The following is a 57,671-nucleotide window of genomic DNA, read 5'->3' as shown; positions in this document are numbered from 1 at the left end:
CCGCACCGCACCACAAGGCCGTACAAGGAGTCCAGCCGAATGACCCAGCGCACGCTCGTCCTGCTCAAGCCCGACGCGGTCCGCCGTGGCCTGATCGGGGAGATCATCGGCCGCATCGAGCGCAAGGCCGGGTGGACGATCAGCGCCCTGGAGCTGCGCTCCCTGAGCCAGGAGACGCTGGAGCAGCACTACGGCGAGCACCAGGGCAAGCCGTTCTACGAGCCGCTGGTCGCGTTCATGTCCTCCGGCCCCGTCGTCGCGCTGGTCGTCGAGGGCGAGCGGGTCATCGAGGGCGTGCGCCAGCTGGCCGGCCCGACGGACCCGATCGCGGCCGCCCCGGGTTCGATCCGCGGCGACTTCGGCGTCATCGTCCGGGAGAACCTGATCCACGCCTCGGACTCCGAGGAGTCCGCCGAGCGCGAGCTGAAGATCTTCTTCCCGGGTCTCGTCTGACCCGTCCGATCCATGAGCGGCCCGAGAAATCAGGCCGCTCTTTGGCATATGCGCCCCGATCGGGGGAACGCGACCCCCCGTCGGCACGTCCCCAATAGCGGGGCGGGGATTCATCTGCTGACAATGGCGAAGACCCTCGCGCCGCGCGTGTGCAGGCGAGACTACGATGGAGCCTTCACGCGCGCACCGCGTCCAACCTCGCCTACCTGACAAGCAATCAAACGCTCCACTTGGGAAGGCCAGACGAATCCTGATGGGGAACTCAATGTCGTTCATCGGCCGTGACATGGCTGTCGACCTCGGGACCGCCAACACGCTGGTGTACGTCAGGGGCCGCGGGATCGTACTCAACGAGCCGTCCGTGGTCGCGATCAACACCAACACCGGTGGCATCCTCGCGGTCGGCGCCGAGGCCAAGAAGATGATCGGTCGCACGCCGGGCAACATCGTCGCCGTGCGTCCGCTCAAGGACGGTGTGATCGCCGACTTCGAGATCACCGAGCGCATGCTCCGCTACTTCATCCTGAAGATCCACAAGCGGCGCTACCTCGCCCGGCCTCGCGTCGTGGTCTGCGTACCCTCCGGCATCACCGGCGTCGAGCGCCGCGCGGTCATCGAGGCCTCCTCGCAGGCCGGCGCGCGCCAGGTGCACATCATCGAGGAGCCCATGGCCGCGGCCATCGGCTCCGGCCTCCCGGTCCACGAGGCCACGGGCAACATGGTGGTGGACATCGGCGGCGGCACCACGGAGGTCGCGGTCATCTCGCTCGGCGGAATCGTCACAGCACAGTCGATCCGGGTCGCCGGCGACGAGCTGGACAACGCGATCATCCAGCACATCAAGAAGGAGTACTCGCTCCTTCTCGGTGAGCGGACCGCCGAGCAGATCAAGATCACGATCGGTTCCGCGTACGACCTGGACTCCGACGAGCACACCGAGATCCGCGGCCGCGACCTCGTGTCCGGCCTGCCCAAGACCGTCGTCATCTCGGCCGCCGAGGTGCGCAAGGCGATCGAGGAGCCGGTCAACGCGATCGTCGACGCGGTGAAGACCACCCTCGACAAGTGCCCGCCCGAGCTCTCGGGCGACGTGATGGACCGGGGCATCGTCCTCACCGGCGGCGGCGCCCTGCTGCGCGGCCTCGACGAGCGGCTGCGCCGCGAGACCGGCATGCCGATCCACATCGCCGAGGACCCGCTGGACTCGGTGGCCCTCGGTTCCGGAAAGTGCGTGGAGGAGTTCGAGGCGCTTCAGCAGGTGCTGGACGCCCAGCCGCGCCGTTGAGTACAGCGCGCACACCTTAAAGGGTGGGTCCGCCGCACGAGTGCCTGCCACTTCGTGCGGCGGATCGCTGATATATAGGCAAGACATCGCGAATCAATAAAAATCCGCCCGACATCCCAGACACATCAGATATCCCAGACATACTGAGTGACCCGTTTTCTGATTTCTGATTGAGGAAGGCACGGCCGCCGCACGTGAGGGACACACGAGAGAGCCGGCTGCTCCTGGTGCTGCTGATCGCCATCGCGTTCGCTTTGATCACGGTGGACATCCGGGGTGGGGAGGACTCGCCGGCCCAGGGTGCCCGCCAGGCCGCCGCGAAGGTCTTCGGCCCGGTGGAGAACGGCGTCTCCGGAGCGGTCGATCCGATCGGCAACGCCATAAGCGCGGTACGCGACTCCGGAGCCCGGCACGACCGGATCAGCCGGCTCGAGCGGGAGAACGCGGCGCTGAAGGCGAAGCTCGGCAGCGACGACCGCAACCGCAGCAAGATCCACCAGCTCGACAGCATGCTGAAGACCGCCGGAGCCGGCCAGTACGGCATCAAGGGGGCGCAGGTCATCGCCATAGGGTCCGCACAGGGCTTCTCCTGGACCGTGACCATCGACGCGGGTGCCAGTGACGGCATCGAGCGCGACATGACGGTCCTCAACGGCGACGGGCTCGTCGGCCGCGTCACCACCGTCGGCCCGAACACCGCGACGGTCCTGCTCGCCAACGACCCCGACTTCACCGTCGGCACCCGCATGGAGAAGACCGACGAGCTCGGCTTCGCGTCCGGCCAGGGCGACCGCCCGCTGCGCGTCCAGCTGCTCAACGGCAAGGCCAAGGTCAAGAAGGGCGACCGCCTCGTCACCTTCGGCTCGCAGGCCGACAAGCCCTTCGTACCCGGCGTCCCGGTCGGCCGGGTCGTCCGCGTGGATCCGTCCGGCGGCGACCTGACCCGTACCGTCTACGTCCAGCCGTACGTCGGCTTCACCAAGCTCGACATCGTCGGCATCGTCGTCCAGGCCCCGCGCTCCGACCCGCGCGACCAGGTCCTGCCCGCCAAGCCGAAGCCCGCGCCGACCGTCACGGTCACCGCGACCCCGTCGGCGCCCGCGAACGGCGAGAACCCGGCCCAGAACGACCCGGCCCAGAACGACCCGGCGGGGAACAACCAGGCGGGGAACAACGAAGCCGGCGGCGACCCGGCCCGGAACAACCCGGCAGACAACAACGCGGCCGGCGACAACGCGGCCGCCGACACCGACCAGTAGCAGGGGGACCCGAGAAAGATGCGCGTCAACCGGATCCTCCTGTCCTCCGTACTCGTCGTCGTCGCCCTGGTCGTCCAGGTCTGCATCCTGTCCCGGCTCCAACTGCCCGGCGCCGTCCCCGACCTGCTGCTCCTGACCGTCCTCGGGCTCGCGCTCGTCTACGGACACGTCGGCGGCGCCCTCGTCGGCTTCGGCGCCGGACTCCTCGCCGACATCGCCCCGCCCGCCGACCACGCGGCCGGCCGCTACGCCCTCGTCCTGTGCGTCATCGGCTACCTCGCCGGCCTCGCCAAGCCCGACAACGGACGGCTGCGGACCGCCTCGGGCCCCATGCTCGTCGTGGTCGCCGCCGCCGTCGGCACCACCCTCCTGTACGCGGGCGTCGGCGCCCTCGTCGGAGACACCGCGGCCCGCCACGTCGGCCTCGGCAGCCTGCTGTTCACGGCGGCGCTCTACGACCTGCTGCTCGCCCCGTTCGTCGTGCCCGGCGTCATGGCCCTCGCCAGACGCGCCGAGAACGATCCGCTGGCCGACAGCGCGGGCGGCGGCTCCAAGGCCACCGACGTCTCCGCCGGCTGGCTCTCCTCCGGCACCGGGCTGCGCATCGGCAGCCAGCGCGGGGGACTGCGGATGAAGGCCGTGAAGGCGCGCTCGGCGCGCGCGGGACGCATCAAGGGGGTCAAGCGCCTGTGACCAACATTCCCGAGACCGGACGGACGCCCCGCGTCCAGATCCGCCTCATCGTGCTGCAGATCCTCGTCCTCTCGCTCCTGCTCACCCTCGGCGGCCGCCTCTGGTACCTCCAGGTGCGCAACGGGGACGAGTACGCCAAGGAAGCCTCCGGCAACCACGTCCAGCAGGTCGTCACCCCCGCCGTGCGCGGCTCGATCCTCGACGCCCGTGGCATCCCCCTCGCCGACAACGAGACCCGCCTCGTGGTCTCCGCCTCCCGCACCGACCTGATGAAGATGGAGGACGACGGCAAGGGCGTCCTCACCAAGCTCGCCGACGTCCTCGGGATGAAGCCCAAGGAGGTCATGGAGAAGGTCCGGCTGTGCGACGCCAAGACGCCGCAGCCCTGCTGGAACGGCTCGCCGTACCAGCCCATCCCCATCACCGACGAGGCCACCCCCAAGCAGGCCCTCCAGATCCGCGAGCGCGGCGAGGACTTCCCCGGCATCACCGCCGAGCCCACCGCCGTACGCCGCTACGCGGGCCCCGGCGGCTCCAACACCGCACAGGTCCTCGGCTACCTCTCCCCGGTCACCGACGCCGAGATCGAGCAGGCCAAGGACACCGAGTCCCCGTACCTGCGCTCCGACCAGGTCGGCCGCTCCGGCCTGGAGCGCACGTACGACAAGGAACTGCGCGGCAAGGCCGGCGTCACCCGCTACGAGGTCGACAACCTCGGCCGGGTCATCGGCCGCGCCAAGAGCGACGACGCCCAGCCCGGCGGCAATGTCGTCACCTCCATCGACGCCCGCGTCCAGTCCGTCGCCGAGTACGAGCTCAACGAGGCGATGAAGGCCGCCCGCCACGAGTTCGACAAGAACACCGGCGAGAACTACAAGGCCGACTCCGGCGCCGTCGTCGTCATGGAGGCCAAGACCGGCCGCGTCGTCGCCATGGCCTCCAACCCGTCCTACGACCCGAACGCCTGGGTCGGCGGAATCAGCGGCAAGGACTACGCCCAGCTCACCGGCAAGAAGTCCAACTACCCGCTGCTCAACCGCGCCACCCAGGGCCAGGCCGCCCCCGGCTCCATCTTCAAGGTCGTCTCCACGACCGCGGCGGTCAACGCGGGCTACCCGTTCAACGGCCGCTACCCCTGCACCAGCTCGTACTCGATCGGCAGCCAGGTCTTCAAGAACTTCGAGTCGGAGAACTTCGGCCCGATCAACCTCGGCCGCGCCCTCGAGGTCTCCTGCGACACCGTCTTCTACGGGCTCGCCCACAACGAGTGGAAGAAGGACGGCGGCACCAAGCCGAAGAAGAACGCCAACGACTGGTTCTTCAAGACCGCCAAGCAGTTCGGCCTCAGCAAGAAGACCGGCATCGACCTGCCCAGCGAGGTCAGCGGCCGCATCCCGGACCGCAAGTGGAAGCAGGACTTCTGGAAGGCCAACAAGGACGCCTGGTGCAAGGCCGCCAAGAAGGGCGGCGACTACATCCAGCGGCTCTCCTACGAGAACTGTCTGGAGGGCAACCAGATGCGCGCCGGTGACGAGGTCAACTACTCCATCGGCCAGGGCGACACCCTCGTCACCCCCATCCAGATGGCGTCCATCTACGCGGCGATCTCCAACGGCGGCACCCTGCACCGGCCCGAGGTCGGCAAGGCCGTCATCAGCGCCGACGGCAAGCAGACCACCGAGCTGCAGCCGAAGGTCAACGGCAAGCTGCCGATGACCAGGAAGACCCGCGACGAGATAGACGAAGCACTGGCGGGAGTGGCGACCCGCGGTACGGCGGCCTGGCGCTTCGGCGGCTGGCCCCAGGACAAGATCCCGATGCACGCCAAGACGGGTACGGCCGAGGTCTACGGCAAGCAGACCACCTCGTGGTTCGCGACGTACACCAAGGACTACTCGATCGTCATGACGATCTCCCAGGGTGGTACGGGTTCCGGCGCGTCCGGCCCCGCCGTCCGCAAGATCTACGACGCCATCTACGGCCTCGACGAGAACGGCAAGCAGAACAAGAAGAAGGCCCTGCTGCCCTCGCCGCAGACCTCCCTGCCGAAGATCGGGTCCGACGGCTCGATCGACGCGCCGAAGATCGAACCGTACGCGCCGCAGAAGGAGGAGCCGCCCGCCGAACAGGAACTCGCCGCCGGGCCCCCCTCCTCCACGTACGGCAGGAGGGACTGACCACCCATGGCCAACGGCTTCTCCGTCTCCGGGTACGGGCCCCAGCGCTCCACCATGTCGCGGCTCATGGCCCGCGACTCGCTGGCCCGCCGGCTCGACTGGCCGATACTGCTCTCGGCGATCACGCTGTCGATGATCGGCGCCGCGCTCGTCTTCTCGGCGACCCGCAACCGCACCGAGCTCAACCAGGGCGACCCGTACTACTTCCTCTTCCGGCACCTGCTCAACACCGGCATCGGGTTCGCGCTGATGATCGGCACGATCTGGCTCGGCCACCGCACCCTGCGCACCGCCGTCCCGATCCTCTACGGCATCTCCGTCTTCCTGGTGCTGCTCGTCCTCACCCCGCTCGGCGCGACGGTGAACGGCGCGCACGCCTGGATCATCATCGGCGGCGGCTTCTCGCTGCAGCCCTCCGAGTTCGTGAAGATCACGATCATCCTCGGGATGGCGATGCTGCTCGCGGCGCGCGTCGACGCCGGTGACCGGGAGCACCCCGACCACCGGACCGTCGTGCAGGCCCTCGGGCTCGCCGCCGTCCCGATGATGATCGTCATGCTGATGCCGGACCTCGGGTCCGTCATGGTCATGGTGATGATCGTGCTCGGCGTGCTGCTCTCCTCCGGGGCGTCCAACCGCTGGGTGCTCGGGCTGATCGGCGTCGGTGCGGCCGGGGCCGTCGCCATCTGGAAGCTCGGGGTCCTCGACGACTACCAGATCGCCCGGTTCGCGGCGTTCGCCAATCCGGCGCTCGACCCGGCCGGCGTCGGCTACAACACGAACCAGGCGCGGATCGCGATCGGCTCCGGCGGGCTGACCGGGTCCGGGCTCTTCCACGGCTCGCAGACCACCGGGCAGTTCGTGCCCGAGCAGCAGACGGACTTCGTGTTCACCGTCGCCGGTGAGGAGCTCGGGTTCCTCGGGGCGGGCGCGATCGTGCTGCTCCTCGGTGTCCTGCTGTGGCGGGCCTGTCGCATCGCCCGCGAGACGACCGAGCTGTACGGCACGATCGTCGCCGCCGGCATCATCGCCTGGTTCGCCTTCCAGGCCTTCGAGAACATCGGTATGACGCTCGGCATCATGCCGGTGGCGGGCCTCCCGCTCCCGTTCGTCTCCTACGGAGGCTCGTCGATGTTCGCGGTCTGGGTGGCGGTGGGCCTGCTCCAGTCGATTCGGGTCCAGCGCCCCATGTCGGCGTAGCCCTCCGGGGGTTCGGCCGCTCTGGGGTGCCCGGGGCGTTCTGGGTCGCCGTAGGGGCCGGGGCATCGTCGCCGGGTGCCGCGCCGTCGTGGTTGCTCGCGCAGTTCCCCGCGCCCCTGAAGGCACACTTCGTGCGCCCCAGGGGCATGCCGGTCGCGCCCCGCGCCCCTGACCGCGTCTCTCGCCTCCGGCTCGGCTACAGCGCCGCCGGCTGCCGCGCCGTCGTGGTTGCTCGCGCAGTTCCCCGCGCCCCTGGAAGGCACACTCCGTGCGCCCCAGGGGCCTGCCGCTCGCGCCCCGCGACGGAGTCGCTGATCGGGTACAGCCTCGCGCCGCTGAAGGCACACTTCGTGCGGCCCAGGGGCTTGCTGGTCGCGCCCCGCGACGGAGGCGCTGATCGGGTGTGGCGCCGCGCCCCCCGGCGTGGCCTTTCCGGGGGGAGTCGGGGCGACTAAGTTCGGGTTATGGCGGAGACGAAGCGTGAGGTCGAGCTGAAGTACGACGCCCCGGGTGAGTCCTTCCGGCTGCCTGATCTGCGCAAGGTGGCGGGAGTGGAGGGTGTTGCGGAAAAGGGCGTCGTGGAGCTTGACGCCGTGTACTACGACACCGCCGACCAGCGCCTCGCCGCCGACCACATCACGCTGCGCCGCCGCACCGGAGGCAAGGACGCGGGCTGGCATCTCAAACTGCCCGTGTCCCTGAGCGAGGGCATCCGCGACGAGGTGCGGGCCCCGCTGACCGACGGCCCCGTACCCCGCCCCCTCGCCGGCCTCGTCCGCTCCCGCGTCCGCGACGACGCCCTCGTCCCCGTGATCAGGCTCCGTTCGACTCGTGAGGTGACTGAGCTGGCCGGCGCGGACGGCGCCCCGCTCGCCGAGGTCAGCGTCGACGCCGTCCGCGCCGAGCGGCCCGGCGGCGAACACCCCGTCACCTGGACCGAGATCGAGGTCGAGCTGGCGGAGGACGGCGACCCGGAGCTGCTCGCCAAGGTCGGCAAGCGGCTGCGCAAGGCAGGGCTGCACCGCTCCGCCGCCCCCTCCAAACTGGCCCGCGCCCTCACCGAGACCGGCGCGGCACGCGAACCGGCCCCGGAGCCGAAGGCCCCGGGCAAGAAGGCCGGCGCCCACGTACTGGCCCGCGTCCGCGCCCAGCGCGACGCCCTCGTCGACCTCGACCCGGCCGTCCGCCGCGACCTGCCCGACTCCGTGCACCAGATGCGGGTCGCCACCCGACGGCTGCGCAGCGCCTTCAGGACGTACCGGAAGGTCCTCGACCCGGACGTCACCGGGCCGCTCGGCGAGGAGCTGAAGTGGCTCGCCGCCGAGCTCGGCATCGACCGGGACCGCGAGGTGCTGACCGAACGGATCACCGGCCGCATCGACGCCCTGCCCCGCCCCCTGCTGCTCGGCCCGGTCCGCGGCCGGCTCCGCACCTGGGCCACGGCCCGCCGCCACGGCTCGCGCCGGCACACCGTCGCCGTACTCGACAGCAAGCGGTACCTCGCTCTTCTCGACGGGCTCGACGCCCTGCTCGCCGATCCGCCGCTGCGCGCGAAGCAGGCAGCCCGCCCCGCCGCCGAGCTGCTCGCCGATGCCGCGCTGCGCGACCACGCCAGACTCGCGTCCCGCGTCGAACACGCCCTCGCCCTCGACCCCGGCCCCGAGCGCGACCTCGCGATGCACGAGGCCCGCAAGGCCGCCAAGCGCGCCCGGTACGCGGGGGAGACGGCCGTGCCCGCGCTCGGCAAGGAGGCCAGGCGCTTCGCCCGCCGGATGAAGGACGTCCAGACGCTGCTCGGCGACCACCAGGACAGCGTCGTCGCCCGCGAGGCCCTGCGCGACCTCGCCGCGCAGGCGCACGCGGCGGGCGAGAGCGCGTTCACCTGGGGCCTGCTGTACGGGCAGGAGCAGGCGTCGGCGGCACGGCGGGAGGCCGAGCTGCCGGGGGTGTGGCGCAGGGCGGCGGAGGTCCGGCTTTCGGCGGGTTAGGCTTGAGGGTCTCCCTTGTCAGCTCACGAAGGTCCACGGTTATGCCTGCCGAAGCCGCCGCCGCGGCGCCCCAAGCCGTCGAGTCTGTGTTCCCGCAGCTCGAGGCGCTGCTCCCGCATGTGCAGAAGCCGATCCAGTACGTCGGCGGAGAGCTCAACTCCACGGTCAAGCCGTGGGAGTCCTCCGACGTCCGCTGGGCGCTGATGTACCCCGACGCCTACGAGGTCGGTCTGCCCAACCAGGGCGTCATGATCCTCTACGAGGTGCTGAACGAGCGCGAGGGCGTCCTCGCCGAGCGCACGTACAGCGTGTGGCCGGACCTCGAGGCCCTGATGCGCGAGCACGGCGTGCCGCAGTTCACAGTCGACTCGCACCGCCCGGTGAAGGCCTTCGACGTCTTCGGCCTCAGCTTCTCCACCGAGCTGGGCTACACGAACATGCTGACGGCCCTGGACCTCGCGGGCATCCCGCTGCGGTCCGCGGACCGTACGCTCGAGGACCCGATCGTCCTCGCGGGCGGCCACGCGGCGTTCAACCCGGAGCCGATCGCGGACTTCATCGACGCCGCGATCATCGGCGACGGCGAGCAGGCCGTGCTCGACATGACGGAGATCATCCGCGCGTGGAAGGCCGAGGGCCGGCCCGGCGGCCGCGAGGAGGTCCTCTTCCGCCTCGCGAAGACGGGGAACGTGTACATCCCCGCGTTCTACGACGTCGAGTACCTGCCCGACGGCCGCATCGGCCGCGTCGTGCCGAACAAGTCGGGCGTCCCGTGGCGCGTGTCCAAGCACACGGTCATGGACCTCGACGAGTGGCCGTACCCGAAGCAGCCCCTCGTGCCGCTCGCCGAGACGGTGCACGAGCGGATGTCCGTCGAGATCTTCCGCGGCTGCACCCGCGGCTGCCGTTTCTGCCAGGCCGGCATGATCACGCGCCCCGTGCGGGAGCGAAGCATCACCGGCATCGGCGACATGGTCGAGAAGGGTCTCAAGGCGACCGGCTTCGAAGAGGTCGGCCTGCTGTCGCTGTCCTCCGCGGACCACACCGAGATCGGCGAGATCGCCAAGGGCCTCGCCGACCGGTACGAGGAAGACAAGATCGGCCTGTCGCTCCCGTCGACCCGCGTCGACGCGTTCAACGTCGACCTGGCCAACGAGCTGACCCGCAACGGCCGCCGCTCGGGCCTCACCTTCGCCCCCGAGGGCGGCAGTGAGCGCATGCGCAAGGTCATCAACAAGATGGTCAGCGAAGAGGACCTCATCCGTACGGTCTCGACCGCGTACGGCAACGGCTGGCGGCAGGTGAAGCTGTACTTCATGTGCGGCCTGCCGACCGAGACGGACGAGGACGTCCTGCAGATCGCCGACATGGCGATGAACGTGATCCAGAAGGGCCGCGAGGTCTCCGGGTCCAACGACATCCGCTGCACCGTCTCCATCGGCGGCTTCGTGCCCAAGCCGCACACCCCGTTCCAGTGGGCCCCGCAGCTCTCCGCCGCGGAGACCGACGCCCGCCTGGAGAAGCTCCGCGACAAGATCCGCGGCGACAAGAAGTACGGCCGCTCCATCGGCTTCCGCTACCACGACGGCAAGCCCGGCATCGTCGAGGGCCTGCTCTCCCGCGGCGACCGCCGCATCGGCGACGTCATCCGCGCCGTCTACGAGGACGGCGGCCGCTTCGACGGCTGGCGCGAGCACTTCTCGTACGACCGCTGGATGCAGAGCGCCGACAAGGAGCTCGCCAAGTACGGCATCGACGTCGACTGGTACACGACGCGCGAGCGCACGTACGAGGAGGTCCTGCCCTGGGACCACCTGGACTCCGGTCTCGACAAGGACTGGCTCTGGGAGGACTGGCAGGACTCGCTCGACGAGACCGAGGTCGAGGACTGCCGCTGGACCCCGTGCTTCGACTGCGGCGTCTGCCCGGCGATGGACACGAACATCCAGATCGGCCCGACCGGCAAGAAGCTGCTCCCGCTCACCGTCGTGAAGTAGATGAAGTAGATGAAGTAGATGAGGTAGGCGAAGTCGCCGCGCCCACCCGCGTGTTGGAGCCCCCTTCCGGTCCGGAAGGGGGCTCCCGCATATCCCGGGGTCGCATGCCGGGCGGGCCGGCCGCCGGATAAATTGGTGGGATGAGTCGTCGCTCCGCCGGATTCGTCAACACCTGGGCCGAAGTGCAGCGCCAGCGCCAGCGGCAGTACGAGGCCGAGCAGCGCCGGCTCCGGGAACAGGACCGGCAGGCGCGCGCCCATCAGCGGCACGCCGCCCAGGAGTACAAGCAGTACCGCCAGGCGGAGGCCGCGCGGCGCACGGCAGAGCTCGACGCCCACGTGGCCGCCCTCCAGGGACTGCTCGCCGACGGCTGCGGCGCCCCCGCCTTCTCGGCGTCCGCCCTGCTGCGCTCCGCGGAGATCACGCCCTTCGACCCCGGCCCGCTCGCCCACCCCGTACCGCTGCCCGCCCCGCACCAGTTCCAGCCGCAGGGCGGCTGGACCGCGGCCCGGCGGGCACAGGCGCAGGCCGAGGCCCAGGCCCGCTACGAGCACGCCTGGCACGCGGCGCAGGCCGCCGAGGCCCAGCGGCAGCAGCGACTGGCCGCCGCCCAGCAGGAGCACACGCGCGCGGCCGAGGCCCACCTGACGGAGGTGCGCCGGCACAACGCGGCGATCACCGAGGCCGTCGAAGGCGTCCGGCAGGGCGACCCCGAGTCCGTCGTCGAGTACTTCTCCGCCGCCCTCTACGCGTCGACTGCCTGGCCCGAGGGATTCCCCCGCCAGATCACGGCCGCCTACGACGCCGCGGCACGGCAGCTGGTGCTCGACTGGGAGCTGCCCGGGTACGAGGTCGTGCCCGAGGCCAAGGCGGTGCGCTACGTGCCGGCCCAGGACCAGGACAAGGAGACCGCCCGCCCCGTCACCCAGCGGCGCGCCCTGTACCGGGAGGTCCTGGCGCAGAGCGTGCTGCTCGTCCTGCGTCAGCTCTACGCGGCGGACGAGTACGGGGTCCTCGACTCGGTCGCGCTCAACGGCTTCGTGGACGCGCCGGACCCCGCGACCGGCCGCCACGGACAGATCTTCCTGGCCACCGTCATGGCCCGGCGGGAGGACTTCGCCGAGCTGCGCCTCGCGCGGGTCGACCCCGTCAGCTGCCTGACGGACGCGCTGCGCGGGCAGCTCACGGCCCGGCCCGACCAGCTCACCCCGATACGTCCGGCGCGCCGGCCCCACGACGTCGGGAACCAGGTGGTCACGCACGGCGGCGCCGGCGAGGAGCCGGACCTGTACGCCATGGACCCGATCGCCTTCGAGGACCTCGTCGCCGAGCTGTTCCGCGCCATGGGCATGCAGGCGGTGACCACACAGCGCTCGAACGACGGCGGCGTCGACGTCGACGCCCTGGACCCGGCCCCGATCCGCGGCGGCACGATCGTCGTCCAGGTCAAGCGCTACCGCAACACCGTGCCGCCCACCGCGGTCCGCGACCTGTACGGCACCGTCCAGGACGCCGGCGCCAACAAGGGCGTCCTGGTGACCACTTCGGGCTTCGGCCCCGGCTCGCACACCTTCGTGCGCGGCAAGCCGCTGGAGCTGATCTCCGGCCCCGAGCTCGTCGACCTGCTGCACCGGCACGGGCTGCGCGGCCGCCTCGGCGACGCCGCCGGCCGGACGGCTCCGCCCGCGCCCGCGCCCCCGTCCCCGCCCGCCGACACCGGGGACCACAACGTGCTGGGCATGACCTGGTCCGGCACGGTCGCCCTGGACGTCTGCGCCCTGGTCTGCCGGGGCGACCGCGTCCTGAGCGAGGACCACTTCGTCTTCTTCAACAACGCCCGCACGCCCGACGGTTCGGTCCGCGCCCTGCCGCCCACCGGCCCGGACCGCGCCGCCCTGCGGGTCGCCTTCGACGCGCTCCCGGCCGAGGCCGACCGGCTGGTGCTCGTGGCGGCCGTCGACCCGGAGACCGACCCCGACGCCGACCTCGCCGGATTCACCGACGCCCGCATCCGCCTCCTCGACCCGTCCCGCACCGAACTGGGCACCCTCGAGGTCTCCGACGGCCGCGCGGGCGAGACGGCCCTGGTCCTCGGCTCCTTCCGGCGCCGCCCCACGGGCGACTGGGACTTCGTGCTCGGCGGCAAGGGCTACCCCGGCGGCCTGGAACAGCTCGTCCAGGACTACGGCATCGAGGTGGAGTGACGCCCGAGCCCGTACGGAACGAGAAGGGGCGCCCGGCGCACAGGCACCGGGCGCCCCTTCTTCCGTACCGCCTACGTGTCTTCCGTACCGACTACTTACCGCCTACTTGCTGACGGCGAAGCGCATCAGGGCGTGCTCGTCACCCTGCTTGATCTTGCCGGTCGTGTTGATGACCTCGAGCTTCCAGTTGGCGCCGACGCGGATCGCCTTGGCCACCGCGCAGCCGTTGTCGGACGTCAGCAGGCTCGGCCAGATGTCGGCGACCTGCTGGGTGCTGCCGCCCGTCGCGTCGTACACCTTGAAGCTGATGTTGCGCGCCTTGTTGAAGGCGCTGCCCTTCTTGTAGGCCGCCGCCACGAACACGATCGACGTGATCTGCTGCGGGACCCGAGAGAACTCGACGGTGACCGTCTCGTCGTCGCCCTCGCCCCGGCCCGTCTGGTTGTCGCCGCTGTGCACCAGCGAGCCGTTGCCCATCGGGTCGAGCGAGTCGAGGCCCGCGAGGCGCACCGGGTCGTTGCCCGACATCGCTATGGCGATGAGGTCCAGGTCCGTGCCCTGCTTGCGGCGCAGGGCGCCGAGGACCCCGCCGCTGCTCCCCGAAGTGGGGTCCCAGGACACCCCGATGGACAGGTGGGTCACACCGTCCAGGTCCGCCGGGCCGTCTTCCTTCGTGAGCGTGATCATGCGGGTTCCCCTCCGACTGTCTGGATCTCTACTGCGCAAAGTGTGCCTATACGAGACGGTTCCCGTCCACGCGCCCCGAGCCGACACGCTCGATCCGGTGGACCTTTCGTGCATCCGTTCCGTGTGTGACGGCGTCTCAACAGGCATGGATCGCATGGACATGGAGAAGCGGCGCGGCGAGCCCGAGGGCTGCCTCGTCGCCGCGATCCGGCTGCCCGTGCGCATCGTGGCGCTCGTCGTCGTGGTGCCGGTGCGGCTGGTCTGGGACGCGCTCGTGGTGAGTGGCCGGTTCCTGTACGAGAAGGCGCTCGTGCCGCTGGGGCGGGGCCTCGGCCTGCTGCTCCGGGCCGTCTTCGTGTGGCCGCTCGTGATGCTGGGCCGCGCCCTCGCCTGGCTGTGCCGGGTGCTGATCGCGATCCCGGCGCAGTGGCTGTACGCCCATGTCCTGACCCCGCTCGGCCACGGCCTGACCTGGCTGTGCCGGACGCTGATCGCGGCGCCCGCGATGTGGCTGTACTCACAGGTGCTGGTGCCGCTGGGGCGCGCGGTGCTGACGGGGCTGCGATGGCTGGGGCTCGCGCTGTTCGTGTGGCCCTGGGTGGCCCTGTGGCGGTACGTGCTCGCACCCCTCGGACACGCCCTCGCTTGGCTGGGCCGCATGCTGATCGTGATCCCGCTGACCTGGCTGTGGCAGTACGTCCTCGCCCCGGTCGGACGGGCGCTCGCCTGGGCCGCGGCCGGACTCGGGCGCGGCCTCGCCACCCTGCTGCGCTGGGTGTTCGTGGTGCCGCTCGTCGCCCTGTGGCGGTACGTCCTCGCCCCCGTCGGCCGCGCCCTGCTGATCGTCGGCCGGGAGATCGCCGACGCCCTCGCCATCGCCTGGCGGATCGCCGGCCGCGTCTCGCGCGCCGTCGGCCGGTTCCTGGGCCGCCTGCTGCGCCGGACCTTCGTCGAGCCCGTCCGCTGGACGTACCGCACCGTGCTCACCCCGCTCGGACACGCCGTGCGGGATCACGTGTGGCGGCCGGTCGCACGGATCGGCCGCGAGGTGCGGGCCAGTGTCCGGCAGGCCCGGGCCGAGGTGCGGCGCGCGCTGTTCGGCGCGCCGAAGCGTCCCGAGCACGCCGCGGAACCCCTGGTCGGGGACCGGCGGGAACCTCACAGCGCGCAGGCACGTACTCTTGGTAGTAGTACGACCCCTCTCACGAAGACCGATATTCACTAAGGACAGGGACACTGGGCAAGCGACAGCCCGTAGGCCCGCCGCCCGCACCCGCGGTGCAGCGCATCCGACTGCGCTACACCAAGCGCGGCCGCCTCCGGTTCACCAGCCACCGTGACTTCCAGCGCGCCTTCGAGCGTGCGCTGCGCCGTGCCGAGGTGCCCATGGCGTACTCGGCGGGGTTCACGCCGCACCCCAAGGTGTCGTACGCCAATGCCGCACCCACCGGCACGGGCAGTGAGGCCGAGTACCTGGAGATCGCGCTCACCGCGCAGCGCGACCCCGAGAAGCTTCGCGAGCTGCTCGACGAGTCGATGCCCGTGGGCCTCGACATCATCGACGCCGTCGAGGCCCGCACCTCCGGCCTCGCCGACCGGCTCACCGCCTCCGTGTGGGAGCTGCGGCTCGACGGAGTGAGCGTCGAGGAGGCCGCGCGGGCCGCCGAGGCGTTCCGCGCCGCCGAGACCGTCGAGGTCCAGCGGCGTACGAAGAGCGGCATCCGGACGTTCGACTCCCGGTCCGCCGTCGTGAGCCTGGACGCCGTCGCCGCATCCGATGATCCGGTTGATAGGCCCACCGACAAGGCCTGTGCGATACTGCGCCTGGTTGTTCGGCACGTGACGCCTGCCGTTCGACCCGACGACGTCCTGTCCGGTCTCCGCGCCGTGGCCGACCTGGCGCCGCCGGTCCCCGCAGCGGTGACCAGGCTGGCGCAGGGGCCTTTCGATGCAGAGACCGGCACGGTGACCGACCCGCTCGCGCCCGACCGCGAGGCAGACCAGGCCGCCCCACACACAGGGGCCGCAGGTTCTGCCGCCGCGACGGCGCCTGCCGTGGAAGGTTCCGCGTAAGGCGGTCGTCGTAGCGCCGCCCTCGTACTCGGGAGCCACCTGGGTCGGGCAGCGCACCCACCCAAGGACTTTCGCCAGGCCGGTACGTACATGGCGTACCGGAACCGGCGAGAACAGACAGAGAGCCCCCGTGCGGCGCCCGCGCCCCGGACCGGCGGCACCGCGATCGACACGGTCGCGTGAGCCGCGGACGTCACCGGTCATGGATCAGGCGCGGCGCCCGGGGGCCTGACGGGAGATCCACCCGCATGCCCGAGCCGACCGAACCCACCACCCCTGCCGCGGACAGCCCCAGCGACACCCTGCCCCCGCGCCGCCGGCGCCGGGCCGCGTCGCGTCCCGCCGGACCGCCGCAGGCCGCAGTCGCTGTCGAGCCCGAGCTCGACACCACCGAGGAGACCGTCGACGAGGCCGAGGAGGCCGCCGCCGAGACCCCGGTCGCCGAGACCCCCGAGCCGGCCCGCTCGCGTCGCCGCGCCACCCGCCGTGCCTCCGCGCCCGCCGGTGCGCCGGCCGCCGAGCCGGTCGCCGAAGAGGCCCCCGCGCCCGCCGCCGAGCCGGTCGCCGCCGAGCCCGTCGCCGAGGAGGCCGCCCCGCGCCGCCGCCGTCGCGCCACCCGTACGGCGTCCGCGCCCGAGGCCGTCCAGGCCGCCGAGTCGGCCGAGGCCCCCGCGCCCGCCGCCGAGCCCGCCGCCGCCGAGCCGGTCGCCGAGGAGGCCGCCCCGCGTCGTCGCCGCCGTGCGACCCGCGCCGTCGCCGCCCCGGAGGCCGCCGAGGCCGCGCAGGTCACCGAGAGCGCCCCCGCCGAGGCCGTCGCCGCGCCCGAGCCGGTCGAGACGCCCGCCGAGGAGCCCGCCGCGCCGCGTCGCCGTCGCCGCGCCACCCGCGCCGTCGCCGCCCCCGAGGCCCCCGCGCAGACCGAGGCCGCCCCGGCCGCCGAGCCTGTCGCCGCCCCGGAGCAGGCCGAGGCCGCCGAGGAGCCCGCCGCCGAGGACGCGGCCCCGCGCCGCGGCCGCCGCCGCGCCACCCGTACGGCGTCCGCCCCCGAGGCCGTCCAGGCCGCCGAGCCGGCCGAGGCCCCCGCGCCCGCCGCCGAGCCCGTCGCCGCCGAGCCCGCGGAGGAGACCGGCCCGCGCCGCGGCCGCCGCCGTGCCACCCGCAAGGCCGCCGGCGGTTTCGCCGAGCCCCGCGGCACGAAGCAGGACCGCGCCAAGGGCGACTCCGAGGGCGGCCGCCCGAAGCGTCCGTCCGTCGCCGTGTTCCAGGCGCCGGTCTTCACCGAGCCGATGTTCCAGACGCCCGAGCGCGCCGCCGCCGCGGCCGCCGCCGAGGCCGCCGAGGTGCCCGAGCCCGAGGCCCAGCCCGAGGTCGTGGCCGAGGTCGAGACCGCGCAGCCCGTCGCCGTCGAGGAGGAGCAGACGCCGCGTCGCCGCCGTCGCCGCCGCGGTGAGAGCGAGCAGCCGGCCGCCGAGCGCCGCCGGTCCGCCGTCGAGGCCGAGCCCGCCGCCGACACCGAGGCCGAGGCCGAGGTGGAGGAGCCGGAGGAGCAGGCCGACGAGCACGACGACCAGGACGAGCGGCCCACCCGCCGTCGCCGTCGCGGGGGCCGTCGCCGTCGCCGTGGCGAGTCCGCCGACTCCGACTCCGAGGCCTCCGCCGACGAGGAGGACGAGGACGAGGACGCCGAGGAGCAGGACACCGAGGACCACGAGGACGCGGCCGACGAGCAGGACGGCTCCGGCTCCAGCAGCAGCCGTCGCCGTCGTCGCCGTCGCCGTCGCGCCGGTGACGCCGCCACGGACGCCGAGGCGGGCACCGACGACCCCGAGCGCACCGTCGTCAAGGTCCGTGAGCCCCGCAAGAAGGACGACAAGCCCGTCTCCGTCGACGAGGTGCAGTCCATCAAGGGCTCCACGCGCCTGGAGGCCAAGAAGCAGCGCCGCCGCGAAGGCCGCGAGCAGGGCCGCCGCCGCGTCCCGATCATCACCGAGGCCGAGTTCCTGGCCCGCCGCGAGGCCGTCGAGCGCGTGATGGTCGTCCGCCAGAACGGCGAGCGCACCCAGATCGGCGTGCTCGAGGACGACATCCTCGTCGAGCACTACGTCAACAAGGAGCAGTCGACCTCGTACGTCGGCAACGTGTACCTGGGCAAGGTCCAGAACGTGCTGCCGTCCATGGAGGCCGCCTTCATCGACATCGGCAAGGGCCGCAACGCGGTGCTGTACGCCGGTGAGGTCAACTTCGAGGCGCTCGGCCTGGCCAACGGCCCGCGCCGCATCGAGACCGCCCTCAAGTCCGGCCAGTCCGTCCTGGTCCAGGTCACCAAGGACCCGATCGGCCACAAGGGCGCCCGCCTGACCAGCCAGGTCTCGCTGCCCGGCCGCTACCTGGTCTACGTGCCCGAGGGCTCGATGACCGGCATCAGCCGCAAGCTGCCCGACACCGAGCGCGCGCGCCTGAAGACCATCCTCAAGAAGATCGTCCCCGAGGACGCGGGCGTCATCGTGCGCACCGCCGCCGAGGGCGCGAGCGAGGACGAGCTGCGCCGCGACGTCGAGCGTCTGCAGGCCCAGTGGGAGGACATCCAGAAGAAGTCCCAGCAGATCTCGACCTCGTCGCCGAGCCTGCTGTACGGCGAGCCGGACATGACCGTCCGTGTCGTGCGCGACATCTTCAACGAGGACTTCTCCAAGGTCATCGTCAGCGGTGACGAGGCCTGGGAGACCATCCACGGCTACGTCAACCACGTGGCGCCCGACCTGTCCGACCGTCTGTCGAGGTGGACCTCCGAGGTCGACGTCTTCGCGACGTACCGGATCGACGAGCAGCTCGCCAAGGCGCTCGACCGCAAGGTGTGGCTGCCCTCCGGCGGCTCCCTGGTGATCGACAAGACCGAGGCGATGATCGTCGTCGACGTCAACACCGGTAAGTTCACCGGCCAGGGCGGCAACCTCGAAGAGACCGTGACCAGGAACAACCTGGAGGCGGCCGAGGAGATCGTGCGCCAGCTGCGGCTGCGCGACCTGGGCGGCATCGTCGTCATCGACTTCATCGACATGGTCCTGGAGTCCAACCGCGACCTCGTCCTGCGGCGTCTGCTCGAGTGCCTCGGCCGGGACCGTACGAAGCACCAGGTCGCCGAGGTCACCTCGCTCGGCCTGGTCCAGATGACCCGTAAGCGTGTCGGTCAGGGCCTCCTGGAGTCCTTCTCCGAGACCTGCGTGCACTGCAACGGCCGCGGTGTGATCGTGCACATGGAGCAGCCGACCTCCGTCGGTGGTGGCGGTGGCGGCAAGCGCAAGAAGCGCGGTCGCGGCGCGGGTGCCGGTGAGCACACGCACGAGCACGAGGCGGCGCAGACCGAGGCCGCGGAGGGCGTCGAGACGGAGGCCGAGGTCGCCGCCGAGGTCGCCGAGCCGCTGGCGCTGGCCGAGCCCGAGTTCCGGCCCGACGAGGAGCTGTACTCCAGCCCCGCCGAGGCGGAGGCCGCGGCCGGCCGTGGCCGTTCGCGCCGTCGCGCCACGCGCCGTGCGGCGGCCCCGGCCGGTGCGCCCGCCGCTCCGGCTCCGGAGCCGGTCGTCGAGCGGGCCGAGCCGGTCGCGCCCGTCGCCGAGCCCGAGCCCGTCGTCGAGCCCGAGCCGGCCGAGGCGGCGCCCGCGCCGCGTGCCCGTCGCCGGGCCGTGCGCAAGGCCAGCGCCCCCGCCGGTTCGCCGAAGGCGTCCGCCGAGGAGGCCGCCGCGGTGACCGTCACGGAGCCGGTCAAGGCCGTCAAGGAGCCGGAGCCCGTCGTGGCCGAGGAGCCCGTGGCCGCGCCGGAGCCGGCCGAGGCCGCCGCCCCGGCCCGTCCGCGCCGCCGCGCCGTCCGCAAGGCCACCGCGCCCACCGCGCCCGAGGAGACGGCCGTCACGGTCGTCCCCGTGGCCGCGGAGGAGCCGGCCGCCGCGCAGGAGGCCGAGGAGGCGCCCGCCGCCAAGAAGACGGCCCGTAAGACGGCCAAGAAGGCGACGGCGAAGAAGGCCGCGACGGCGACGAAGAAGACCGCGGCCAAGAAGACGGCCGCCAAGAAGACGACGGCGAAGAAGGCCGCCGCCACGAAGAAGACCGCGACCAAGAAGACGGCCGCGAAGAAGACGGCTGTGGCCGTCGCCGACGAGTCGTAAGGCTCGGCCCGGTTCAGGCGCCCCCGTACAGCTCGGCTGTGCGGGGGCGTTCCGGGTTTTCCCGCGCCCCGGGGGCCGGCGGGGCGCTCTTGCTGGGCCGAGTTTGACCCGGTAGTGGAGGACCCGTAATCTTGACCGTCGGCGTGTCCATCGGACGCGCTTCACTCCCGTAAACCTTTTTCCTCCGGGATCTTCGAAGATTCTTTCTTCGGAGCCGGAGAGGCCGCCTCGCGCGGCTGGACTGCGGGGGTCCCGTTCCGAGCGAAAGAGAGATCCGCGTGTACGCCATCGTGCGCAGCGGTGGTCGCCAGCACAAGGTTGCTGTCGGCGACATCGTTGAGGTTGACAAGATCCCCACCGCCAATGTTGGCGACACCGTAGAGCTCTCTACGCTGCTCGTTGTCGACGGCGACGCTGTGACGAGCGACCCCTGGGTCCTCGCCGGCATCAAGGTCCAGGCCGAGATCGTGGACCACCACAAGGGTGTCAAGATCGACATCCTGCGCTACAAGAACAAGACCGGCTACCGCCGTCGTCAGGGCCACCGCCAGCAGTACACGGCGATCAAGGTCACTGAGATCCCCGCGGCTGCGAAGTAAGGGTAGGGACTGAGACATGGCACACAAGAAGGGCGCATCGTCCACTCGGAACGGTCGCGACTCCAATGCTCAGCGGCTCGGCGTGAAGCGCTTCGGCGGTCAGGTCGTCAACGCCGGTGAGATCCTGGTCCGCCAGCGCGGCACCCACTTCCACCCGGGCAACTCCGTTGGCCGTGGCAAGGACGACACGCTGTTCGCTCTCGCCGCCGGTGCGGTGGAGTTCGGTACCCACCGCGGCCGCAAGGTCGTGAACATCGTTCCGGTCGCCTGAAACGCCTGACGGCTTTCTGATCCGGATTTCGCGAGGCGGACCTCACTTCCCTGCGGGGAAGCGGGTCCGCCTTTCGCGTGTTGAAGTAGAGACATTTCCGTTCGTAACTGGAGGCACTGAACCATGACCACCTTCGTGGACCGCGTCGAGCTGCACGTCGCCGCGGGTAGCGGAGGCCACGGCTGTGCCTCCGTACACCGGGAGAAGTTCAAGCCGCTCGGCGGCCCCGACGGCGGCAACGGCGGCCGTGGCGGCGATGTGATCCTGGTCGTCGACCAGGACGTCACGACGCTCCTCGACTACCACCACTCCCCGCACCGCAAGGCGACCAACGGCGCGCCCGGCGCGGGCGACAACCGTTCCGGCAAGGACGGCCAGGACCTGGTCCTGCCCGTGCCGGACGGCACCGTCGTCCTGGACACGCAGGGCAACGTGCTGGCGGACCTCGTCGGCCAGGGCACCACCTACGTCGCCGCCCAGGGCGGCCGCGGCGGCCTCGGCAACGCGGCGCTGTCCTCGGCCCGCCGCAAGGCCCCCGGCTTCGCCCTCCTCGGTGTCCCCGGCGACCTCCAGGACGTCGTCCTGGAGCTGAAGACCGTCGCGGACGTGGCCCTCGTCGGCTACCCGAGCGCCGGCAAGTCCTCGCTGATCTCCGTGCTCTCGGCCGCCAAGCCGAAGATCGCCGACTACCCGTTCACGACCCTGGTCCCGAACCTGGGCGTGGTCACCGCCGGCTCCACCGTCTACACGGTCGCCGACGTGCCCGGTCTGATCCCCGGCGCCAGCCAGGGCAAGGGCCTCGGCCTGGAGTTCCTGCGCCACGTCGAGCGCTGCAGTGTGCTCGTGCACGTCCTCGACACGGCGACCCTCGAGTCCGACCGTGACCCGGTCTCCGACCTGGACATCATCGAGGCGGAGCTGCGGGAGTACGGGGCGGGCCTGGAGGACCGGCCGCGCGTCGTCGTCCTCAACAAGATCGACGTGCCCGACGGCCAGGACCTCGCCGAGATGGTCCGGCCGGACCTGGAGGAGCGCGGCTACCGCGTCTTCGAGGTGTCCGCCGTCGCCCACCGGGGCCTCAAGGAGCTGTCGTTCGCGCTGGCCGAGCTGGTGGCCGCGCACCGTGCCGCGCAGCCCAAGGAGGAGTCGACCCGGGTCGTCATCCGTCCGAAGGCCGTGGACGACGCGGGCTTCACCGTGGTCCGCGAGGAGGTCGACGGCGAGCCGCTGTTCCGCGTGCGCGGCGAGAAGCCGGAGCGCTGGGTGCGCCAGACCGACTTCAACAACGACGAGGCCGTCGGCTACCTCGCCGACCGGCTCAACCGTCTCGGCGTCGAGGACTCGCTGATGAAGGCCGGCGCCCGCAACGGCGACGGCGTCGCCATCGGCCCCGAGGAGAACGCGGTCGTCTTCGACTGGGAGCCGTCCATGACGGCGGGCGCCGAGATGCTCGGCCGCCGTGGCGAGGACCACCGTCTCGAGGCCCCGCGCCCGGCCGCCCAGCGTCGCCGCGACCGGCAGGCGGAGCGGGACGAGGCGGACCAGGAGTACGAGGGCTTCAATCCCTTCTAGTCGGTCGAGCCCTTCTGGGCAGGACCGGCGGAGCGTGTGGGGGCGGGCCCGGAGGAGAGATCCTCCGGGCCCGCCCCTTTGCGCGGCTCCGAACGGCTCAAGGTGGGCTGCCGCCGGTGAAGGTGACGGTCGTTGCACATCGGCGATATGGCACAGTCGCACCATCGGTCACCTCGGAAGGGAGACGTATGAACTGGCTCGTCACGGGCGGCGCCGGATACATCGGCGCGCATGTCGTGCGCGCGCTGCGCGCCGGCGGCCAGGACGTCGTCGTCTACGACGACCTGTCGACGGGCCTGCGCGACCGCGTGCCCGGCGACGTGCCCCTGGTGGTCGGCAGCGTCCTGGACGGCCCGCTCCTCGAGCGCACGCTGCGCGAGCACGCGGCGGACGGGGTCGTGCACATCGCGGGCAAGAAGCGGGTCGCCGAGTCCGTCGAGCGGCCGCTGCACTACTACCGGGAGAACGTGACGGGGCTCCAGGTCCTGCTGGAGTCGATGGCCGCGACCGGCGTCGACCGCCTCGTCTTCTCCTCGTCGGCCGCCGTCTACGGGATGCCCGACGTCGACCTCGTCACCGAGGACACCGACTGCCGGCCGATCAGCCCGTACGGCGAGACCAAGCTCGCGGGGGAGTGGCTGATCGCGGCGGCCGCCCGCGCCCACGGACTGCGGGCCGCGTCGCTGCGCTACTTCAACGTCGCGGGCGCCGCCGCCCCGGAGCTGGCCGACACCGGCGCGTTCAACCTGATCCCGATGGTCTTCGAGAAGCTGGAGGCCGGCGCCCCGCCGCTGATCTTCGGCGACGACTACGCCACCCCCGACGGCACCTGCGTGCGCGACTACATCCACGTCGAGGACATCGCCTCCGCCCACCTCGCCGCCGCCCGCCGCCTGGCGGACGCCGCCGCGGGCACCGCGCTCACCCTGAACATCGGCCGCGGCGAGGGCGCCTCCGTGCGCGAGATGGTGGACCGCATCCTCAAGATCACCGGCCGGGAGTCGGTCGTCGCCGAGGTCACCGCGCGCCGCCCCGGCGACCCGGCCCGGGTCGTGGCCGCCGCCGACCGCATCCGCGCCGAGCTGGGCTGGAGCGCCCGGCACGGCATCGACGAGATGATCGACTCCGCCTGGCGGGGCCGGCGGCACCGGCACGCCTGACCAAGGGCGCGAAAAAGGGGCGGGCCGGCCCGAGCGTCTGCTCGGACCGGCCCGCCCCCTTCACGTTCCGCGAGGTCAGCCGGCGACCGTGTTCTCCGGCGCGTCCTCGTCGACCAGGCTCATCGGCTCGGCGGGGGAGTCGTCGCGTTGTATCGGAATCTCCGCGGCCTCCCGGGCCTCGGTCCGCACCCGGCGCTCGTCGGCGCGGCCGCACAGGGCGCGTACCGCTCCGTTGAACCGGTCGATCGACGGCGGGTCCGACGGGCCGAGCAGGTGCTCCTTCAGCTCCAGGCGGGCCTCGGTGTACACGTCCTCGGTCTCGCCGCGGACGGTCGCGAGCAGCTGGGGCACCTCGACGGCCTCCGGCGTGAGGATCGTCGCGGCGCTCACGGTCGGGAAGCCGAGCCGGAACTCGGTCTCCGACAGGCCGGAGGTGTTGGCGACGGCGTACGGCTTCTCGCTGCTCAGCCAGTCGGAGACGACCGAGGAGACATCGGAGACCAGCACGTCCGCCTGGTTGAAGCAGGTGAAGATCGCCGGGCGGGCCTCGGTGACGATCAGGTGCTCCCACTCGGGGAACGAGGCCCAGTACGCCTCCTCCCACGCGGCGGTCGCCGCGCGCACGGCGTCGCTGCGGCCCGGGTCGGGCTCGCCCTGCAGCATCATCCGCTCCATCTCGTCCGCGCTGGAGCGGAACGAGGTGGAGGTCAGCCGGTGCAGCTCGGCGGCGCGCTCGGTCAGCTCGGCGGCGGCGCGGGCGTCGGGCCGGGCCCCGGAACGGCGGGTGTTCGCCTCCAGGATCATCGCCTTGATGCGCTCGTTGGCGGCGCCCGCGGCGGGGACCTGCGAACCGGTCATCGGGTGCGGCTTGTAGATCAGCCGGACGCGGTCGTCGGCGAGCAGGTGCCGCACGATGTTCTCACCGGCCAGGACCACCGAGGTGTTGCCCGGGTTGCCGTCCCAGCCCTCCCAGGTGGGCGCGTACAGCACCGTCGTGAAGGGCTTGTCCTGCACGGCGCCCGTGCCGATCTCGATCGGCGACAGCTGCGGGCGGCCCACCTCCACGACGTCCTTGTCGTCGACGCCGACGTCGGCCAGCTGGTAGCGGTCGCGGGCCGCGGGGCCCGCCACCCACACCTCGTCGTACGCCTTCGCGTACGGGTTGCAGGAGCTCAGCTTGTCGGACTCGCCGTGGTTGATGAACGCGTGCTTGATCGTCGGGATGCGCAGCACCTGGGAGGTCTTCGCGGCGTTCGCCGGGTGCAGCATCATCTTCAGCGTCGAGTTCTCCAGGGAGAACATCGTGGCGACCTTGGGGAAGCAGATGATCGGCACGTCGGTGGCGTCGATCTTGTTCACCATGAAGCGCTCGCGCAGCACGATCAGCGGCTTGCCGTCGACGTCGGCGAGCGTGGAGAGCCACATGTTCGCCTGGTACGCGGAGGTCGTGCCGCCCGAGAAGTACATGGCGACGGTCGGTTGGTAGGCGGCCAGCCAGTCGTCCAGCCACTGGGTGACCTGCTCGTCGGAGAGCCGGCGCTTCTTCGGGAGCAGCCAGGTCGCCAGGTAGAACGTTCCGCCGAGGAACAGGGCGAGCGCGACACCGATGCCGATGCCGCCCCACAGCGCGTTCGTCGTGGCCGCCGTCGCGAGCAGCCCCGCGGTGGCGGGGATCGAGAACGTCAGCAGGCGGTGGCTGGAGCGGCGCGACAGGATCCGCGGCGGGGCCGCGGACAGGCGCAGCGCCGAGGTGTCGATGTTGCGGGTGACGATCGGCAGCTGGCGGCGCCGGCGGACCAGGACCGCGGCGGCCTGGCACGCGAAGTGCAGCACGTACACGCCGAGCAGCGAGATCAGCAGCGGGGCCTGCTCGCCGAGCGGCTCGATGCCGTCGATGCGCAGCAGGCCGACGAGGATCAGCATGTCGCGCAGCAGCTGGCGCACGGTGACGTCGAAGCGGACCTTGCCCAGGAGCGAGAGCAGACCCGGCTGCCGGTACTGCAGATACACGTCGAGGGCGAGGCCGGCCGCGCTCGTGGCCACGAACAGCGGCACGTGGGGCACGAGCGCGCTGACGAGCTGGGCCGCATAGAGCGCGAACATCGCGAACAGCGCGGAGAGCTGCAGGACGCGGCGGGGGGCAAGTCCGGCGGAGGGCACGGGCTGGGCTCCTGGCAGGAATTCGAGGGTGGGGGAGGCGTGTGGGGTGGGGATCCGGCGGGTCGGGGGGCCCGTCGGATGAACGCTGACCACAGACCGTATGACTTTCGGTGCCCCCGTAGCAATCTTCCGTGACACCAATCACCGGTAAAATGGATAAAACGTACAGAACGCAGGGGCGGGCGTTCTGATCACACAACTGTGCGACTGCTGTGCGTCACGGTGTCCGCTCTGCGAAACCGGAAAGCGTCCAGGACGCCCGGTCGCGTAGATTGCGGAGCATGTCAGGGGCAACAACAGGGGCGGCAACAAGCGTGACAACCGGGGCAACGACCGAGGCGGCGGGCACGACACGGCAAGGCGTGGCGGACGCCCGCCGGATCGTCGTCAAGGTCGGCTCCTCCTCCCTCACCACCGCCGCCGGCGGCCTCGACGCGGACCGCGTCGACGCCCTCGTCGACGTCCTCGCCCGGCACCGCTCCGGCGGTGAGAAGGAGATCGTCCTCGTCTCCTCCGGCGCCATCGCCGCCGGACTCGCCCCCCTCGGCCTCACCCGCCGCCCCAAGGACCTCGCGCGCCAGCAGGCCGCCGCCAGCGTCGGCCAGGGCCTCCTCGTCGCCCGCTACACGGCCTCGTTCGCCCGCTACGGCGTCCGCGTCGGCCAGGTCCTGCTCACCAGCGACGACATGGCCCGCCGCGCCCACCACCGCAACGCCTCGCGCACCCTCGACCAGCTCCTGGCCATGGGCGCCCTCCCGGTCGTCAACGAGAACGACACGGTCGCCACCGACGAGATCCGCTTCGGCGACAACGACCGGCTCGCCGCCCTCGTCGCCCACCTCGTCCACGCCGACCTCCTCGTCCTCCTCTCCGACGTCGACGGCCTCTACGACGGCGACCCCAGCAGGCCCGGCAGCTCCCGCATCGCCGAGGTCCGCGGCCCCGCCGACATAGCGCACGTCAAGATCGGCTCCGCCGGGAAGGCCGGCGTCGGCACCGGCGGCATGGTCACCAAGGTCGAGGCCGCCTCCATCGCCGCCGCGGCCGGCATCCCCGTCGTGCTGACCTCCGCCTCGCACGCCGCCGATGCCCTCGCCGCCCGCGACACCGGCACGTACTTCCACCGCACCGGCCGCCGCAGCGCCGACCGCCTCCTCTGGCTCCAGCACGCCTCCACCCCGCAGGGCGCCCTCACCCTCGACCCGGGCGCCGTACGGGCCGTCGTAGAGCGCCGCACCTCGCTGCTGCCCGCGGGCATCGCGGCCGTCGAGGGCGAGTTCAGCGCCGGGGACCCCGTCGAACTGCGCGACGAGAACGGCCGGGCCGTCGCCCGCGGCCTCGTCAACTTCGACGCCAAGGAGATCCCCCAGCTGATCGGCCGCTCCACCCGGGAGCTCGCCCGCGACCTCGGCCCCGCCTACGAGCGCGAGGTCGTGCACCGGGACGACCTGGTCCTGCTGCGCCCCTGAACCCTCGCAAGACCCTCACGGCGGCCCGGCCGAAGCTTCGAAACGGCCGGTCCGAACCTTCGAAACAGCCCGGCCGGGCGGCCGAAAGCCTGCCTCCCGTGGGGGACCTTCCCCAAAACCGCCCCACGAAGCTCTGTCGCCTGCTCAACTCTTTGCAGGGGTACCAACGCAGCCAGTCCGCACGACCATTGCGCAAAGGAGGCCGTCGTGAGACGAGCGCGCCCGGGGGCGACGTCCCGAGGGTCGGCGGAGCGGACGCTGACGAGCGTGGCCGCGGGGGAGACCTTCCCCACCCGGTCCCCGGCCCCGGACACTCCCCCCGACAGCGCCGGGACCACCGACGAGGGCCCCCGCCTGTGGCACGTCACCCTCAGCGTCTCGGGCGCCGAGGCCCCGATCGACGAGGTCCGCCGCGCCCTGGAGCAGCTCGCGCACGACCACCCCTTCCTGCTGACCAGCCGCTACGCCGCCGACCACGCGGAGATCCGCTACTGGGAAGAGGCCCGCGACCTGCACGACGCGGCCGCCGTCGCCCTGCGCCTGTGGGGCGAGCACCGCAGGACCTCCCGCCTGCCCCCCTGGGAGATCGTCGGCCTGGAGGTCATCGACCGCACGACCTACCACCAGCGCATCGCCGCCGGCTACGGCCCGCTCCCCGCGACCCCGGTCGGTATCCACCCCTTCTGACGGGCCCGGGCCGCAACCGTTTTCGGCCATGTCTCACCCCCCGGAACAGCGGCTGGACACACCGCCGTGCCCAGTACCCTGCGGGGTATGACGCTCAACCCGTACGACTCGATGACCCCGGTCACGCAGGCCGCCTACCGCGCCCGCGCCGCCGCCCACGACATCGCCTCCCTGCCGCGCGCGGAGAAGGACGACGCCCTCGGCGCCATCGCCGACGCCCTCGAAGTCCGTACGGCCGAGATCATCGAGGCCAACGCCAAGGACATCGCCAAGGCCCGCGAGGCCGGCACCAGCGAGTCGATCATCGACCGGCTGACCCTCACCGCCGAGCGGATCCGCGCCATCGCCTCCGACGTCCGCGACGTCATCGCCCTGCCCGACCCCGTCGGCCAGGTCGTCCGCGGCAACACCCTGCCCAACGGCATCGACCTGCGCCAGGTCCGCGTCCCCCTCGGCGTCGTCGGCATCATCTACGAGGCCCGGCCCAACGTCACCGTCGACGCCGCCGCCCTCTGCCTCAAGTCGGGCAACGCGGTACTGCTGCGCGGCAGCTCCTCCGCCTACGAGTCCAACACCGCGCTCGTCCGCGTCCTGCGCGACGCCGTCGGCGGCTCCGGACTGCCCGCCGACGCCGTCCAGCTCGTCCCCGGCGAGTCCCGCGACTCCGTCACCGAGCTCATGCGCGCCCGCGGCCTCGTCGACGTCCTCATCCCGCGCGGCGGCGCCTCGCTGATCAGGAACGTCGTCGAGAACTCCACGGTCCCCGTCATCGAGACCGGCACCGGCAACTGCCACGTCTACGTCGACGCCACCGCAGACCTCGACATGGCCGTCGACATCCTGATCAACTCCAAGGCCCAGCGCCCCTCGGTGTGCAACGCGGCCGAGACCCTCCTCGTCCACCGCGACATCGCCGACGCGTTCGTGCCGCGCGCCCTCGACGCCCTCGCCGACGCCGGCGTCACCGTCCACGCCGACCCGCGGATCCTCGGCTACGCGGACGCCTCCAAGGCCACCGTCGTCGAGGCCACCCCCGAGGACTGGGACACCGAGTACCTCTCCTACGACATCGCCGCCGCCGTCGTGGACGACCTCGACAAGGCCGTCGAGCACATCCGCCTGTGGTCCTCCGGCCACACCGAGGCCATCGTCACCACCTCGCAGCAGGCCGCCCGCCGCTTCACCCAGCTCGTCGACTCCACCACCGTCGCCGTGAACGCCTCGACGCGCTTCACCGACGGCGGCCAGTTCGGCTTCGGCGCCGAGATCGGCATCTCCACCCAGAAGCTGCACGCCCGCGGCCCCATGGGCCTGCCCGAGCTGACCAGCACCAAGTACATCGTCACCGGCGACGGCCACATCCGCTGACCTGTATGGACCCGGGGCAGGCGGCGGGGAATTCCGGTGAATTCCCTTACCGTCTGCCCAAATTGACCCTTCCGGTCTACTCTGGTCGGGTGCCGGAGGACGTGGGGGGCACGCCGTCCCCGGACGGCTGGGAGCCCGACGACGACCAGGACCGCGGGGGCTGGGACGAAGAGTTCGCCTCCGTGGTCTTCGACGAGGACTTCGTGCGAGGCGCCGAGGTCCACGAGCCCACCGCGGTCGAGCGCCTGCTCGCCGCCGCCCAGGCCCGCGCCGAGGCCCAGGAGGCCGAGGCCCGCCGCGCCCGTACCCGCCGCGCCCGCGACGACGACTTCCACGACGACGGCTACGGCTACGACGACACCGGCGAGTTCGGCCGCTTCCACGACGATGCCGACGACCTCTACGAGGAAGAGCTCGACCGGGACGGCCGCACCGGCCCCTACCCCGGCGGCATGATCCGCTGGCGCCGCCCCGTCGCCTGGGCCCTCGCCCTTCTCATGGGCATCGGTATGGTCGCCCTCGCCTTCACCGCCGTCTACCGAGGCGCCTCCGCCGGCCGCTCCGACGACCGCGTGCCGCCGCCCGCCACGACCGAGCTGGAGAAGAACCTCCCGGCCCGCCCCTCCGCCTCCGCCGCCCCCTCCCGGCCCGCCGTCTCCGCCGTCCCGCGCACCCCCTGACCCCGCCGTGACCCCGCCCTGACCAGCAGATGCGCGGCCGCGCGGAAGTGACCCGCACCAGGGCCCCGCAGCGGAGCCCCCCATGACGTTTACCGGACCGCGCCGCGACCTACCCTGAAGGTATGAGCGGGCCAGGAGACCCACCGGACGGAACGCCGGACGGCGCCCCGGGCGGTGGCGGAGCGAGCGAGGACGAATACCGATCCGTCGTGTTCGACGAATCGTTCATACGCGCTGCCCGCCTCCAGGAGTTCTCCGCCGACGAGCGCATCGACGACCACACCCCGGCCGTCCGCCGCACCCCCACCCTGCGCCGCGGCCTGACCCGCCAGGCCGTCCTCCTCGTCGTCCTCGTCCTGCTCGCCTTCGGCACCGCCATCTACATGGGCGTCCGCAGCCCCTACCGGACCGCGCCCCTCGGCGCCCGGCACGTCGACCCGCTCCGCATGACCGTCATACCCCTCGCGCCCACCGGCCCCGTCCCGGGCGCCGACGGCGCCGGCGAACTCCTCGCGCACAGCCCCGCAGCCTCGTTCGCCACCGCCGCCGACGGCATCGACGAACCCCGCGACGCCCGCGGCACCGCCCACTTCTCCGACGGCCAGGTCCGCACCGCCCTCGACCTCGCCAAGCAGTACCTCGTCGCCTCCATGCTCGACCCCGACGTCCTCACCGGGGGAGCCGTCCGGCCCGTCCGCGCCCTCGTCGACCCCCAGCAGCTGCCCCAGTTCGACCGCAGCCTCGCCCACCCCGCCGCCGACGGGCGCTACGCCGCCACCGGCTGGCTGCTGCGCTTCGACCCCGACCAGGTCCGCCTCGCCGGCCCCGGCATCCGCGTCCACGGCACCCTCGACGTCGACGAGACCGACGCCAACAGCCTCGACGTCCTCTCCGACCACACCTTCGTCTACGCCCTGCGCCCCGCCCACGGCGACGCGCACGCCGGCGTCTCCCTGTTCACCGTGCGCCGCGCCGTCCACTTCCGCTTCGACCGCGACGACCTGCGCGGCCGCACCGCCGAACTGCTCTCCTCCACCGTCCAGGCCGGACCGCTCGCCTGCGCCACGGACTCCTCCGCCCGGCTGCACCCGCTGCTCGCCGGGCAGCGCGCCGGACGCTCCGGGGAGCAGGACCGCCCGGCCGGTACCGACCCGTACGCGACGGGCGGCCCGGCCGCGCTGTGCGGGGCGCTCGCACCGGGCGCCCAGCCGTCCCTCAAGCCCTGAACCCGCCTTCCGGGCCCGCGGGCCGGCGGATCACTCGTCCTCGGCGGTGCCGTGATTCCCGCTGTTGTCCCCGCCGTTCCCGTTCCCGTTCCCGCTTCCGTTCCCCGAGCCGTTCGCGCCGAAGTTTCCGAAGCCGCGCCGCACCCGGCCGCCCAGGTCGCCCGCACCGCCCGCGAGGTCGCTGACCAGCTTCATCAGCGGGTCCTTCGAGTTCTTCACGTGATCCGTGTAGTGCGCGGCCGACTCGCGGAACGAGTCCGACACCTTCGTGTCCTTGTCCTCGTCACGGCGCGGGTAGTGCCCGTCCATCAGCCGCTGGTAGTCCCGCGTCTCGGACCACTTCTTCAGCTCGGCCGCCCGCACCGTCGTGAACGGGTGCGAGCGCGGCATCACGTTCAGGATCTTCAGGACCGAGTCGCGCAGATCGCCCCCGGCCTCGTACTCCTCGGCCTGCTTCAGGAACGCGTCCACGTTCATCTCGTGCAGGTGGTTGCCGCCCGCGATCTTCATCAGGCCGCGCATCGACGCCTGCAGGTCCTGGCCCACCAGGAGACCCGCGCGGTCCGCCGACAGCTCGGACTTGCGGAACCACTCGCGCAGCGCCGTCACGATCGCCATGATCGCGAGATTGCCCAGCGGGATCCACGCCACCCGCAGCGCCAGGCTCGTCAGGAACAGCAGGATCGTCCGGTAGACCGAGTGCCCGGACAGCGCGTGCCCGACCTCGTGGCCCACCACGGCCCGCATCTCCTCCTCGTCGAGCAGCTCGACGAGACCCGTCGTCACCACGATGATCGGCTCGTCCAGACCGATGCACATCGCGTTCGGCTGCGGGTCCTGGTTCACGTACATCGGCGGGACCTTCTCCAGGTCCAGGATGTAGCAGGCGTCCCGCAGCATCGCGTTCAGATGCGCGAACTGCTCGTCGGACACCCGCACCGAGTCCGACAGGAACAGCAGACGCAGGCTCCGCTCGGGCAGCAGCCCGCTCAGCGCCTTGAAGACCGTGTCGAAACCGCTCAGCTTGCGCAGGGCGACGAGGGCCGAGCGGTCCGCCGGGTGCTCGTACGCCCGCGAGGAGATCCCCGGGAAGCGCCGGCGCTGCCTGCTCGGAACGTTGTCGTGCTGCTCGTTCGGTACGTCGGGCATGCGTCCCCCATGTCGATGGCCGGTCGATCGTGTCGACGGCGTTTCGGTGTTCGGTTGTGCCCCCGAGGCGGAGTCCACCCTAGGCGGAGATACCGTGGCGGGGCAGCACTCAGAAGGAGCGAACCGTCATGGATCATGCCGAACACCTCATCGCCGTCGCCGCGGCCCAGCAGGGCGCGGGCAATCTGTTGCGCATCGTGATCGTGGTGTCCGTCCTCGGTGCGGTGTTTCTCGCCTGGTTCCTGCTGCGCGGCTACAAGCGAGACGAATGACACCACCGGGATGGTTCCGGACACGTACGGCTTCCTGCCGCGCCCGTACGGCAGAGTCGGCGTGAGCCCCGCGGAGGGGCCCGCTTACGATGGGTCAGAAATCTTTATCCCGATCCCACACCGGATAGGTCCTGCTGAAGATGAGCCTCCACGCCACCGCTGCCCAGCTGGCCACTCTCGCCGCCGAGGGCGGCGAGCACGGCGGCAACCACGAGAGCATCAGCCCCCTGATGACGGGCGGCGCCGCCTTCGTCATCCTCGTTCTGCTGCTGTGGATCACCACCCGCTTCAACCGCGACCGCTGAGCCCGGGCGAGGTCACGGGAACCGGGCCAGTAGGCTCTGCTCGCATGGGAGCGCAGGACATGCCTACCGGCCCGGTCAACAACCCGGCCGGCGGCCCGGATCGCGAGTGGGACTCGCCCGCCAAGCGGCGCCTCGGCGTCATGGGCGGAACGTTCGACCCGATCCACCACGGACACCTGGTGGCGGCCAGTGAGGTCGCCGCACAGTTCCACCTCGACGAGGTGGTCTTCGTGCCGACCGGACAGCCGTGGCAGAAGAGCGACAAGCAGGTGTCGCCGGCCGAGGACCGCTATCTGATGACGGTCATCGCGACCGCCGAGAACCCCCAGTTCTCGGTGAGCCGCATCGACATCGACCGCGGCGGGGCCACCTACACCACGGACACCCTGCGGGACCTGCGCGCGCTCAACCCGGACACGGACCTCTTCTTCATCACGGGCGCCGACGCCCTCAGCCAGATCCTGACCTGGCGGTACACCGAAGAGCTCTTCTCCCTGGCACACTTCATCGGCGTCACCCGGCCCGGCCACACGCTCGCCAACCCCGGACTCCCCGAGGACGGCGTCTCGTTCGTCGAGGTGCCCGCGCTCGCGATCTCGTCCACAGACTGCCGTGACAGAGTCGCCAAGGGCGACCCGATCTGGTACATGGTGCCGGACGGTGTGGTGCGCTACATCGACAAGCGCCAGCTGTACCGCGGCGCCTGAACCCTGCACCGCCGAGAGGGGCATCGGTGAACGACCGATACGACGGTTACGACCAGCAGAATTACGAGCTGGTCGGCTACGACGAGTTCGGCCGGCCTGTCTACCGGCCGGCTCAGCAAGCGCCGTCGTACGAGCAGAACGCAGGGTACGGGTACGGCTACGACCCGTACGCGGCCGACGGTCAGGGCCACCAGCAGCAGCCCGTGCAGCAGCAGCCCGTACAGCCGATGCCGCAGCAGCAGCCGCCCGCGGCCCCGCCCCAGTACGACCCGTACGCCGGCCACCCGCAGGGCGGCGGCTACGACCCGTACGGCGCCGGGCCCGGCACCGCCGAGCAGCCCCGCGTCGCCCCGCGGCCCGCGCACACCGAGCAGGCCACCGCCTACATCCCGCAGCAGGCGCCCGCGCCCGCCGGGCCGGAGCGCCGCGACGACCGCGACCAGGGCGCCGAGCAGTTCGACTTCATCGAGGAGCCGGACGAGAACTCCGAAGACGTCATCGACTGGCTCAAGTTCACGGAGTCGCGCAGCGAGCGCCGCGAAGAGGCCAAACGGCGCGGCCGCAACCGGATCGTCGCCCTCGTCGTCGTCCTCGCCCTGTGCCTCATCGGCGGCGTCGGCTACCTCGGCTACCAGGGCAAGCTGCCGTTCCTCGGCGGCGAAGACGCCAAGAAGGACGGCCCGGCCGCCGCCGGAGCGCAGAACCGCGACGTCGTCGTCGTCCACCTGCACAACACCAAGGGCGGCGGCACCTCCACCGCCCTCCTGGTCAACAACACCACCACCGGCCAGGCCACCACCGTCCTGCTGCCCAACGCGCTCGCCCTCAGCGGCGAGGACGGCAGCGCCACCACGCTCGCCAAGTCCGTCGACGAGGACGGCTCCGCCGGCACCGGCGACTCCATCGACACCCTCCTCGGCACCGACATCGAGGGCACCTGGCGCCTCGACACCCCCTACCTCAACAACCTCGTCGAACTCGTCGGCAACATCGAGGTCACGACGAACACCGACGTGCCCGACCCCGCCAAGAAGGGCACCTTCCTCGTCCACAAGGGCGAGGACCAGACCCTCGCGGGCCCGGCGGCCGTCGCCTACGCCACCTACCGCGCCAAGGGCGAGGCCCAGACCGCGCAGCTCCTGCGGTTCGGCCAGGTCATGCAGGGCGTCCTGCGCAAGCTGTCCTCCGACCCGCAGGCCGCGACGACGACCGTGCAGACCCTCGCGCAGATCCTCGACCCCTCGCTCACCGAGAAGGACCTCGGCGCCTTCCTCGCCAAGCTCGCCGACCACGCCAAGGAGGGCGACTACAAGACCGCGCTCCTTCCTGTCGGACCGGACGGCACCCTCTCCGAGGCCGCCGCGAACTCCGTCGTCGAGGACGTGCTCGGCGGCACCGTGAAGGCCCCGGCCGAGGGCGACGCCCTGCGCGTCGGCGTCAAGAACGCCACCGGCGACAAGGCCCGCTCCGAGAAGGCCCGCATCACCCTGGTGAACGGCGGCTACACCTTCGTCGAGGCCGGCACCGGCACCACGGCCGTCACCTCCCAGGTCACCTACGCCGACGCCGCCCGCAAGGACGACGCGGTCGAGGTCGCCAAGACCCTCGGCCTGCCCGCCGGAGCGGTCCGCAAGGGCAAGGCGGCGGCCAACGCGGACGTGACCGTCGTCATCGGCCAGGACTACACAGGCGGCAGCTGAGCCCCTGCCGGCGCCCCGCTCCAGGGGCGCCGGTAATGCAGTGAGGCGTGTCGGCGGTCCGTGAGACCCTTGGAGTACCCGCCCGTGCGGGCCCGCACGGGCCACGCCGGAGGTCCTGACCGCCGACCGAAAGCCTTGTAGTGACCGCCACCGACCGTTCCATCGAGCTCATCACCGTCGCCTCCCAGGCGGCCGCCGACAAGCTCGCGCACGACATCATCGCCTACGACGTCAGCGACGTCCTGTCCATCACGGACGCCTTCCTGCTGGCCTCGGCGCCCAACGACCGCCAGGTCAAGTCGATCGTCGACGAGATCGAGGAGCGGCTCAGCAAGGAGCTCGGCGCCAAGCCCGTGCGCCGCGAGGGCGACCGCGACGCCCGCTGGATCCTCCTCGACTACGTCGACATCGTCGTGCACGTCCAGCACAGCGAGGAGCGCGTCTTCTACGCCCTCGAGCGCCTGTGGAAGGACTGCCCCGAGCTCGACCTGCCCGAGGACGCCAAGGCCACCCGCGGCAAGGCCGCCGAGCACGCCGAGCAGACCGCCGCCGCCGACGCGGGGGAGCTGCTTTGACCCGCTCCTCCAAAGGGCGGCGGGTCATCCTCTGGCGGCACGGCCAGACGTCCTGGAACCTGGAGCGTCGCTTCCAGGGCTCCACGGACATCGAGCTGACCGAGGCCGGCCTCGGCCAGGCCCGGCGCGCCGCCCGGCTGCTCGCCTCCATGAAGCCGGACGCGATCGTCGCGTCCGACCTCAAGCGGGCCGCGGCCACCGCCGCCGAGCTCGCCACCCTCACCGGCCTCGACGTCACGCACGACGAAGGCCTGCGCGAGACGTACGCCGGTGAGTGGCAGGGCCTCACCCACGAGGAGATCATCGCGCGCTACGGCGAGCAGTACGCGGCGTGGAAGCGCGGCGAGCCCGTGCGGCGCGGCGGCGGCGAGCTGGAGACCGAGGTCGCCGACCGGGCCGCCCCCGTCGTGCTGAGCCACGCCGACAAGCTGCCCGAGGAGGGGCTGCTGGTCGTCGTCAGTCACGGTGGCACCATCCGCACCACCATCGGCCGTCTCCTCGGCCTGGAGCCCCACCACTGGGAGAGCCTCGGCGGCCTGTCGAACTGCTGCTGGTCGGCCCTCGGTGAGGGCGCCCGCGGCTGGCGGCTGCTGGAGCACAACGCGGGCACGCTGCCCGAGCCGGTCCTCGGAGACGACGACTGAGCCGGCCCGCGCACGGCGGTGAGGCCGGTCCCCGCGGGCCACGGGGACCGGATTTCACTTTCTGGCTGGTGGCAGGCTAAAGTTCTTCTTGTTCGGCCCGCCGGGGAGAAACCCGGAGGGAAGAACAGAAGCAAGGGGCTATAGCTCAGTTGGTAGAGCGCCTGCATGGCATGCAGGAGGTCAGGAGTTCAATTCTCCTTAGCTCCACAGCAGATCCCGCCCGATCGATTCGATCGGGCGGGATCTTTTTCATGTCCAGGTGCCTTCAGAGCTTCCTTCCGGGGTTCCTTCCCGGGGCGTGCGGATCCGCGCGAGGCCCCGCCGCGACTCCTCGTCCGCCGGCGCGTAGACGACGATCCGGCACTCCGGCATCCCGTCGACCGACAGGGACGTCGTCGTCATCCGCAGCTCCCCCGGAACCGCCCGGTGGCGGAACGTCTTCACGCGCGACCCCGGCGGCGCCACGTCCCCGCTCTCCCACATCCGCGCGAACTCCGCACTCCGCTCCGCCAGCTCCCGCACGAACTCCTCCCACGCGGGCTCGCCCACGTGCCGCCCGTACGCCGAGCGCAACGTCGCCACCATCACCGGCAGCTCCACCTCACGGAACACCAGCGGACAGGTCAGCTCCGGCGCCACGAACAGCGTCCACAGCGCGTTCGTCCGAGGGCCCATCGTGGCCGGCGACACGATGAACACGTCCCGGTAGGCGGCATTGGTCGCCAGCAGGTCGAAGCGCGCGTTGTAGACCACCGCCGGGAGCCCGTCCATCGCGTCGAGCACCGCCTGCAGCTCCGGCCCCACCGTCACCGGCGCCGCCTCCCGCACCGGCTCGTACGGCACCTCCGCCAGGTGGTACAGATGCTCCCGCTCCGGCAGGTCCAGCCGCAGCGTGCGCGCCACCGCGTCCAGGACCTGCGCCGACGCGTTGATCGGACGGCCCTGCTCCAGCCACGTGTACCAGGTGACCCCCACCCCGGACAGCTGCGCGACCTCCTCCCGGCGCAGCCCCGGCGTGCGCCGCCGCGGGCCTCCCGGCATCCCCACGTCCTGCGGGCTCACCCGCGCCCTGCGCCCCCGTAAGAACGCCGCCAGCTCCGGCCTGCGGCGATCCCCCGGCCGCGGGTGCGCGCCGCCGTGCCGCGATCCGTGCTGCCCAGTGGTCATCGTCGTCACATCCCCCATCGTGTGCGCCCGCGCCCGGCCCCGGAAGGCGCCTGCCGGGTGGTGCCGATACCAGCATCAGCGGGCTCTCGGTACCCGTGCCGTACCCGCGTCAGTGTTGCCGTCATGACGACAACCGTCCCGGAAAGTCCTCAGCCCCCGAAGCCCGCCCCGTCGCCAACTCCCGGATCCAGTAAAGCCCCTGGCACTGACAACGGGCCGGACACCCGCACCTCCGCCGGGCGCGGCCGGCTCCTCGCGGTGGTGCTCGCCGCCCAGTTCATGGCCGTGCTCGACGTGTTCATCGTGAACGTCGCCGCACCCACCGTCCGCACCGAACTGCACGCCTCCGGCGCCGCGTTGCAGCTCGTCGTCGCCGGATACACCATCACCTACGCCGTCCTGCTGATCACCGGCGCCCGGCTCGGCGACCGCCACGGGCACCGCCGGGTCATCCTCACCGGCCTCGCCGCCTTCACCGCCGCCTCGCTGGCCTGCGGCCTCGCGCAGAGCAGCGGCCAACTCATCGCGTTCCGCATGGCGCAGGGCGCCGGGGCGGCCCTGATGATCCCGCAGGTCCTCAGCCTCGTGCAGCGCCACTTCGACGGCGAGGCCCGCACCCGCGCCCTCGGCGCGTACGCCGCCGTCCTCGCCGTCGGCGCCGCCGCCGGGCAGGTCCTCGGCGGCCTCCTCGTCAGCGCCGACCTGTTCGGCACCGGCTGGCGCGCCGTCTTCCTCGTCAACGTGCCCGTCGGCGTGGCCCTCCTCGCCCTCGGCGGGCCCGCGCTGCCCCGCGACCCGGCCCGCGCAGGACGGCCCGCCCGCTCCCTCGACCTGCCCGGACTTGTCCTACTCGGCGGCGCCGTCAGCCTGCTCACCGTGCCGCTCGTCCTCGGCCAGGAACAGGACTGGCCGCTGTGGGCCTGGCTCTGCATGGCCGCGTCCGTCGTCGTGTTCGCCCTCCTGTGCGTCCACGAGTCCGCCCTCGCCCGGCGCGGCGGCGACCCGATCGTCGCCCCGCGCGTGCTGCGCCTGCCCGGCATCGGCACGGCCGTCCTGCGGATCCTGACCGTGATGGCCGTCAACGCCGGCTACCTGTTCGTCCTCACGCTGCACGTGCAGAGCGGGCTCGGCTACAGCGCCCTGCGCGCCGGACTGACCTTCGCCACCACCGCCGTGTCCTTCGGCGCCGTCGGTCTCACCTGGCGCCGCTGGCCCGCCCGGCTGCAACCCGCCCTGATCCCCGCCGGGTTCGCGCTCACCGCCGCCGGGACGCTCGGCACCGGCCTCGCCCTGCGCGACGGCACGGACGGCGGAATCGGCCTGTACGCCGCCTTCGTGACCACCGGCGCCGGACTCGCCCTCGGCTTCGGCCCCACCCTCACCCGCGCCCTCGCCGGAGTGCGCCCGCAGGACGCCGCGGACGCCAGCGGACTGCTCACCACCGTGACCCAGCTCGGCCAACTCGTCGGCGTGGCCGCCTTCGGCACGCTTTTCCTCGGCCGCGTCGAGTCGACAGGGGTGCCCGGTCCGTACAGTTCGGCGGACGCCCTTCTGACGTGCGCCTACGCACTGGCCGCGGCGGCCGCGCTCGGCGCCGTGTCCGGACTGGTACGCCTGCGTCGCTGACCGGGGAGCCCGGGCCGTGGCAGAATCGGACGGCCGGAAGGGGGCTGCGTCCGATCGACGATTACGGCCTGGACGGGAGGGAGTGCGCGATGCCCTTGAGCATCTACGAGGAGGCCGACCGCTTCCTCGCTGTGACCGTGCCGCCCACCGCGTCCGCCGCCCGCGCGCACGCCCCGCTTCCCCTCGACTGTCCGTCCTGCGGCTCCTCCCACGTCGCCCAGATGCTGGGCGACAACGGCGGGATCTCGTACGTGTGCACGGCCTGCGGCCACAGCTGGAGCTGAGCGGAACGACATGGGGTCACACAGGAGGAAGTGCGACTGGTGCGGCAGCGGCACGCCCATCGTGCGCGACATGGAGCCGGTGAACGCCGAGTACCAGTACTGGTGCGAGGAGTGCGCGCGGGCGCTGATCATAAAAGGCGACCCGATCGAGACGTATCGGGAACTGGAGGGAGAGCCGATCTACGGCCGCCTCCTGGACGAGCACTGCACCCTGAAGCGCTTCTACTCCTTCGCCAGAGCCTGAGCCTCCGGGGGTGCGGGGCCCCCGGAAACCGATTTGGTGAATCACGGGGGTGACCGTGTAATGTTGGCGTCGCCGCCGGGGAAACCGACAGGAACACCAGGTGGAACACCGCAAGGGGCTATAGCTCAGTTGGTAGAGCGCCTGCATGGCATGCAGGAGGTCAGGAGTTCAATTCTCCTTAGCTCCACAAGAGTTGGAAGCAGTAGAAGAAGCGGGCCGTCCGATCGGACGGCCCGCTTCTTTGTGTGCCGGACCTATGGTCAGGCCCTAGCGGCGTGCGCGGCTGCGGCCCGGTGGCAGGGCGGGCGGGAGCAGCGGCCGGGGCGGTAGCGCCGCCGGGTCCTCCTCCAGGCGCAGTGCCAGCGCGGGGCAGCGGCGGACGGCCCGTGCCGCGTCCGCCTCCGCGGAGCGCGGCACCGCCGCCTCCGCGACCGTCGGGAAGCCGTCCGGGCCGAGCCGCAGCAGCTCCGGCACGATGTCCGCACACAGGCCGTGGCCCCGGCACAGCGTCCAGTCCACCGCGAGGCGCTTCCCGGACGGCGAGGAGCCCGCGGGCGCCTGCCCGTGCAGCGGCAGCACCCCGAGCACCGGACGGCCGCAGCCGGCGCCCAGCACATGCGCGGCCAGATCGTCCGTGAACGCCGCGATCGTCGACTCGATGAACGCCGCCGAACCGTCCGGGTGCTTGCACGCCCCGCGCCGCTTCACCGCGCGCGTGATCTCGCGCAGGGCCTCCAGCGCCGTCGGCCCGCCCCCGTTCAGGACGTCCTCCAGGCCGCGCGCCGCCGCGGGCAGCCCGAGGTAGCAGGGCCCGCACTGGCCGGCGCTCTCCGCCGCCAGCCACTGCGCGACCTTCAGCGACTCGCCGAGCGGGCAGGTGTCCGGGCCGATCGGCAGGATCGCGCCCGCCCCCAGCGCGCCGCCGCACGCCTCCAGGGAGGCGCGGGACACGATCGCGTCCTGCGCGCCGACGCCGTCCAGCCACTTGCCGTGATAGCCGCCCGTGAGCACGCCCTGGGGGAGCGGGGGAGCGCCGGCGAGCTGGAGCACGTACCGCAGCGGGACGCCGGAGGGCACCTCCAGGACCATCGGGCGGGCCACCGCGCCGGACAGCGTCAGGAGGACCGTCCCCGGCTCGTCGTGCAGGCCGGTGCGGCCGTAGCGCTCCGCCCCGATCCGGGCGGCCACCGCGAGCTGGGCGAACGTCTCCGCGTTCGACAGCAGGGTCGGGGCGCCGCCCACCCCGGAGTCGGAGGCGCGGACCTTGCGGCCCGGGGGCAGCGGCGGGCCGCCGTCCGCCGAGCGGATCAGCGCCGAGGACTCCCCGGTCACCATCCGCACCGGATTGCGCTGCACACGCGCGCGTAGCGGCACGTTCCGCCGGTTCGACAGGCCGCGCTCGGCCAGCGCCGTGCGCATCGACGCCTCCGTCGAGTCCCGGGTGACGCCGACGACGAGGGTGCGTGCGCCGATCGCCTCGGCGGCCAGCAGGGCGCCGTCGAGGATCAGGTGCGGGGCGCGGTTGAGCAGCACGGTGTCCTTGCGGCAGGCCGGCTCGTCCTCGCTGCCGTTGACCACGACCACGGGCCGCACCCCGCGCCGGATCGCCGACTCGGCGACCGCGCGCAGCTTCTTGGCGAAGGGGAAACCGGCGCCGCCCCGCCCGCGCAGCGACACCGCCTGCGCCAGACGCGCCAGGCGCTCCCCGGGCATGGGCTCCAGGGGGCCGTGCACCTTCAGATGCATGTCGAGGTCGAGCCGCTCCACGAGGTCGAACCCGGAGGTGAGCTGCGGCAGGCCGACGACGCGGACCTCGGGGACGTCGGGCAGTGCCGTGTTCACCGCGTGCCTCCGTAGGGCTGGTCTTCTTCATAGGGCCAGGTCGGGGGTGCGGGCGTGGCCCAGGGCTCGCCCGCGGCGGGCGCCTGGAAGGGGGCGCCGTAGGAACCCGTCTCTTCATGGGGCGCGTGGTCGTATCCGTACGTCGCCGGGGGCGGGGCCTGCGCGGGTGGCGGGGGTGACGGGGCGGGCCAGCGCGGGCCGGGCGGTGGCCCGGCGTGCGGGGGCTCCTCGTACGGCTGGGGCGGCGCAGCGGACACGGCCCGGTAGGCGGCCGAGAAGCCGATGCCGGAGGGCGCCTGTGTCCGCGCGGGCCGGGGTGCCGTGCTCGCGGCGGCTTCGGGGCGTACGTAGGGCTCCGTGGTGGGGCGCGCGGGCGGCTGCGCGGTCTCGGGCGCCGGGCCGGGGGCGAGCAGGGCCAGGATCCGCGCCGCCACCGCGCGCTTCACCGGCGGCGGGGCCGCGCGCAGTGCCACCGCTGCGGCGACGGCCACCAGGCACAGGACGTACAGGACCACCACGTACGTCTTGGGCGGGCGGCCCGCGTACAGGCCGTGGATCAGGGCCAGGCACCAGGCGGGGTAGGCGAGCATGTGGGTCGCGCGCCAGCGGGCCGCGAGGCGGGCCGGGGAGGCCATGGAGCTGCGCAGGGCGCCCGTGACGCCGGTCGTCACCATGAGGAGCCCGGCGAGGACGCCCAGGCCGATCAGGCCGCTGCTGCCGGAGAATCCCGTCCCGAAGGGGATCAGGGCACCGGCCGGCGTCACGTGCGCGAGGGCGAGCTTCACGCTGACGTGGAGCAGCAGGAACCCCAGCGAGGCGACCGCCGTGGCGCGGTGGACGCCCTGGGAGAGCAACCGCTGCCGTGAGGTCAGGAACAGCCGGTCGGAGGCGACGAGGCCCCACGCGACGGACGCCGTGAGCGACACCAGGGAGAGCACGCCGGTCGTGAAGTCGAGGGCCGCCCGGAAGGCGTCGTCACCCGCCATCACGACCACGGGTATGAGCAGTAAGGCGGCCGCGCTCAGCACCCCCGTCCGTATACGGCGGCCACGGGCGGAGGACGGCGAACTCCACAAGGAGTGCGGGGAATGCACGGCGCGGGAGGCGCGAGGGTTCAGAGAGTTCATGGGGGCGACTCCGAAACGTTCGGCACGGTGGACCCACGCCCGCACTCTAGGTCGACACATACCGGCCAGTACGAGGTTTGAGTTATCTCGTCGTTATCTCGCCGTGTCCGGAGGGAGGCACGCCTTTGTGTTGCCCCGATAGAGGTCGGTACGCGGAGTAACCCCTCGCCCGTGGAAGTCCGTCGCGGCCCGCGCGGAGCCTGCGGTACCCTGACGCCATGCGTGCCGTACGCCTTCTGCTTAGCGAGCCGCGCTGATCAGTCCCGACCCGCCCCCGGGCGTGAGGTCGGAATCGGCGCGGCGTCCCCTCCTGTGCGAGGGGCTTTTTCATTTCCTGGGCAAGGGCCGACTGGCAGAGACGATCGATGGAGCTTTGAGGATCATGAGCGAGACGAATACCGCCGCCCCGTCCGAGGCGGCGGTCGCGCCGCACCGCTACACGGCGGCCATGGCCGCCGACATCGAGGCACGCTGGCAGGACTTCTGGGACGCCGACGGCACGTACGAGGCGCCCAACCCGAGCGGCGACCTGGCCGGTGACCCGGCGATCGCGTCCCGCCCGAAGAAGTTCGTCATGGACATGTTCCCGTACCCGTCGGGTGCGGGCCTGCACGTCGGCCACCCGCTGGGCTACATCGCCACGGACGTCTTCGCCCGCTTCCAGCGCATGAACGGCCACAACGTCCTGCACACCCTGGGCTTCGACGCGTTCGGCCTGCCCGCCGAGCAGTACGCCGTGCAGACGGGCACGCACCCGCGCACGTCGACCGAGGCCAACATGGAGAACATGAAGGCGCAGCTGCGCCGCCTGGGCCTGGGCCACGACAAGCGCCGGTCGTTCGCCACGATCGACCCGGAGTACTACAAGTGGACGCAGTGGATCTTCCTGCAGATCTTCAACTCCTGGTACGACGACGACCTGAAGAAGGCCCGTCCCATCGCGGAGCTGGTCCAGCAGTTCGAGACCGGTGAGCGCGCCGTCCCCGGCGGCCGCACCTGGAGCGAGCTGAACGAGACCGAGCGCGCCGACATCCTGGGCGAGTACCGCCTGGCCTACGCCTCCGACGCGCCCGTCAACTGGGCGCCCGGCCTGGGCACCGTCCTGGCCAACGAGGAGGTCACCGCCGACGGCCGCTCCGAGCGCGGCAACTTCCCCGTCTTCAAGGCGAAGCTGCGCCAGTGGAACATGCGCATCACCGCCTACGCGGACCGCCTGATCGACGACCTGGACGGCCTGGACTGGCCCGAGGCCATCAAGCTGCAGCAGCGCAACTGGATCGGCCGCTCCGAAGGCGCCCGCATCGACTTCGGCTTCGACGCCTCCGACGAGGTCATCACCGTCTTCTCGACCCGCCAGGACACCCTGTTCGGCGCCACCTACATGGTGCTGGCGCCCGAGCACGACCTGGTCGACACCATCGTCCCGGCCGCCTGGCCCGAGGGCACCCACGACGTGTGGACCGGCGGCCACGCCACCCCCGCCGACGCCGTCGCCGCCTACCGCAAGCAGGCCGCCTCGAAGTCCGACGTCGAGCGCCAGGCCGAGGCCAAGGACAAGACCGGCGTCTTCACCGGCGCGTACGCCACCAACCCGGTCAGCGGCGAGCAGGTCCCCGTCTTCATCGCCGACTACGTCCTGATGGGCTACGGCACCGGCGCGATCATGGCCGTCCCCGCGCACGACGCCCGCGACTTCGCCTTCGCGCGCGCCTTCGAGCTGCCCATGCGCTGCGTGGTCGAGCCCTCCGACGACCGCGGCACCGACCCGTCCACGTGGGACGACGCCTTCGTCGCCCACGAGGCGAAGCTGGTCAACTCCGCGAGCGACGAGGTCACCCTGGACGGCCTGGGCGTCGCCGACGCCAAGGCCCGCATGACCGAATGGCTGGAGCGCAAGGGCATCGGCCACGGCACCGTCAACTTCCGGCTGCGCGACTGGCTGTTCAGCCGCCAGCGCTACTGGGGCGAGCCCTTCCCGATCGTCTACGACGAGGACGGCATCGCCCACTCGCTGCCCGAGTCGATGCTGCCCCTGGAGCTGCCGGAGGTCGACGACTACACCCCGCGCACCTTCGACCCGGACGACGCCGACACCGAGCCCGAGACGCCCCTGTCGCGCAACCAGGACTGGGTCGACGTCACGCTGGACCTGGGCGACGGCCGCGGCCCGCGCAAGTACCGCCGCGAGACCAACACGATGCCCAACTGGGCCGGCTCCTGCTGGTACGAGCTGCGCTACCTGGACCCGCACAACAGCGACAAGCTGGTCGACCCCGCCATCGAGCAGTACTGGATGGGCCCCCGCGAGGGTCAGCCCACCGGCGGCGTCGACCTGTACGTCGGCGGCGCCGAGCACGCCGTGCTGCACCTGCTGTACGCCCGCTTCTGGTCCAAGGTCCTGTTCGACCTGGGCCACATCTCCTCGGCCGAGCCGTTCCACAAGCTGTTCAACCAGGGCATGATCCAGGCCTACGTCTACCGGGACGCGCGCGGCATCGCCGTACCGGCCGCCGAGGTCGAGGAGCGGGACGGCGCCTACTACTACGAGGGCGAGAAGGTCTCCCGCCTGCTGGGCAAGATGGGCAAGTCCCTGAAGAACGCCGTCACGCCCGACGAGATCTGCTCCGAGTACGGCGCCGACACCCTGCGCCTGTACGAGATGGCGATGGGCCCCCTGGACGTCTCCCGCCCGTGGGACACCCGCGCGGTCGTCGGCCAGTTCCGCCTGCTGCAGCGCCTGTGGCGCAACATCGTCGACGAGACGACCGGCGGGATCACCGTCGCCGACGTCCCCGAGGACGCCATCGACGCCGACACGCTGCGCGCCCTGCACAAGGCGATCGACGGAGTCCGCGGCGACCTGGAGGGCATGCGCTTCAACACCGCCATCGCCAAGGTCACCGAGCTGAACAACCACCTGACCAAGGCCTACGCGGGCGGCGGCCTGCCGCGCGCCGTCGCCGAGCGCCTGGTGCTGCTGGTCGCGCCGCTGGCCCCGCACGTCGCCGAGGAGCTGTGGCGCAAGCTGGGCCACACCGACTCCGTCGTCCACCAGGACTTCCCCGTCGCCGACCCGCGGTACGTCGTCGACGAGACGGTCACCTGCGTCGTGCAGATCAAGGGCAAGGTCAAGGCCCGCCTGGAGGTCTCCCCGAGCATCTCCGACGAGGACCTGGAGCGCACCGCGCTGGCCGACGAGAAGGTCGTCGCGGCCCTGGACGGCGCCGGTATCCGCAAGGTCATCGTCCGCGCGCCGAAGCTGGTGAACATCGTGCCTGCGTAAGGCACTCGGGGATATTCCCTACGGGCAGGTTGGGGGTCGTTCAGGAACCCTCGGCCTGCCCGCTCCGTTTACGGTGGAGACAGCGTGCGCCGGCCGTCGGCGGCAGAACCGAAGAGGTGGGTGGGAGGAGCGTCATGGAAGCCGTGATCCTGATCGTGGTGCTGATGTTCGTGGCGTTCCTCGCCCTCGGCGCCTACGCGACCGTCAAGGCCGTCGGCGCCGCCAAGCGCGGTGTCGACCGCAAGGTCGAGCAGGCACGCCGCGCTGTCGAGGACACCACCCTGCGCGCCCGCAGCTTCGCCCAGCCGGGCGCCGCCAGCGAGCTCGCCCAGCTGCGACTCCGGCTGCGCGGCTCCATGCGCGCCACCCAGGACGCGCTGCACGCCGGCGTCGGTGACGACCCCACCCTTCAGGAGTCCCTCGGCCTCTTCGACCGGCTCAGCGCCCACGGCCGCGAGCTGGACGCCGACCTCAAGCGCCTGGAGAGCGAACCGGACAAGGCGCACCTCGCCCGTCTGCTCCCCGACCTGAGAGCACGCACCGAGCAGATCACCGCGTCCGCCGACGCGCTGCGGCACGCCGCCCGCGACCGCGCCAGCCACTTCGCGAGCGACGACCTGGACGACCTCAGCCGACAGATCGACGTGGAGGCCGGAGCCCTGCGGCACTGGACGACGACCACGGACACCCCGCAGACCGGCTCGACTCCCCGGACCGGTCCGAGTCCGCACTCCGGTCCGACTCCGCAGACCGGTCCCACCCCGCGCACCACCCCCGCCGCGGAGGCCGCCCCGCAGCCCGGACCGGAGCGCGCCCGCCCGCAGATCACCCCGTCCGGCCCGCGCCCCGCCTACCCGTGGCAGAAGAAGCCCCGCCCCGAGAGCACCACCTGATCACCGGCCCCCGCACGGGGGCCGGGCTGCCGCGCACGATCCCCGGCGGGTAATCTCCGGAGCATGTCCCGCCATGTCGCGATCGTCACCGATTCCACGGCCTACCTGCCGCACCTGACGATGGAGCGCCACGACATCACGGCGGTGCCGCTGACCGTGGTCCTGGGCGACCGAGCACTCGAAGAGGGCACCGAGATCTCCGCCCGCTCGCTCGCCGAAGCGCTCCAGAAGCGTCGTCCGGTGACGACGTCGAGACCCAGCCCGGAGCTGTTCGCCGAGACCTACCGCAAGGTCGCCGAGTCCGGCGCCACCGGCATCGTCTCGCTCCACCTCTCCTCCGAGTTCTCCGGGACCTACGACGCCGCCGTGCTCGCCGCCCGCGAGGCACCCGTGCCGGTCCGGGTCGTCGACACCGGCATGGTCGCCATGGCCCTCGGCTTCTGCGCCCTCAGCGCCGCCGAGACCGCCGACGCCGGCGGCAGCATCGACGAGGCCGTCCTCGCCGCGGAGAAGCGGGCCGCAGGCACCTCCGCCTACTTCTACGTCGACACCCTCGACTACCTGCGCCGGGGCGGCCGGATCGGCGCCGCCCAGGCCCTCTTCGGCTCCGCCCTCGCGGTCAAGCCGCTGCTCCAGCTCGACGGCGGCCGCATCGAACTCCTCGAGAAGGTCCGCACCGCGTCCAAGGCCATCGCCCGGCTGCAGGAGATCGTCGCCGAGCGCGCCGGCAGCGGGCAGGTCGACATCGCCGTCCACCATCTCGCCGCGCCCGAGCGGGCCGAGGCGCTCGCCGCGTGGCTGCGGGAGCGGGTGCCGGGGCTCGCCGAGCTGCATGTCAGCGAGGTCGGGGCGGTCATCGGGGCGCACACGGGGCCGGGGCTGCTCGGGGCGGTTGTGTCGCCGCGGGCTTGAGGCCGGGCGGGGTTGCGCGGGGCTGTGCTTGGGGCTGTGGTTGGGGCGGTGGGTGTGGCTGGGGCTCGTGTGGGTGACGGAGTTATCCACAATCGCCGTGTCGTCCCCGGGAATTGAGCAAGATCCACTGCGCGGGACGCTCGTGCCTACCGTCTCGTGGCATGGCACTTCGATCACTGACCAGGACAGCCCGTACGACCACGGGACCCGGGCGCGCTCCCGGTTCCGACAGCCGCGCACGACACCGTGACGGGGCGCGGCGCCGACGCGCCCGGCACCGCCGGGTCGCGGCCGAGCGGACCCGCGCCCACGCGTTGTTCGCGCCGCACGCCGCACCGACTGAGAAGCCGGTGCCGGTGCCGGTGCCTGTGCCGTTACCTGCGCCTGCGCCTTTGCCCGCACCTGTGTCGGCGAGGCCTTCGCCCGACGAGCCCGAACCCGCGCCCGCTCCGGATCCGCCGCCCGAGCCCGAGCCCCAGCCCCAGCCGCAGCCGCAGCCGCAGCCGCAGCTCGCCGCCGGGCCGTGGCGGGCCCGGGCCGCCCTCGCCGTGCGGGACCGGCTGCCGCTGTGGATGCAGACGCGCTGCGGGATCGAGCGGCGCGGAGCGGTCGCCCTCGTCGTGCTGATCGCCGTCGTGGCCCTGTTCGCCGTACAGCACTTCTGGACCGGCCGCACCCAGCCGGTGCGGCCCCCGCAGGCGGTGCGCGCGGCCGAGCCGGACGCCGGATTCGCGGGGGACGACTTCAAGGAGGGCGACTTCACGGGGGACGGCAAGGAGGCGCCCGGCGCTCCGGCCTCACCCGCCCCGACGGCCGCGGGAGGCGCCGGGCTGGTCGTCGACGTCAGCGGAAAGGTGCGCCGCCCCGGGCTCCGCCGCCTGCCCGCCGGGTCCCGGGTCGCGGACGCGCTGCGGGCCGCCGGAGGGGTGCGCCCCGGCACGGACACGGCGGGGCTCAACCAGGCGCGGCTGCTGATCGACGGGGAGCAGGTCCTCGTCGGAGCACCGACGACCGGTGCCCCTGCGGGGTCCCCGAGCACCGCCGCGGGAGGTCCGCCGGGTCCGCCCGCAGCCCCTATCGGGCTCAACACGGCCACCGCCGACCAGCTCGAAACGCTGCCGGGTGTCGGCCCCGCGCTGGCCCAGCACATCGTCGACTACCGCACGGAGCACGGCGGTTTCCGCTCCGTGGACGAACTCCGCGAGGTGAACGGCATCGGGGACCGCCGCTTCGAGGACCTGCAGAACCTCGTGCGGCCATGACGACCAGGAGGGAGCAGGAGGAGGAGCAGGAGCAGGACCGGGGGGACGCCCCGAGGGAGGCGCGGCACACCGATCTGCGGCTGGTGCCGCCCGCGCTCGCGACCTGGGCGACCGCGGCGGTGACCCTCACGACGCCGGCCCTGGCCACGGCGCTCACCGCGGGCGCCTGCGTGATCGTCGGGGCGGTCCTCCTGATCGTGGCACGGACCGGCCCCACCCGTACCGGGAGCGGCACCGGCACCAACACCGCCATCGGGCAGTCGGCACCGGCCCGTTGGCGGAGCCCGTCCGCCGCCGCGCTGCTGCTGTGCGTCGCCGCGGCGGCGACCTCGGCCGGCCTACACGGCGCCGAGCCGCGCAGAGGTCCCGTACCGGACCTCGCCGAGCGGCACGCCGCCGTACGGGCCGAGATCGAGCTCACCGGCGACGCGCGGCTCACCCGGCCCCGGGTCAGCGGCGACCGCACGACACGGTCCGCCGTGCTGGTGGAGGCCGACGTGGTGGGGGTGACCACGGCGGACGGCGCTCGGACACGGGGCCGCACCCCGGTCCTGGTCATCGCCGACGGCTCGGCGACCGCCCGCGGCCGCTGGCTGTCGCTCCTGCCCACCACCCGGCTCCGCGTCGAAGGCGGACTCGCGCCACCGATCGTCGACGGCGACCGGATCGCGGCCGTGCTGCGGATCGGGAAGGACGATCCGCCGCAGACCGTCGGCGCGCCGAGCCGGACGCAGCGCCTGGCCGGGGCCCTGCGTGCGGGGCTGCGCGAGGCGACGGACGGGCTGCCGCAGGACGCGCGGGCGCTGCTGCCGGGACTCGTCGTCGGCGACACGGCGCGGGTCGGCCCGGAGCTCCACGCGGCGTTCCAGGAAACCGACATGCTGCACCTCATGGCCGTCAGCGGAGCCAACTTCACCATCCTGCTGGCCTTGCTGATCGGCCCGCCCGGCACCGCGCAGCGCGCCGAACGGCGGGGCCTCGCACCCCGGATCGGGCTGCCGCTGCGCGGTACGGCGGCGCTCGGCGGGGCGCTCACCCTGGGCTTCGTCGTGGTGTGCCGGCCCGAGCCGAGCGTGCTGCGGGCCGCGTCCTGCGGACTGATCGCCCTGCTCGCCATCGCCACCGGGCGCCGCAGATCCCTGATCCCGGCGCTGGCCACGGCCGTGCTGCTGCTGGTCCTCTACGACCCGTGGCTGGCCCGGAGTTACGGATTCCTGCTCTCGGTCCTCGCGACCGGTGCCCTCCTGACCGTGGCCCCGCGCTGGAGCGCGGCCCTCACCGCGCGCGGGGTGCCGGCACGGATCGCGGAGGCGCTCGGGGCGGCCGCGGCGGCACAGGCCGTGTGCGCGCCCGTGGTGGCGGTGCTCGCCGCGCGGGTGAGCCTGGTGGCGGTGCCGTGCAATCTCCTCGCGGAGTTCGCCGTCGCACCCGCGACCGTGCTCGGGTTCGCGGCGCTGGCGACGGCGCCGTGGGCGATGCCCGCCGCGAAGTTCCTGGCCTGGTGCGCGGGATGGCCCGCGGGCTGGATCGCGGACATCGCGCGGACCGGCGCCGCGCTGCCGGGCAGCGGCATCGACTGGCCGGACGGCTGGCGCGGCGGCGCCCTGCTCGCACTCGCCACGGCGGTACTGATCGCGCTGGGCCGAAGAGCGGTCAGGTCGCCCTGGGCGCTGGGGGGTTGCGCGGTGCTGCTGGTGCTGTTCGTCGTCCAGCCGCCGCCGGTGACCCGGGTGGTCACGGGCTGGCCCCCGCCGGACTGGCGGCTGGTCATGTGCGACGTGGGGCAGGGCGACGCCCTGGTGCTCGCGGCCGGGCCGGGCACCGGGGTGGTGATCGACGCGGGCCCCGATCCGTTGCTCGTCGACCGGTGCCTGCGATCGCTCGGCATCACCCGGATTCCGCTCGTGCTGCTCACCCACTTCCACGCCGATCATGTGGCAGGTCTGGCCGGGGTGTTGCGCGGGCGGGCGGTGGGGGCGATCGAGACGACGGGGTTCGGGGAGCCGGCGGACCAGGCGGCGCTCGTGCGGCGGGTCGCGGCGCGGCACGGGGTGCCGTTGGGCCGGGCGGCGGCGGGGGAGCGGCGGCGCGCGGGTCCGCTCGACTGGCGGGTGCTGTGGCCGCCGGGCGGCACGGCGGCGCGGCCGGCCCCGAGGCCGGAGGGGCCGAACGACGCGAGCGTGACGCTGCTCGTGCGGACGGCTGGGCTGCGGCTGTTGCTGCTCGGCGATCTCGAACCGGCGGCGCAGCGGGCGCTGTTGCGGGCGACCGGCGGGGCCGGGCTGTCCCGGGTGGACGTGCTGAAGGTCGCGCATCACGGCTCGGCGTACCAGGACCCGGGGCTGTTGCGGACGGTGGCGCCCCGGCTCGCGCTGATCTCCGTAGGGGCGGACAACACGTACGGGCACCCGGCGCCGCGCACGCTGGCGGCGCTGCGCGGACAGGGGGCGGCGGTCCTCCGGACGGACCGGGACGGGGCGATCGCGGTCGTCGGAGGGGGTGGGGGTGAGGGCGGGGCACGAGTGAGGCTCGGGGTGGCTCGCCGCTGAGCGCTGAGCGCTGATTGCAGATTGGTGATGGCCGGCGGTCCCGGGCTCGGCTCTGGCTCGGGCTCCGGGGGGCTCATCGCTGGTCAGGTCGAGGCTGAGGCTTCGGGGTGTCCCGGGCCCTGCGGATCTCGCGCCGGGCGCGGAGGCCGATGTATCCCCAGGCCGGGAGCGACACGAGGAGGCTCATCAGCCGATCCCTGGCGGTCGCCGAACCCGGCACGGCCCCGAGAGCCATCGCCCCGTAGAACCCCACCCACACGATCGCGAAGCCGAGCAGCCGTCGCCCCATGCCTCTACCGCCCCCTGTCGATGCCTGCGCTCGGTTGTACCGCAACGTGGCGCGTATCGAACCCCGAACGGGCGACGGGAGGAGGTCCGGGGCAGGGGGTCGGGGTGGAGGTGTTGCCATCCGCGGTCGGTTCGGGCCCCACCGTGAGGGGGGTCGGGCGTGAGGGGCGGGAAGTTTCGCGGAATGTGCACAAGAGGTTGCTACCGGTGAGTAAAAAAGCCACTGAGCTGGCGAAACGCTAACCGGAGTAGGTAATTCGGGCTCCAGGGCGCCTTCTCTGCGATTCCCGCGTTGTGGGCTCGTGTTGCCTCGAAAGCCGCAACGATGGTCGAATACGTCTTCGTTCATCTAGCAACTACTGTTGTCAAGACGCACTGGGGTAGGTAGTTCATGTTCGGCCGCTGGCTGGGAAACCGTACGAACCGGGTACAACGGGCCAATCCCCTGGCGGAGATGGCGGTGCCACCCAGCGCGGGGATGCTGAGCTGCCGGGTCCTCGATCCCGTCAACGAGCCGATACGCACCGCCGAACTCGTCGTCAACGACGCCATGGGGCGCCAGGTGGTCACGGGAGGGACGGACCCGTTCGGTTCGTTCATGGCCACGGTGCCCGCCGGTGACTACCGGCTCGCGGTGACCGCCGACGGCTACACGCCCTTCCACGGCAACGCCAGCGTCGGCGAGAGCGGGCACGCGTCCGTCGGTGACGTCATGCTCCAGGTCGCCCAGCCGCCGCAGCTGCCCGACGCGGGCGACTGGGAGATCGAGCCGATGCACTCCTCGATCGCGTTCACGGCCCGGCACATCGGACTCGCCCGGATCCACGGCCGGTTCAACACCTTCGCCGGCGCGCTGCGCGTCGCCGAGCGCGTCGAGCAGTCCGCGATGCACGTCGTCATCGACGCCTCGTCCATCGACACGAACGTGCAGATGCGCGACGACCACCTCAGGTCCGCCGACTTCCTGGACGTCGAGCGGTTCCCGACGCTGGAGTTCTACAGCGAGAAGTTCACGCACAAGGGCGGCAGCCGCTGGGCGATCACCGGCGCGCTCTCGCTGCACGGCGTGACCCGCACGGTCACGCTCGACGCCGAGTACCTGGGCCTGGGCAACGGTATGGAGGGCGAGACCCGCGCGGCCTGCCGCGCCACCGCCGAACTGCACCGCGACGACTTCACCATCAGCTGGCAGACCATGCTCGCGCGCGGCATCGCCGCTGTCGGGACCAGTGTGAAGATCGAGCTGGACATCCAGGTCGTGCCCAAGAGCTGATCCGGGCCGCCCGGTGCGGGCCGCGTCGCGCGCGTGTCCGAAGATGGTGCCGTGAGCGATGTGAGACACGTACTGGTGCTGCCGGACCGCGACGCCGCGGAGGAGGCCGCCGAGGCGCTCGGGGAGCGCTTCGGCCTCACCGAGGAGCCCCAGCTCGTACGGGACGCGTTGGCCGGGGAGGACGACGCGGAGGACGCGCAGTGGCTCCTGGTCGTCGAGGACCCGGACGAGGTTCTGGACCCGGCGGCGCTGGACGCGTTCGCCGGGGAGTGGGACGGCTGGCGCGAAGAGCCGTAGGCCGCCCCGCGGGAGTCGGCCGCGGCCGGGCCGGGCTGTCAGTGCCCCGTGGGATGCTTGACCGCGATGGCCAGGAAGACTGCAAACGACGATCCGCTCGCTCCGCTCACCGTCGCGGTGGGCCAGGAGGACCTGCTGCTCGACCGCGCGGTGCAGCAGGTGGTCGCCGCCGCGCGCGCGGCCGACGCCGACACCGACGTGCGCGACCTCACCCCCGACCAGCTGCAGCCCGGCACGCTGGCCGAGCTGACGAGCCCGTCGCTGTTCGCCGAGCGCAAGGTCGTCGTCGTACGCAATGCGCAGGACCTGTCGGCGGACACGGTCAAGGACGTGAAGGCGTACATCGGCGCGCCCGCCGAGGAGATCACGCTCGTTCTGCTGCACGCCGGCGGGGCCAAGGGCAAGGGGCTGCTCGACGCGGCGCGCAAGGCGGGGGCCCGGGAGGTCGCCTGCCCCAAGATGACGAAGCCGGCGGACCGGCTGGCGTTCGTGCGCGGGGAGTTCCGGGCGCTCGGGCGGTCCGCGACGCCGGAGGCGTGCCAGGCGCTCGTCGACTCGATCGGGAGCGATCTGCGGGAGCTGGCCTCTGCCGTCGCGCAGTTGGGGGCCGATGTCGAGGGGACCATCGACGAGGCCGTCGTCGGGCGGTACTACACGGGGCGGGCCGAGGCGTCGAGCTTCACCGTCGCGGACCGGGCCGTCGAGGGGCGGGCCGCGGAGGCGCTCGAAGCGTTGCGGTGGTCGCTCGCGACCGGGGTGGCGCCGGTGATGATCACCAGTGCGCTGGCTCAGGGGGTGCGGGCGATCGGGAAGCTGTCGTCCGCGCGGGGTGGGCGGCCTGCGGATCTGGCGCGGGAGCTGGGGATGCCGCCGTGGAAGATCGATCGGGTGCGGCAGCAGATGCGGGGGTGGACTCCGGACGGGGTCGCCGTGGCGTTGCGGGCCGTTGCCGAGGCTGATGCCGGGGTCAAGGGGGGCGGGGACGATCCCGGGTATGCCCTGGAGAAGGCCGTTGTGGCTGTCGCGCGGGCTGCGCGGGCCCGGGGGTAGGCCCCCGTTTTTCGACTTTGACGGCCGGTTCGTGGTGGCTGGGGTCTGGGGAGGTCGCCCCCGCCGCCCCTTCCCGTCCCGTCCCTGGGGGCTGCGCCCCCAGACCCCCCCCTGTCGGCCTTCGGCCTCGTCCTCAAACGCCGGACGGGCTTGAAGAGACAAACCCGCGCCCGGGCTCCATGGGAGAAATGCCGAGTGCCCCCGTTCCTGTCGGAGGCGGGGGCACTCGGGGAAAGCTTTGAAGATTGAGCCCACACCCGCGTGGCGAACGCAGGCCGCGTGCGGGCTCGGGGGCCGGTCGGGGGCGGATGAGAGAGGGCCCGCCCGATTCCTTCCGGCGTCAGATCAGTCGAAAGGTTCAGCCCTTGAGGGACGCGACCTTGGAAGCGATCGCCGACTTCTTGTTGGCGGCCTGGTTCTTGTGGATGACGCCCTTCGAGACGGCCTTGTCGAGCTTGCGCGAAGCCTCGCGCGCGGCGACGGTGGCCTTCTCGACGTCACCCGCGGCAGCAGCCTCACGGGCCTTGCGGATCGCGGTCTTCAGGGAGGACTTGACGGCCTTGTTGCGCAGCCGAGCCTTCTCGTTGGTCTTGATCCGCTTGATCTGGGACTTGATGTTCGCCACGAAATGAGCCTTTGCAGGTTCAGGCACGGGGCCGGTGAAGGTCCCGTACCGGTGATTGTCACTGAGTCTGTGCCTCGCGCTGAGAGGGCATGAGACACAGCTGCCCACGGTACCAGTCGCCCTCCGAGCGGCCCAAACCGGGCGCAGTCCCGCCGCCGTGGGACCATGGAAGCTACGTGACGATCCCAACCGAGGCCGACCTGAGGACAAGGCGCCTCAAGAGACAGGACCCTGCGTGCCCGCGACCCCTAACAATGTGCCCGAGCCGAGCCGTACCGACCCGGCTCTGATCCGCAATTTCTGCATCATCGCGCACATCGACCACGGCAAGTCCACGCTCGCCGACCGGATGCTCCAGCTGACCGGAGTGGTCGAGCAGCGGCAGATGCGTGCTCAGTATCTCGACCGGATGGACATCGAGCGCGAGCGCGGCATCACGATCAAGTCCCAGGCGGTGCGTTTGCCGTGGGCTCCCACCCACGACAAGAGCAACACGCACATCCTCAACATGATCGACACCCCGGGCCACGTGGACTTCACGTACGAGGTCTCGCGCTCGCTCGCCGCGTGCGAGGGGACGGTCCTGCTGGTCGACGCCGCTCAGGGCATCGAGGCGCAGACCCTCGCCAACCTGTACCTGGCGATGGAGAACGACCTCAAGATCATCCCGGTGCTGAACAAGATCGACCTGCCGGCCGCGCAGCCCGAGAAGTTCTCCGAGGAGCTCGCCAACCTCATCGGTTGCGACCCCGAGGAGGTGCTCAAGGTCTCCGCGAAGACCGGCATGGGCGTCGAGGCGCTGCTCGACCGTGTCGTGGAGCAGATCCCGGCCCCGGTCGGCGTCAAGGACGCCCCCGCCCGCGCGATGATCTTCGACTCGGTCTACGACTCGTACCGCGGTGTCGTCACGTACGTCCGTGTCGTCGACGGTCAGCTCAACAAGCGTGAGCGGATCCGGATGATGTCGACCGGCGCGACGCACGAGCTCCTCGAGATCGGGACGAACTCGCCCGAGATGCTCTCGGCCGACGGCCTCGGTGTCGGCGAGGTGGGCTACCTCATCACCGGTGTGAAGGACGTCCGCCAGTCCAAGGTCGGTGACACGATCACCTCCCTGCACAACGGCGCGACCGTGGCGCTCGGCGGCTACAAGGACCCGAAGCCGATGGTCTTCTCGGGTCTCTATCCGCTGGACGGCTCGGAGTACCCGGACCTGCGCGAGGCCCTCGACAAGCTGCAGCTCAACGACGCCGCGCTCGTCTACGAGCCGGAGACCTCGGCCGCCCTCGGCTTCGGCTTCCGCGTCGGCTTCCTCGGCCTGCTCCACCTCGACGTGATCCGTGAGCGCCTGGAGCGCGAGTTCGGCCTCGACCTCATCGCCACCGCGCCCAACGTGGTCTACCGCGTGGTCATGGAGGACGGCAGCGAGCACACGGTCACCAACCCGAGCGAGTTCCCCGAAGGCAAGATCGACAAGGTCTTCGAGCCGGTCGTGCGCGCCACGATCCTCGCCCCCAGCGAGTTCATCGGCTCGATCATGGAGCTGTGCCAGACCCGTCGCGGCACGCTGCTCGGCATGGACTACCTCTCCGAGGACCGCGTCGAGATCCGCTACACGCTGCCGCTCGCGGAGATCGTCTTCGACTTCTTCGACCAGCTGAAGTCCAAGACGCGCGGCTACGCGTCCCTGGACTACGAGCCCACCGGCGAGCAGGACTCCAGCCTGGTCAAGGTCGACATCCTGCTGCACGGCGACAAGGTCGACGCCTTCTCCGCCGTCACGCACAAGGACGCGGCCTACGCGTACGGCGTGCGGCTCGTGGCCAAGCTGCGCGAGCTCATCCCGCGCCAGGCCTTCGAGGTGCCCATCCAGGCCGCCATCGGCTCCCGGGTCATCGCCCGCGAGACGATCCGCGCCATCCGCAAGGACGTCCTCGCCAAGTGCTACGGCGGTGACATCTCCCGTAAGCGGAAGCTGCTGGAGAAGCAGAAGGAAGGCAAGAAGCGGATGAAGATGGTCGGCTCCGTGGAGGTCCCGCAGGAGGCCTTCATCGCGGTGCTGTCCAGCGACGAGAGCGGCGGCAAGGCCAAGAAGTAGGCCCCGGCCGAGCGGGTTGTGGCGGGGGGGGGGGGGGGGGGGGGGGGGGGCGGGCCCCCCCCCGGGGGGGGGGGGGGGGGGGGGGCGCGCCGGGCCGCCCGGGGGGGGGCCCGGGGGGGGGGGGGCGGGCC

47 protein-coding genes and 2 tRNA genes are annotated in these 57,671 nt (G+C 72.1%); 41 read left to right on the top strand and 8 right to left on the bottom strand.

Annotation, left to right across the window (positions count from 1 at the left end):
* Positions 1-39: 39 nt before the first annotated feature.
* The 9 genes from ndk to ACIBTU_RS13305 all read left to right on the top strand — a co-directional run bounded on the left by ndk (position 40) and on the right by ACIBTU_RS13305 (position 13,256).
* Positions 40-453, top strand: coding sequence for a nucleoside-diphosphate kinase (gene ndk, locus ACIBTU_RS13345; protein WP_161300954.1), 414 nt, complete (start codon positions 40-42; stop codon positions 451-453).
* A 265-nt stretch (positions 454-718) separates the two neighbouring features.
* On the top strand, positions 719-1,738 hold the full coding sequence (locus ACIBTU_RS13340) for a rod shape-determining protein (protein ID WP_059131610.1): 1,020 nt from the start codon (positions 719-721) through the stop codon (positions 1,736-1,738).
* 194 nt (positions 1,739-1,932) lie between these two features.
* Complete coding sequence (gene mreC / locus ACIBTU_RS13335) at positions 1,933-2,997, top strand: rod shape-determining protein MreC (RefSeq protein ID WP_399126174.1); 1,065 nt, start codon at positions 1,933-1,935, stop codon at positions 2,995-2,997.
* A gap of 18 nt (positions 2,998-3,015) precedes the next feature.
* Positions 3,016-3,690 (top strand): rod shape-determining protein MreD, encoded by a 675-nt coding sequence (gene mreD / locus ACIBTU_RS13330; RefSeq protein WP_188338957.1) that lies wholly within the window; start codon positions 3,016-3,018, stop codon positions 3,688-3,690.
* Complete coding sequence (gene mrdA / locus ACIBTU_RS13325; RefSeq protein ID WP_399126173.1) at positions 3,687-5,867, top strand: penicillin-binding protein 2; 2,181 nt, start codon at positions 3,687-3,689, stop codon at positions 5,865-5,867. Before mreD ends, mrdA begins: the two co-directional genes overlap by 4 nt.
* Before the next feature lie 6 nt (positions 5,868-5,873).
* Positions 5,874-7,067, top strand: a complete 1,194-nt coding sequence (gene rodA, locus ACIBTU_RS13320; protein ID WP_399126171.1) for a rod shape-determining protein RodA — start codon at positions 5,874-5,876, stop codon at positions 7,065-7,067.
* Between the two features lie 464 nt (positions 7,068-7,531).
* Complete coding sequence (locus ACIBTU_RS13315) at positions 7,532-9,055, top strand: CHAD domain-containing protein (RefSeq protein ID WP_399126170.1); 1,524 nt, start codon at positions 7,532-7,534, stop codon at positions 9,053-9,055.
* A 41-nt stretch (positions 9,056-9,096) separates the two neighbouring features.
* Positions 9,097-11,052: a TIGR03960 family B12-binding radical SAM protein gene (locus ACIBTU_RS13310; protein WP_399126169.1), complete on the top strand. Its 1,956-nt coding sequence runs from the start codon at positions 9,097-9,099 to the stop codon at positions 11,050-11,052.
* Between the two features lie 140 nt (positions 11,053-11,192).
* A complete protein-coding gene (locus ACIBTU_RS13305; protein ID WP_399126168.1) occupies positions 11,193-13,256 on the top strand; it encodes a restriction endonuclease in 2,064 nt (687 codons plus the stop codon).
* 102 nt (positions 13,257-13,358) lie between these two features.
* Here ACIBTU_RS13305 and ACIBTU_RS13300 read toward each other — a convergent pair whose 3' ends face one another.
* Positions 13,359-13,943, bottom strand: coding sequence for a TerD family protein (locus ACIBTU_RS13300; RefSeq protein WP_399126167.1), 585 nt, complete (start codon positions 13,941-13,943; stop codon positions 13,359-13,361).
* Positions 13,944-14,088: 145 nt separating this feature from the next.
* Here ACIBTU_RS13300 and ACIBTU_RS13295 point away from each other — a divergent pair, with 145 nt between their 5' ends.
* The 7 genes from ACIBTU_RS13295 to galE all read left to right on the top strand — a co-directional run bounded on the left by ACIBTU_RS13295 (position 14,089) and on the right by galE (position 23,778).
* Positions 14,089-15,168, top strand: coding sequence for a hypothetical protein (locus tag ACIBTU_RS13295; protein WP_399126166.1), 1,080 nt, complete (start codon positions 14,089-14,091; stop codon positions 15,166-15,168).
* Positions 15,169-15,221: 53 nt separating this feature from the next.
* The gene (locus tag ACIBTU_RS13290; RefSeq protein WP_399126165.1) at positions 15,222-16,016 is read left to right on the top strand and encodes a TIGR03936 family radical SAM-associated protein; all 795 of its coding nucleotides are present in this window, start codon (positions 15,222-15,224) and stop codon (positions 16,014-16,016) included.
* A 248-nt stretch (positions 16,017-16,264) separates the two neighbouring features.
* Positions 16,265-20,176, top strand: coding sequence for a ribonuclease E/G (locus tag ACIBTU_RS13285; protein ID WP_399126164.1), 3,912 nt, complete (start codon positions 16,265-16,267; stop codon positions 20,174-20,176).
* Between the two features lie 278 nt (positions 20,177-20,454).
* Entirely contained in the window at positions 20,455-20,775 is a 321-nt protein-coding gene (gene rplU / locus ACIBTU_RS13280; RefSeq protein WP_399126163.1) for a 50S ribosomal protein L21, read from the top strand.
* A 16-nt stretch (positions 20,776-20,791) separates the two neighbouring features.
* Positions 20,792-21,046 carry a 50S ribosomal protein L27 gene (rpmA, locus tag ACIBTU_RS13275; protein WP_188338968.1) on the top strand — a complete coding sequence of 85 codons (255 nt, stop codon included), beginning with the start codon at positions 20,792-20,794 and terminating at the stop codon, positions 21,044-21,046.
* 123 nt (positions 21,047-21,169) lie between these two features.
* Positions 21,170-22,618: a GTPase ObgE gene (gene obgE / locus ACIBTU_RS13270; RefSeq protein WP_399126162.1), complete on the top strand. Its 1,449-nt coding sequence runs from the start codon at positions 21,170-21,172 to the stop codon at positions 22,616-22,618.
* Between the two features lie 188 nt (positions 22,619-22,806).
* Positions 22,807-23,778 (top strand): UDP-glucose 4-epimerase GalE, encoded by a 972-nt coding sequence (galE, locus tag ACIBTU_RS13265; protein ID WP_399126161.1) that lies wholly within the window; start codon positions 22,807-22,809, stop codon positions 23,776-23,778.
* A 75-nt stretch (positions 23,779-23,853) separates the two neighbouring features.
* Here galE and ACIBTU_RS13260 read toward each other — a convergent pair whose 3' ends face one another.
* Complete coding sequence (locus tag ACIBTU_RS13260; protein WP_399126160.1) at positions 23,854-25,938, bottom strand: hypothetical protein; 2,085 nt, start codon at positions 25,936-25,938, stop codon at positions 23,854-23,856.
* A 362-nt stretch (positions 25,939-26,300) separates the two neighbouring features.
* On the opposite strand from ACIBTU_RS13260, the gene proB reads away from it, so the two are divergent.
* From proB to ACIBTU_RS13235, 5 genes are all read left to right on the top strand, one after another.
* Positions 26,301-27,407 carry a glutamate 5-kinase gene (gene proB / locus ACIBTU_RS13255; RefSeq protein WP_399126228.1) on the top strand — a complete coding sequence of 369 codons (1,107 nt, stop codon included), beginning with the start codon at positions 26,301-26,303 and terminating at the stop codon, positions 27,405-27,407.
* Between the two features lie 207 nt (positions 27,408-27,614).
* The gene (locus ACIBTU_RS13250; RefSeq protein WP_399126159.1) at positions 27,615-28,094 is read left to right on the top strand and encodes a hypothetical protein; all 480 of its coding nucleotides are present in this window, start codon (positions 27,615-27,617) and stop codon (positions 28,092-28,094) included.
* Between the two features lie 87 nt (positions 28,095-28,181).
* Positions 28,182-29,462 carry a glutamate-5-semialdehyde dehydrogenase gene (locus ACIBTU_RS13245; protein WP_399126158.1) on the top strand — a complete coding sequence of 427 codons (1,281 nt, stop codon included), beginning with the start codon at positions 28,182-28,184 and terminating at the stop codon, positions 29,460-29,462.
* An 89-nt stretch (positions 29,463-29,551) separates the two neighbouring features.
* Positions 29,552-30,142, top strand: coding sequence for a hypothetical protein (locus tag ACIBTU_RS13240; RefSeq protein ID WP_399126157.1), 591 nt, complete (start codon positions 29,552-29,554; stop codon positions 30,140-30,142).
* Between the two features lie 122 nt (positions 30,143-30,264).
* Positions 30,265-31,368, top strand: a complete 1,104-nt coding sequence (locus tag ACIBTU_RS13235; RefSeq protein ID WP_399126156.1) for a hypothetical protein — start codon at positions 30,265-30,267, stop codon at positions 31,366-31,368.
* A 30-nt stretch (positions 31,369-31,398) separates the two neighbouring features.
* Here the strand turns inward: ACIBTU_RS13235 and ACIBTU_RS13230 are convergent, their stop codons facing one another.
* Positions 31,399-32,517 carry a M48 family metallopeptidase gene (locus tag ACIBTU_RS13230; RefSeq protein ID WP_399126155.1) on the bottom strand — a complete coding sequence of 373 codons (1,119 nt, stop codon included), beginning with the start codon at positions 32,515-32,517 and terminating at the stop codon, positions 31,399-31,401.
* A gap of 128 nt (positions 32,518-32,645) precedes the next feature.
* Here ACIBTU_RS13230 and ACIBTU_RS13225 point away from each other — a divergent pair, with 128 nt between their 5' ends.
* From ACIBTU_RS13225 to ACIBTU_RS13195, 7 genes are all read left to right on the top strand, one after another.
* Complete coding sequence (locus tag ACIBTU_RS13225; RefSeq protein ID WP_399126154.1) at positions 32,646-32,789, top strand: hypothetical protein; 144 nt, start codon at positions 32,646-32,648, stop codon at positions 32,787-32,789.
* A gap of 140 nt (positions 32,790-32,929) precedes the next feature.
* Complete coding sequence (locus ACIBTU_RS13220) at positions 32,930-33,094, top strand: hypothetical protein (RefSeq protein WP_399126153.1); 165 nt, start codon at positions 32,930-32,932, stop codon at positions 33,092-33,094.
* 44 nt (positions 33,095-33,138) lie between these two features.
* On the top strand, positions 33,139-33,801 hold the full coding sequence (nadD, locus tag ACIBTU_RS13215; RefSeq protein ID WP_399126152.1) for a nicotinate-nucleotide adenylyltransferase: 663 nt from the start codon (positions 33,139-33,141) through the stop codon (positions 33,799-33,801).
* A 26-nt stretch (positions 33,802-33,827) separates the two neighbouring features.
* A complete protein-coding gene (locus ACIBTU_RS13210) occupies positions 33,828-35,501 on the top strand; it encodes an LCP family protein (protein ID WP_399126151.1) in 1,674 nt (557 codons plus the stop codon).
* A 140-nt stretch (positions 35,502-35,641) separates the two neighbouring features.
* Positions 35,642-36,076, top strand: a complete 435-nt coding sequence (rsfS, locus tag ACIBTU_RS13205) for a ribosome silencing factor (RefSeq protein WP_384628664.1) — start codon at positions 35,642-35,644, stop codon at positions 36,074-36,076.
* On the top strand, positions 36,073-36,720 hold the full coding sequence (locus tag ACIBTU_RS13200) for a histidine phosphatase family protein (RefSeq protein ID WP_399126149.1): 648 nt from the start codon (positions 36,073-36,075) through the stop codon (positions 36,718-36,720). Before rsfS ends, ACIBTU_RS13200 begins: the two co-directional genes overlap by 4 nt.
* Before the next feature lie 134 nt (positions 36,721-36,854).
* Positions 36,855-36,927 (top strand) — tRNA-Ala (locus ACIBTU_RS13195).
* A 42-nt stretch (positions 36,928-36,969) separates the two neighbouring features.
* On the opposite strand, the gene ACIBTU_RS13190 is transcribed toward ACIBTU_RS13195, so the two are convergent.
* Entirely contained in the window at positions 36,970-37,887 is a 918-nt protein-coding gene (locus ACIBTU_RS13190; protein WP_399126147.1) for a helix-turn-helix transcriptional regulator, read from the bottom strand.
* Between the two features lie 261 nt (positions 37,888-38,148).
* Between ACIBTU_RS13190 and ACIBTU_RS13185 the strand changes: the two genes are divergently transcribed.
* The 4 genes from ACIBTU_RS13185 to ACIBTU_RS13170 all read left to right on the top strand — a co-directional run bounded on the left by ACIBTU_RS13185 (position 38,149) and on the right by ACIBTU_RS13170 (position 40,228).
* Positions 38,149-39,513, top strand: a complete 1,365-nt coding sequence (locus ACIBTU_RS13185) for an MFS transporter (RefSeq protein ID WP_399126227.1) — start codon at positions 38,149-38,151, stop codon at positions 39,511-39,513.
* 89 nt (positions 39,514-39,602) lie between these two features.
* On the top strand, positions 39,603-39,797 hold the full coding sequence (locus ACIBTU_RS13180) for a hypothetical protein (protein ID WP_399126146.1): 195 nt from the start codon (positions 39,603-39,605) through the stop codon (positions 39,795-39,797).
* Positions 39,798-39,807: 10 nt separating this feature from the next.
* A complete protein-coding gene (locus tag ACIBTU_RS13175) occupies positions 39,808-40,041 on the top strand; it encodes a hypothetical protein (protein ID WP_188338988.1) in 234 nt (77 codons plus the stop codon).
* Positions 40,042-40,155: 114 nt separating this feature from the next.
* Positions 40,156-40,228 (top strand) — tRNA-Ala (locus tag ACIBTU_RS13170).
* 80 nt (positions 40,229-40,308) lie between these two features.
* On the opposite strand, the gene ACIBTU_RS13165 is transcribed toward ACIBTU_RS13170, so the two are convergent.
* Positions 40,309-41,883: an NADH-ubiquinone oxidoreductase-F iron-sulfur binding region domain-containing protein gene (locus ACIBTU_RS13165; RefSeq protein WP_399126145.1), complete on the bottom strand. Its 1,575-nt coding sequence runs from the start codon at positions 41,881-41,883 to the stop codon at positions 40,309-40,311.
* Positions 41,880-42,869 carry a hypothetical protein gene (locus tag ACIBTU_RS13160; protein ID WP_399126144.1) on the bottom strand — a complete coding sequence of 330 codons (990 nt, stop codon included), beginning with the start codon at positions 42,867-42,869 and terminating at the stop codon, positions 41,880-41,882. The genes ACIBTU_RS13165 and ACIBTU_RS13160 overlap by 4 nt, the downstream gene beginning before the upstream one ends.
* A 523-nt stretch (positions 42,870-43,392) precedes the next feature.
* Between ACIBTU_RS13160 and leuS the strand changes: the two genes are divergently transcribed.
* The 5 genes from leuS to ACIBTU_RS13135 all read left to right on the top strand — a co-directional run bounded on the left by leuS (position 43,393) and on the right by ACIBTU_RS13135 (position 51,909).
* Positions 43,393-46,293, top strand: a complete 2,901-nt coding sequence (leuS, locus tag ACIBTU_RS13155) for a leucine--tRNA ligase (protein WP_399126143.1) — start codon at positions 43,393-43,395, stop codon at positions 46,291-46,293.
* A gap of 134 nt (positions 46,294-46,427) precedes the next feature.
* Positions 46,428-47,186 (top strand): hypothetical protein, encoded by a 759-nt coding sequence (locus ACIBTU_RS13150; protein ID WP_399126142.1) that lies wholly within the window; start codon positions 46,428-46,430, stop codon positions 47,184-47,186.
* Positions 47,187-47,249: 63 nt separating this feature from the next.
* Positions 47,250-48,098 (top strand): DegV family protein, encoded by an 849-nt coding sequence (locus ACIBTU_RS13145; RefSeq protein WP_399126141.1) that lies wholly within the window; start codon positions 47,250-47,252, stop codon positions 48,096-48,098.
* 404 nt (positions 48,099-48,502) lie between these two features.
* Positions 48,503-49,360: a helix-hairpin-helix domain-containing protein gene (locus ACIBTU_RS13140; RefSeq protein WP_399126140.1), complete on the top strand. Its 858-nt coding sequence runs from the start codon at positions 48,503-48,505 to the stop codon at positions 49,358-49,360.
* A complete protein-coding gene (locus tag ACIBTU_RS13135; protein ID WP_399126139.1) occupies positions 49,357-51,909 on the top strand; it encodes a ComEC/Rec2 family competence protein in 2,553 nt (850 codons plus the stop codon). Before ACIBTU_RS13140 ends, ACIBTU_RS13135 begins: the two co-directional genes overlap by 4 nt.
* 73 nt (positions 51,910-51,982) lie before the next feature.
* Here ACIBTU_RS13135 and ACIBTU_RS13130 read toward each other — a convergent pair whose 3' ends face one another.
* Positions 51,983-52,198 carry a hypothetical protein gene (locus tag ACIBTU_RS13130; RefSeq protein ID WP_399126138.1) on the bottom strand — a complete coding sequence of 72 codons (216 nt, stop codon included), beginning with the start codon at positions 52,196-52,198 and terminating at the stop codon, positions 51,983-51,985.
* 390 nt (positions 52,199-52,588) lie between these two features.
* Here ACIBTU_RS13130 and ACIBTU_RS13125 point away from each other — a divergent pair, with 390 nt between their 5' ends.
* The 3 genes from ACIBTU_RS13125 (at position 52,589) to holA (ending at position 54,817) form a co-directional block, all read left to right on the top strand.
* On the top strand, positions 52,589-53,470 hold the full coding sequence (locus ACIBTU_RS13125; RefSeq protein WP_399126137.1) for a YceI family protein: 882 nt from the start codon (positions 52,589-52,591) through the stop codon (positions 53,468-53,470).
* Between the two features lie 51 nt (positions 53,471-53,521).
* Positions 53,522-53,767 (top strand): hypothetical protein, encoded by a 246-nt coding sequence (locus ACIBTU_RS13120; RefSeq protein WP_399126136.1) that lies wholly within the window; start codon positions 53,522-53,524, stop codon positions 53,765-53,767.
* A gap of 66 nt (positions 53,768-53,833) precedes the next feature.
* Positions 53,834-54,817, top strand: a complete 984-nt coding sequence (holA, locus tag ACIBTU_RS13115) for a DNA polymerase III subunit delta (RefSeq protein WP_399126135.1) — start codon at positions 53,834-53,836, stop codon at positions 54,815-54,817.
* 358 nt (positions 54,818-55,175) lie between these two features.
* Here the strand turns inward: holA and rpsT are convergent, their stop codons facing one another.
* Positions 55,176-55,442, bottom strand: coding sequence for a 30S ribosomal protein S20 (gene rpsT / locus ACIBTU_RS13110; protein ID WP_399126134.1), 267 nt, complete (start codon positions 55,440-55,442; stop codon positions 55,176-55,178).
* A 235-nt stretch (positions 55,443-55,677) separates the two neighbouring features.
* On the opposite strand from rpsT, the gene lepA reads away from it, so the two are divergent.
* Entirely contained in the window at positions 55,678-57,540 is a 1,863-nt protein-coding gene (gene lepA, locus ACIBTU_RS13105) for a translation elongation factor 4 (protein ID WP_399126133.1), read from the top strand.
* The last annotated feature ends 131 nt before the right edge of the window (positions 57,541-57,671 follow it).

It is taken from the genome of Streptomyces sp. NPDC050145, assembly GCF_044460245.1.
Taxonomy (GTDB): Bacteria; Actinomycetota; Actinomycetes; order Streptomycetales; family Streptomycetaceae; genus Streptomyces.
This window is presented reverse-complemented; position numbering and strand designations above follow the sequence as displayed.

Bases quoted from the DNA above. Each gene is read 5' to 3' on its own strand.
- ndk (WP_161300954.1), top strand. From the start codon at position 40: ATGACCCAGCGCACGCTCGTCCTGCTCAAGCCCGACGCGGTCCGCCGT.
- ACIBTU_RS13340 (WP_059131610.1), top strand. From the start codon at position 719: ATGTCGTTCATCGGCCGTGACATGGCTGTCGACCTCGGGACCGCCAAC.
- mreD (WP_188338957.1), top strand. From the start codon at position 3,016: ATGCGCGTCAACCGGATCCTCCTGTCCTCCGTACTCGTCGTCGTCGCC.
- rodA (WP_399126171.1), top strand. From the start codon at position 5,874: ATGGCCAACGGCTTCTCCGTCTCCGGGTACGGGCCCCAGCGCTCCACC.
- ACIBTU_RS13315 (WP_399126170.1), top strand. From the start codon at position 7,532: ATGGCGGAGACGAAGCGTGAGGTCGAGCTGAAGTACGACGCCCCGGGT.
- ACIBTU_RS13310 (WP_399126169.1), top strand. From the start codon at position 9,097: ATGCCTGCCGAAGCCGCCGCCGCGGCGCCCCAAGCCGTCGAGTCTGTG.
- ACIBTU_RS13305 (WP_399126168.1), top strand. From the start codon at position 11,193: ATGAGTCGTCGCTCCGCCGGATTCGTCAACACCTGGGCCGAAGTGCAG.
- ACIBTU_RS13300 (WP_399126167.1), bottom strand. From the start codon at position 13,943: ATGATCACGCTCACGAAGGAAGACGGCCCGGCGGACCTGGACGGTGTG.
- ACIBTU_RS13295 (WP_399126166.1), top strand. From the start codon at position 14,089: ATGGATCGCATGGACATGGAGAAGCGGCGCGGCGAGCCCGAGGGCTGC.
- ACIBTU_RS13285 (WP_399126164.1), top strand. From the start codon at position 16,265: ATGCCCGAGCCGACCGAACCCACCACCCCTGCCGCGGACAGCCCCAGC.
- rpmA (WP_188338968.1), top strand. From the start codon at position 20,792: ATGGCACACAAGAAGGGCGCATCGTCCACTCGGAACGGTCGCGACTCC.
- obgE (WP_399126162.1), top strand. From the start codon at position 21,170: ATGACCACCTTCGTGGACCGCGTCGAGCTGCACGTCGCCGCGGGTAGC.
- galE (WP_399126161.1), top strand. From the start codon at position 22,807: ATGAACTGGCTCGTCACGGGCGGCGCCGGATACATCGGCGCGCATGTC.
- ACIBTU_RS13245 (WP_399126158.1), top strand. From the start codon at position 28,182: ATGACGCTCAACCCGTACGACTCGATGACCCCGGTCACGCAGGCCGCC.
- ACIBTU_RS13235 (WP_399126156.1), top strand. From the start codon at position 30,265: ATGAGCGGGCCAGGAGACCCACCGGACGGAACGCCGGACGGCGCCCCG.
- ACIBTU_RS13230 (WP_399126155.1), bottom strand. From the start codon at position 32,517: ATGCCCGACGTACCGAACGAGCAGCACGACAACGTTCCGAGCAGGCAG.
- ACIBTU_RS13225 (WP_399126154.1), top strand. From the start codon at position 32,646: ATGGATCATGCCGAACACCTCATCGCCGTCGCCGCGGCCCAGCAGGGC.
- ACIBTU_RS13220 (WP_399126153.1), top strand. From the start codon at position 32,930: ATGAGCCTCCACGCCACCGCTGCCCAGCTGGCCACTCTCGCCGCCGAG.
- nadD (WP_399126152.1), top strand. From the start codon at position 33,139: ATGGGAGCGCAGGACATGCCTACCGGCCCGGTCAACAACCCGGCCGGC.
- ACIBTU_RS13190 (WP_399126147.1), bottom strand. From the start codon at position 37,887: ATGACCACTGGGCAGCACGGATCGCGGCACGGCGGCGCGCACCCGCGG.
- ACIBTU_RS13180 (WP_399126146.1), top strand. From the start codon at position 39,603: ATGCCCTTGAGCATCTACGAGGAGGCCGACCGCTTCCTCGCTGTGACC.
- ACIBTU_RS13175 (WP_188338988.1), top strand. From the start codon at position 39,808: ATGGGGTCACACAGGAGGAAGTGCGACTGGTGCGGCAGCGGCACGCCC.
- ACIBTU_RS13160 (WP_399126144.1), bottom strand. From the start codon at position 42,869: ATGGCGGGTGACGACGCCTTCCGGGCGGCCCTCGACTTCACGACCGGC.
- leuS (WP_399126143.1), top strand. From the start codon at position 43,393: ATGAGCGAGACGAATACCGCCGCCCCGTCCGAGGCGGCGGTCGCGCCG.
- ACIBTU_RS13150 (WP_399126142.1), top strand. From the start codon at position 46,428: ATGGAAGCCGTGATCCTGATCGTGGTGCTGATGTTCGTGGCGTTCCTC.
- ACIBTU_RS13145 (WP_399126141.1), top strand. From the start codon at position 47,250: ATGTCCCGCCATGTCGCGATCGTCACCGATTCCACGGCCTACCTGCCG.
- ACIBTU_RS13135 (WP_399126139.1), top strand. From the start codon at position 49,357: ATGACGACCAGGAGGGAGCAGGAGGAGGAGCAGGAGCAGGACCGGGGG.
- ACIBTU_RS13130 (WP_399126138.1), bottom strand. From the start codon at position 52,198: ATGGGGCGACGGCTGCTCGGCTTCGCGATCGTGTGGGTGGGGTTCTAC.
- ACIBTU_RS13125 (WP_399126137.1), top strand. From the start codon at position 52,589: ATGTTCGGCCGCTGGCTGGGAAACCGTACGAACCGGGTACAACGGGCC.
- holA (WP_399126135.1), top strand. From the start codon at position 53,834: ATGGCCAGGAAGACTGCAAACGACGATCCGCTCGCTCCGCTCACCGTC.